Origin of the sequence: Mucilaginibacter sp. P25 (assembly GCF_050859465.1) — a bacterium.
Classification (GTDB): Bacteria; Bacteroidota; Bacteroidia; order Sphingobacteriales; family Sphingobacteriaceae; genus Mucilaginibacter; species Mucilaginibacter gossypii.
Genome location: NZ_CP193937.1, coordinates 1 through 57671, shown reverse-complemented (window position 1 = coordinate 57671; position 57671 = coordinate 1). Strand labels below are relative to the sequence as shown.

Here is a 57671-nt window from a genome sequence, read left to right as displayed (position 1 = left end):
GTCGGTTAATATCCTGATCCAGGCGCTTGACCAGTACGAGGGTACTTTCATTGTGGTATCGCACGACAGGTATTTCCTTGATAACGTAGCCAACAAGATCTGGTTTATAGAAGATCAAAAGATTAAAATTTATCCGGGTACTTATGCCGAATTTGACGAATGGTATGCCAAACGTAAACTGGAACCCAAAGCAGCTGCACCTGCACCTCAACCCAAAAAGAAGAGAAAAAGCCCGAGCCCGTTAAACAGCCGCAAGGCGAAAATAAGCATCAGCAATTAAAGAAACTGAACCAGGACCTGGCCAAAATGGAGCAGCAGATCGCCGACCTCGAAAAAGAGGTAAAGCACTTTGAAACCCAGCTGGCCGACGAAAAAATATACAGCGATAACGGCAAACTAAAACAAACCAATGCTGCCTATAGCGCTAAACAAACCGAGCTGAAACAAATGCAGGACAAGTGGGAAGCCCTGGCCGAGCAGATTTTGGAGTTGGAATCGTAAGCCCCACCCAAACCCTCCCCTAAAGGGAGAGGGCTTTGATAAGCGTAGAGTAAAGTATCGTGAATGAAAGCCGCTATTGCATTATGATAGTGGCTTTTTTATATTCGTGTTAAACCTAAATTAGTACATGGACAATCAATATCGTGGGCTTACCATCGCTGTATTAATATCCAGTTGTTTTATTTTAATTGGTGCCGGGCATAGCGTCGGGCCAATAATATTGTTTGAAGTAATGTTTCCTTTTGCAAGTGAAAACAAATTGTCGTTTAGCTTATCAAATAATTACGATAATTCAATTTTAGCATCCGCATTAATTCTTTTGACAGGACAGCTTTTGTTATTTATTGCGACTCACAAAGAGCACATAATTACCCGGCTTATAGCGCTTTTTGTTATGTGGATAGCGCTGCTTTTTCTGACGCATAATATTTTCAATGGCGATAGCCTTTCAGAGTTTAGCCTGGGTTCAGCTACGCCCTTCTTAATATTATCAATCACATTGTTTAGTTTTGACGTTAAACAATATTTGCAGCGGGATAAAATAGATATTGAACCGGAATGAAATTGACAAAGATATTTTTAGGCATGGTGATCTTTACCTTGCTTATACAACAAACCTTCGCTCAATCACCCTATAACAACAACGTTTACTCTTCAGCCATAAAAAGCGTTGAGTTTTATAATACCGCGAAGCAGGGCTCTTTCCCGGTTATTAATTTGGGGACCGATGAAAGGGTGCTGCTAACTTTCGATGACCTGCGCGGGGGCAGCCGTAATTACTATTATACCATTGAGCATTGCGATGCCAACTGGAACTCGTCAAACCTTTCATCTGCCGAGTACCTGCAAAGCTTTACTGATGACCGGTTGTATAACTACAGCTATTCAACCGGTACTATGCAAAAATATACCCATTATGAAATTTCGCTGCCCAACAATAACATCGCTCCCAAAATATCGGGCAATTATGTGCTGAAGGTTTATGAAGATGGCGATCAAAACAAAATGGTGCTTACCCGCAGGTTGTATGTGTTGGGCAAAAGGATATCTATCGCAGCTGATATGGTAGCATCGCCCAATAATGCCACACGGCAAACCAATCAGAAGATCAACTTTACGGTTGATTATTCGGGGCTTGTTGTGCAGAACCCGGCTTATGCTTTGCGTACTTTTATTATGCAAAACGCCCGTACTGAAACTACAGTGCTTAACGGGCAGCCAACCTATATCCGTGGTTCGCAGTTAATTTATAACGATGTAAGCATTAATGATTTTCCTGGCCGTAATGAGTTCAGGCTGTTTGATACGCGTACGCTCAAGCTTAATTCGCAAAGGGTAGCCAAAATTTATAAGGATTCTACCAACGTTGTTGTACTGCTTGGCGACCCGGTGCGCGACAAGCCCAACTACATTTTTCAATACGATAACGACGGCAAGTTTTACATCCTGAATAACGACGGTACCACGCCAGCCACCGATGCTGACTATGCTCATGTATACTTCACGTTATCAACCAATAAAAATCCTAACGACGGAGCGCCATATGTGGTAGGCCAGTTCAACAACTACCGCCTTGATGATAGTAACAAATTGCACCCGCTTGATAACGGGAGATACACCGTAAACATGTTGCTAAAACAAGGCGTTTATGACTATGAATACGTTTGGGTGGATGCCAAAACCGGCAAAGCAGATGATATCCCTTTTGAAGGCAGTCACTTTGAAACCGAAAACGAATACCAGGTGCTTACCTATTATCGCCCCCCGCAGCCCGTTGGGATGAACTGGTGGGTTTCAGGGAATTGGTGACAAAAAGATAATGGCCTCACCTAAATTCTCTACGAAGGAGCGGACTTTAAAAAACAAACTTAACAGCGTTTGCGAATTAAAAGCTTCCGCTTAGGAGAAGGCTGTCTCATCCTAAAAAAAGTTTAGAGTTTAACTGCTAAATCCTGTTATACGTTTACAATAAAAAAGTCACGAGTACGCCACGCTTTCGTCAGCGCTGCATACTCGCGCCAGTGGGGGTTTCTGCAAAATGCAGAAATTCTGGAAGCGCGTCTATCGACATTAGCTCGGACAATCTTGGATAATACCTCTTTGTAACCGCTTTATTTAAAGTAGGCATAACTGTATTTTTAGTATTATTTATCAAACGTTGAACCTCCCCGCATTCAAATAAATGATGCGATACGATCACCACTTCTAAATCGGCAACAGTTGATCAGAATGATAATAAGTTTGAGTATCCCATGAGAATAAAGGAGCTATAAGAGGATGATTTAAAATATTTTCCTCTTCCGTTATATAATATATTTCATTATCGAAATCGGGCAAATTAACCGATACCGTAATTTCATCTGGCTCACTAAGACCATAAGTAAACTCAAGTGTACCGTAGTTAAGGACCCTATCTGTATAGGCAAAACTTCCAAAGTTTGTTAAATAAAAATATTTAACCGTGTATAGGACCTGATGTGTTGCAGCATCAACATGTTCCTCAGCAATAATTCGACCTTGGTTATCCCAGACCTTTCGCCCTTCTTCTAACTTTTCTGTTTTTTCATAGAGCCCCCAGTTCATGACAGTATAATTTCCCACTTGTTGCTTATTGGTGAAGAACGTTCCAGACCTCCATAGTGACTGGTATTCCGCAAGCACGCTCTGTAGATTTTCCCCCTCCGACAAATAATACTCTCCGGTGCTTAACTCTCCGTTCTCATATATGTCAATTTTTTGTAAAACATCGTCGACATAATGTTCAGAACTGTAATCACCTTGTAAAAGGTTAGCCTGTTGAGCGGATACTTCTACGCCCAATGAATTTTTATATTTTATTTCAATTGCCATAACATTATTTGTATTTGAAAGGAATGAGAGGTTCCAATGCACCAATCGTTCCCGATTTGAAAATTTTAAAACCTATTTTTTTCGAAGATGCAACACCTGTAAGATGGGTGAAGCCTGCATTTTGAATCATGGAAAGAGCATCCGTGTCATCAACTTTAAAATACTTAAGAAAACTATTTCCAATCTCGTTATTCTTTTCAGTATACTTTATCGTAGTTTTAATTTTATCTTTCAGTCTCCCAGTGGCTTTTACCTTGCATTTATCCAGTTCTCTAATAAATGCGTCAAAGTTCTCGCTGTCCATTATTATGGCGAACTCCACATCCCCCGGAGCCGGTAATTCGGTATAATCATTCGGATCGACCCCTTCAGGAAAAGGATCCGTAGGATAACGCTTCCAGACAGCGGAGCCCTGCATATAAAATTCATACTCAATCGATCGAAAATCACCGCCAAGCTTTTCTCCCATTTGTGCTAATGCTTTATTAAAGTTATCCTTTACATCAGTACAGAAATCCTGATAGTTCTCCATAGGGGCGAAACCAGCTACATACTTCCTTACTTTGGTAACATTAATGTAATATTTTACCCGCAATATAAATTCTTCAGATTCAATCAGCTTTCTATTTCGATAACTGATATGTATCAGACCCGCTATTTCACTTGCAGGCGTCGAGCTATCATAAGCCATTTGCATAACTTCCGCCAACACTTCAGGATTATGACGAGGCATTCCCAGTAAACCTACTGAGGAGAATGTATTGGGCTTCTCTAAACTTAATAAGCGTTCCAATTCTGAGTTGACTTTTTCTTATAGTTATCGAAATGTTCGGCAATTTCGATACCAGCCAGCTTTAAGATTGATTCGCGCGCCTCTACCCCCGCGAGTCTGTAGCGAATTCAGGTGGCCATGTCTCTCCAATTTCATTTACGAGATTTTTCGCGCTGATTTTTAATAAATTACCGGCAAGCACGCTCCCACTAGCGGATAGAAAATCTGACAAAAATCCTGCCTATCCAAAAAATCTCCCCACATCTCGGTTCAGACAAACAAAAACGCCCTCCGGCTAACCGAAGGGCGTTTTTATATCTGATAAAATCAGCGATTATAATTTGCCAATTTCCTGAACAAGGTCAATCAGTTTGTTTGAGTAACCCCACTCGTTATCGTACCATGAAACAACTTTTACGAAGTTTTCATTCAGACCGATACCGGCTTTAGCGTCGAAAATTGAAGTGCGTGAATCGCCTTTAAAGTCTTCAGATACTACTTCGTCTTCGGTGTAGCCAAGGATGCCTTTCAATTCGCCTTCAGAAGCTTCTTTCATTGCAGCTTTTATGGCTTCATAAGAAGCACCGTTTTTCAAACGTACAGTTAAGTCAACTACAGATACGTCGGCAACCGGTACGCGCAGGCTCATGCCTGTTAATTTACCTTTTAACTGAGGTAAAACTAAACCAACCGCTTTAGCTGCACCTGTTGATGAAGGGATGATGTTTTGGTAAGCACCACGACCACCTCTCCAATCTTTTGCAGATGGGCCGTCAACTGTTTTTTGAGTTGCGGTAACAGCGTGTACAGTAGTCATCAAACCTTCTTCGATACCAAATTTATCGTCCAATACTTTAGCGATAGGAGCTAAACAGTTGGTAGTACATGAGGCGTTTGAAACGATGTTTTGATCGGCTTTCAAAGCTTTGTGGTTAACACCCATAACAAATGTAGGGGTATCATCTTTTGCAGGAGCGCTCATTACTACTTTTTTAGCACCGGCGTCGATGTGTTTTTGAGCAGTTTCCTGAGTTAAGAACAAACCGGTTGATTCAATTACAACCTCAGCACCTACTTCATTCCATTTAAGGTTAGCAGGGTCTTTTTCGGCAGTAACGCGGATGGTTTTACCGTTAACAACCAAATGACCGCCTTCAACAGCAATAGTACCATTGAACTGACCATGGGTTGAATCGTATTTTAACATGTAAGCCATGTAATCTGGCTCAACAAGGTCATTAATACCAACAACTTCAATGTCTGGTCTTTCAATTGCAGCCCTGAATGCCAGGCGGCCAATACGGCCGAAACCGTTAATTCCTATTTTCATGATTTTTTAATTTTTACTTGAATAGTAGGTTAATAAATTATTTATGGGTTCTTTAATTATGTTAGTGATTTGCAGATCAGCTTCGGCGGCAGCTTCATACAAGTGTTCCTGAAAATTAAAAGCAACAGAGCCTGCAAAGTGAACAGACGTACCCGGGTGTTGCTGATATAAAGGTAACAAATATGTGGAAATTAGCTTGCTAAATCCTTTTTTATGACGTTTTGCAGATGATGATCGTTTTTATTATCGAGATAAAAATCGGTAAATGAGCTTAAAAATAAAGCAGGTTGTTTTTGCCGGTAAACCTTTTCGAGCAGGTTTTTACGGTCGGCATCGTATTTGTGTATAAACTTTTTACGGATAGATAGAGGCAGGGTATCGTTCATGAATTCCTTGATGAGCTGCCTGCCCAGCCAGTTGCCCGAGCCTTCATCGGCCAGGATATAACCCAAGCCATAATTGTTTGGCCAAACTCTTCTTCCATCATACCAAGCGGCATTGGTGCCGCTGCCGCAAATGCTCACAATGCCGGGTTCGTTTTTACAGCAGGCTATCGCTGCCCCGGCAATGTCATGCTCAACAGAAACTTTTCCGAACTTGAAAAAGGTTGAAAAAGCACTATGTACTATCTTCTTCCGCTCGTCTGACGAGGCGCCCGCACCAAAAAAGTAGATGCGTCTGATCACTTCGGCATGGTGTATAAGATTGATGTTTTTGTTGAGAAGCTGAAGGATATGTTTTTCGTCGTTAAAATAGGGATTTATGCCATTGGTTTTAAAGGAAGCAACAGTTCTTCCCTTATCAGTAAGCCTCCAATGTGCAAAGTACGATCCGCTATAAACAACTGCAATCATTAATAATCTATATCGATAATATATCCATCATTTGTAAAAGGTCTTCTTCAAGCTTAAACTCATGGTGGTTAAGTGCTGCTTCCAGGTCTGTCATCATGATCTGATTGGCCTGCAAACCTACCATTTTTTGTGATTCGCCGGCAACCAAAGCATTAACTGCTGCAAAGCCAAGTCTGCTGCCCAAAATACGGTCAAAGCTTGAGGGTGCACCGCCACGTTGCAAGTGGCCTAAGATAGTAACTTTTATGTCGTAATTTTTAACTTCTTGTTGTACAGCCTTTGCAACATCATAAACGCCGCCGTTTTTATCACCTTCGGCAACAATTACAATGCTTGATGATTTTTTGTTCATGTGGCCCTCTTTAAGGTTTACGATCAAATCATCAATAGCGGTAGCGCGCTCAGGAAGTAAAATAGCTTCGGCACCGCATGATATACCAGCACGTAAAGCAATAGCGCCCGAGTCGCGGCCCATAACCTCTATAAAGAAAAGGCGGTCATGCGCATCGGCAGTATCGCGGATTTTGTCGATAGCCTGGATAACCGTATTGGTAGCGGTATCAAAACCAAGGGTATAGGTTGAACCGCAAAGGTCATTATCAATTGTACCCGGTACGCCCATTACTGCAATGTCGGGATACTTACGTGAAAAACGCAGGGCACCAGTAAAAGTACCATCACCGCCAATAACCACAAGGGCATCGATACCACGGGCTTTGGCGTTTTGGTATGCTATCTCCATGCCCTCGTCGGTTTTGAAAGGCAGGCAACGCGCGGTTTTTAAAATGGTGCCACCCAAATTAAGGATGTTACTTACCGAGCGTTTATCCATTTCATACATATCGTTTTCGATAAGGCCTTTATAACCCTGCCTTATACCTACAACTTCCAGCCCGTTATACAGTGCGGTCCTCACAACGGCACGTATACAAGGGTTCATTCCAGGGGCGTCACCACCTGAAGTTAAAACCCCTATTTTTGAAATTTTACGCATCTTTCGCTCCTTAATTTTACGCTACGAAGATAGTGTGTGTAGATTACACCATTAAATTTTATTTATTTTTTTTGGATTAGGAATTAAGGCTATATATTTAAACTTATTAACTAAATCTCACTAATAGTTTGGAACTAATGTTACCCAAGTTTGATTCCGTATTCTCGATTGACTGCGTGATATTCGGCTTTGAAGCCGGCGAGCTCAAAATTTTGCTTATTGAGCGAAACGAGGAGCCATATAAAGACTGGCTTGCACTGCCTGGCTATATTGTTGAGCAAGACGAGAGTATTGATGATGCTGCCGAGCGGATCCTGTATGAACTTACGGGTTTGCGCGATTTGCACATGCAACAGTTTCATACTTTTGGCGAAGTGAACCGCCACCCCCAGGGTCGTGTAATTACGGTTGCTTACTATGCATTGATCCGCATAAACGGGCAAAAGGAATTACGACCGGTTACCCAATATGCCAAAAAAGCGTTCTGGCACCCGGTAAGCGAACTACCTAAACTGGCGTTTGACCATAGTGAGATCTTTAAAACAGGATTCAATAAAATAAAGCGCCGGCTACACTACCAGCCGATAGCATTTGAGCTGTTGCCCGAAAAATTTACGCTCACTCAACTGCAGTCGCTTTATGAGGCTGTTTTGGATAAGAAGCTTGATAAACGCAATTTCCGCAAAAAGATGCTCAGCTATGGCTTTTTGAAGGAGCTTGATGAAAAGCAGAAAGGTGTATCGTACCGCGCCGCTAAGCTCTACAAATTTGATAAACGCAAATACGGGAAGATTTTTCAGGGAGAGATGAATTTGGTGTAAGATAGAAGCAAGACGTCAAGAATCAGGAATTAAGACAGAAACAGGATGTCAAGATTCAGTAAGCACGAAAGTAATAGAGGGCTTTTGCAAGCGCCTCCGTACAGTTCGCGATTGCGTCGATTTTAAAAAGAAAGGACCGGAAAATCTTCCGGTCCTTTCTTTTTAAAATCGTAACGTCTTAGGTCTTGACTCTTGACTTCTTGAATCTTACAAAGAGCTTGGTGCTAATTCCAAATGGTATTTCACCAGATTATCTATAGGCGAGCGGATGATGTTGCCAACAACCATGCCATTTTCAGTAACTACCTCTTCCAGCACGTTACGGAAGTTATAACCTACCGAACCGATGCAGTTGAAAGTGTATTTTTGATAATCAGGGTAGTGGGTTACCAGGTTGCGGAAAAAATCGTCGAACGAGGTACGCACCAGGTTGCGTGAGTATTCGATGTGTACGTTGTTATCGTAAACAAATTTGCTGAAGCTTGCGCAAAAACGGTTAGCACGGGGCTGGGTGTATACCTGCTCGTTGATATCATCAGGAGTAAGTTTATAAGTTTCCCAGAAAAGGGCACGTACAGGCTCAGGCATGTATCCGCGCAGGTAATCTGTTAACAGCTTTTTGCCAATGTAGCAACCGCTGCCTTCATCACCCAGGATGTAAGCGCCCGAATCAATATTGTGTACAACTTCTTTACCATCATAAATGCAGGTATTAGTTCCGGTACCTAATATGGCAGCAAAGCCTTCGGTGTTGCCGAGCAGGGCACGGGCAGCAGCAAGCAAGTCATGACCAATATTAACTTTTGCGCCTGTGAAAACTACTTTCATAGCTTCCTCAACAATTTTGCGCATTTCGGGGGTTGAACAGCCGGCACCATAGTAATTTACCTCTGTGATCAGGTTTTTTCAAGATCGGTTGGCAGGCTTTCGTTCAGTGACTGTATAATATACTCTGTACTTGAAAAGTATGGGTTATAACCCTCGGTATTGAAGTAAACTTTTTTTCCCTCTTCGGTAACCAGGCACCAATTTGTTTTGGTTGAGCCACCGTCAGCAATTATGATCATAAATTTTGTTTTTTTAAAAATCGGTTAAAAGTAGGATTTACTTATTGTAAAAAAAACACTTAGTATTTTAAAAATTGAAAATTGCGATTTTTACTTAAGTTATAGCTACTTTTTTGTATAAATTAAACTTTAAATGGTGTTTTTATACCATTGTTATCAATAATTAATCAGGTCAACTATACCTTTTTTTAAATGTAAAGTTTACAGATAAGCAGTGCGCCGTACAATTTAAAAACAGAGTAATTTACAATTGTACGCAATGTTACATTATTAAGCAAAATATTGGCTTTAATTAATGCTAAAACGTGTATTTTGTATTACAAACTCGTTACAGAAACGCAAGTGAATTGCCCGGATGAATGTGTGTGGCTTTAATACCTGGCACGTTTTGCTTTAGCCAGCCTATCATAAATTCGGAGCCGGGTTCTTCGCTGGCAATATGCCCTAATACAATTAATGAAAGTTTATCGCCTTTGGCTTGGGCATCCCTTACATATTCGGCGGTTTCCCATTCCGAAATCTCGCCGCAAATCAGTACATCGGGCTTTTTGGTGCTCATTTCGGTGATCTGTCTTTTACCGCCGGCCGCTCCAGGTAACAGCAGCACCTTTTGGCAGCTTTGTGATGGATTGCCTATGTAGCGTACCTTTTCTATTTTAAGTTTCTTTTTCAGTGTTTCGATAAGGGAGCTTAACGAGGTAGATGGAATGCTTAACAGGTTTCCGGTTTCCGGCTTGTAATAGCTTACCCAGTCGAGCTGTTTCAATAGCCCAATACCAACACCATCGGGTTTAAGACTGTGGATGGTATCGTGGTTGCGCCAAACGGCTATATTATGTTTATCAAGCAGTTGTTTTTTGTACTGAAATACATCATCATTAGCCAGCCAGGTGGTTTCATCGGCATGGTTATAAAAAGTTGGCTCGTGGGCTATAATAAAGTTAGCGCCTAAGCTAATGGCCTTTTCAATAATGCCTATGGTTGCAAACATGGTGGTAACTATGCCGGTAACAACAATATCGCGGTTGCCTGATTTTAGGGTGTCAACCGTATTAGGGAAGGGTGCGCCCGGCACCTGTTTCATAAACAGATCAATGATTTGCCCTACCGTAATGTGTTCATCAGGGTTAGTGAAGGTGATGGCATCTACAGTAAACGAAGTTGATAATAACGCAGCGGTGCCTGCTAAAGCACTTAACTGGGTAATGAACTTACGGCGATCGGGATTATGATTAATGGGGGAGAGGTTTGAATTCATGGTATGATTGGGTTTGTTCAAAGATAACACAGGGCAAGTTAATTTCAGATTTGTAATAATTGTGTGACATATTTATATCTTCGCATAAATTTAAAGACCCCTAATCCGTGCAAAAACTTGCTAAGCTTATCACCAACAAACCTTTTGTTTATTCTTTATGGTTTGGCCTAAGTCTGTTTCTGGTAATTAAAGGTGTTTTAACCCATCAGGGGTTTAACAATTATACCATATTTAAATACAATTTTTTAAATACTATCCATCAGCATAACCTATACGCTTATCAGCCGGAGCATTATTACGACCTGAACCATTACGGGCCGGTATTTTCAATAATCATGGCACCTTTTGCTATTTTGCCAGATAGTATAGGCGTTATTTTATGGGTGTTGTTTAATGCATTCATCCTGTTTAAAGCTATCCAGCTTTTACCGCTGAAAAAGGACCAGTATGTTATTGTGCTTTTACTGTGCGCCCACGAACTAATGACAGCATCAGCCAATGTGCAGAGTAATCCGATGATAGCAGCGTTGATTATATTAGGTTTTAATTTTATAAAACGTGAACAGGATTTTTGGGCTGCATTAATGATAGCCCTCGGCGCATTTATTAAGCTTTACGGTATAGTTGGGTTGGCCTTCTTTTTCTTCTCCACAAATAAACCAAAGTTTGTGTTAAGCTTTATTTTCTGGTCGGCAGTGTTGTTTGTTTTGCCTATGGCCATTTCATCTCCCTCGTTTATTATACAAACTTATCACGACTGGTATACCGACCTGGTGATTAAAAATTCGGATAACCAGCAATCATATATGCAGGAAATTTGTGTTACTGGTTTTATACGGAGAGCGTTTCATTTCCAGGATCTTAAGAATATGTACGTAATAGGACCTGCACTGGTGTTGTTTGGCTTGTCGTACCTGCGCGTTAAGGCTTATAAGGTTTTGGAATACCAGCGCCTGATCCTTTCATCGGTATTGATCTTCGCTGTGATATTCAGCAGTTCGGCCGAGTCATCAACTTATATTATTGCTTTTGTAGGAGTTGCCGTTTGGTTTATGAATCTGAACCGCCAGGTAACCGGCTTCGAGATTTTTTTGCTGGTTTTAGCATTGTTGATCACAAGTCTTTCCCCTTCAGATCTTTTTCCGTCTTTTATCCGCACCCAATATATCGTTCCTTATAAACTAAAATCGATACCCTGTTTTTTAATTTGGCTTAAAATAATTTATGAAACGCTCACCAGGGATTTTGTTAATGAAAAGGAAGGTGTATTGACCCAGGCAGCAGTTTAGAGGATCACCGGTTTGAAAACAGTCTTGAATGATTATTTTTTACTGTAGAGCCCCGAAAACTTGCAGGTTAATAGATAATTATTATTTATGTTTGTAACTGGAAAGTTACATTTGAGAGCTTTGGCACCTTTTATTAAAACTTGATGACGGCAGTTACATTTTGTAACAATTTATCGTAAGGTTATTTTATAAAAAGGGTACATGAGATTGTAATCAAATATAAGCTTTAATTATTAATACCGCCTGTTACAATTAAAATTTTCCATAGTATAACTATGACATACCTTGCTGATAAAAAGATCTCTATTGTTATACCATCCCATAACGAGGAAAAGAATATTAGTTATCTAATTGAGCAACTCCGCGAGACGCTTTCGCCCACAGGATATGCCTATGAGTTGATATTTGTTGATGATGGTAGCCGTGATAACACCTTAAATGAATTAAAGATCAATGCCGAGTTGCATCCCAATGTTTTTTATGTAGAGCTTTCGCGCAATTTTGGTAAAGATTATGCCCTTAAGGCCGGTATTGCAATGGCGCAGGGCGATGCCGTGATAACAATGGATGCTGATTTGCAGCACCCGCCACAACTGATCCTGAAGATGTTAAACCTTTGGGAAAATGGCTATGATATTGTTTATACCTATCGCGAAGGCGAAAACCCTCATGGTAAAGGTTATCAGAAAGTTACCTCAAAATTGTTTTACAAAGGCCTTAACATGCTTTCGGATATCAAAATGGAAAATGGCACTGCCGATTTTAGGTTGATTGATGAAAAAGTAGTAAAGCAGCTTAAACTGATTGACGAATACGAAATCTTTTTTAGGGGGATAATTAAATGGGCAGGATATAAACAGGTTGGCATTCCTTATGTACCATCAAAACGACATACAGGCGAGGCAAGCTATTCTTTTTCAAAGCTGGTTAAGCTTGCTGTAGGCAGTATCGTAGCTTTCAGCGCGCGCCCGCTTTATATTGTATCGTTAATTGGGCTATTGATTTCATCACTGGCTATTTTGTATATCCCTTATGTATTAGTAAGCTACTTTTTAGGTTACGCAGTTTCGGGATGGGCATCAATTATTGCTACCATAGCCTTTTTTGGCGGCCTTCAGTTGCTTGTGATGAGTGTTATAGGGGTATATGTGGGAAAAATTTTTATGCAGTCAAAACATCGCCCGCATTATATTATCCGGTCATCAAATGTTGTTATTGTAGATAATGATTTTATTAGGGTTTGATGTTGAGGAGTTTGATATGCCGTTTGAGTACGGCAAATCAATACCATTTGATGAGCAGCTTGAAATTTCAACAAGGGGTACCAATACTATACTCAAATTACTGGGGCAGAAAAATATAAAGGTTACTTTTTTTGCACTGCCAATTATGCCATCAATAGGCCGGATGTCATCAAACAGATGGTGACCGAAGGACATGAAGTAGCCTCGCACGGGTATTATCATTCCGATTTTAAGGTTGAGCATTTAATGCAGTCAAAGCTGGCTTTGGAGAATATTTCCGGAACTGAAGTAACAGGTTTTCGGATGGCCCGGATGATGCCGGTGGATGAGGCTGAGATTGCGAAAGCGGGTTACGAGTATAACTCATCCATAAATCCGACATGGCTGCCAGGAAGGTATAATAATTTTGATAAACCACGTACCTGGTTTTATGATCATGATGTGCTGCAGATTCCGGCTTCGGTTTCGCCGGTAATACGTTTTCCGCTTTTCTGGCTGAGCTTTCATAATTTGCCGCTTTCTTTATTAAAAAGGATGGCCTCGGCAACGCTAAAAAAAGATGGCTACCTGAACCTTTATTTTCACCCCTGGGAATTTACCAATCTGCACGATAAAGAAAAGTTCGGTTTCCCGGGCTATGTTTCCAAAAACTCGGGCGAAGCTTTTGCACGAAGGATAGCTGATTTTATTGATTGGGCAATGGACAAGGGTTACACCTTTGGACGGACGGACGGATTTTGTGAAATAATCAAAAACAAAATTAAACAAGAGGCCGTATTACATTAACGAGCTGTTAAGCAGCTTATAGCAAATCAATTACCAAATTGATTGTTATTTTCAGCATAATTTTGCATATTTGCACCGCAAAAAAATATACAGTATACCATGGGTTCGAAACCATGCTTATATTTGTAGTTTAGGTGCGATGGTCCTATAGCTCAGCTGGATAGAGCAACAGATTTCTAATCTGTAGGTCTTTGGTTCGAATCCAAATGGGATCACTTAGAAAAAAAGCCGTTTCATATACCAAGAAACGGCTTTTCCTTTGCATGAGGGCACTTTTGAGGTCCCGCCTTATCTTGAATCGACAGCCGTCGTATCGTCAAGTTTTACACGTTTTTTTGTTGAATTTCACGTAAAGGTGGTACAAATATGGTACAAACTTTTGCGTGCTTAATAATCCAAGATGGCAACTATCTGCGCAAAGGTTTTAAAGCATCATTTGAAAAATGATGGGACTTACAATGTCAAAATTAGAATTACTCACAAAAAGGAAAAAAGGTACATTGACACCGAGCATTTCGTCACTGCCAGGCAGCTTACAAAGGCTTTGGAGATCAAGGATGCTTTCATTAATCGCCTCGTCAATCTAAAAATAGATGAATATCGGCTAGCCATAAGCAGCATAAGTGAAAAACTAGACTTTTTCGATGCAGACGGAATCAGAGATTTTCTTTTGAAGAATAACAAGGAAATTGATTTTATTGAATTTTGTGACAGTCACATCCAGCAATTAAAAGAGTCTAAGCGAGGTGGCACTGCTGCAAATCACACAACTGTTCGAAATAGTTTGGTTGATTATTTTGGACGGGAAAGAGTACTTATCACAGAAATAACCGCGTCGATGCTCAAATCCTTTGAGAAGTTTTTACGAAGTCCTCGTACAATTTCCAGAGAAAACCAATTTAAAAGGGTAGTGACGACGGAAAGCGGCGGAATTACTGATGCAGGTTTGTATAACTATATGAGAGATTTAAGAACACTGTTTAATGAGGCAAGGGAGTTATACAACGATGAAGATTTAGGAATTATAAGGATAGTTCATTATCCATTTAATAAATATAAAGTGGGTTCGCCTCCTGCCACCCGAAATCGAAATCTTTCAGTTAAACAGGTTATTAAAATCAGCGAGTTTAATACAAAGAAAAATAGCAGAACTGAACTCGCTAGAGATATGTTCATGTTGTCCTTTTATCTATGTGGAATTAACGCAGTTGATTTATATAATGTATCCGAAATTAACATTAAGAAAGAGCGTTTAGAATATAATAGAAGTAAAACCGAAGGTAGACGTAAGGATGAGGCTTTTATTAGTGTAAAAATAGTTGAGGAGGCAGTTCCATTGATCAAGAAATACATTGGAAAATTGCAGCTTCGATACTCGACCAGTAGGGGATTTGATGGTGCTTTGAGCAAAGGGATGAAAACGTTGCAAATTTTAACGGGCATACCCGAGGTTACTTACTATTGGGCCCGTCACTCATTTGCCACTTGCGCACGTAACGATTGTCGGATAAGCAAGGATGACATCGCTGTGGCGTTAAATCACGTTGATATTGGGCATCGGACCACTGATATTTATATAGCAAAGGATTGGAAAATAGTGGACGATGTGCAAATTCAGGTATTATCACTGCTGAGAAATTATCGTCGTTGATAGAAATGGAAGTTTTACGAATGACGGAAATGCATTTGGTCCAGTTTTATAATAGCAAATCGATGTTTCATATGAATTTTAGAAGAGGATTCAAGCCGCAAGGATTTTAGCCAATTGCTGAATATTTCAGAGCCGTTAACTACCTTATTCAACAAATGTATTCGGTGAAATTATGCTGCATATGACCTTAGAAGAATAGCATAAAATACTTCTTTTAAAGCAAAAGGCCATTGTCGAGTGAAGATGACTTTTTTATGCTGTGGTGACAAATGTACGTGTGTCGAACTATTTCCTGCCTGATTTGCGTTTAATCGCCGATTTGGTCCCATAAATTTCTGGCTTTAAATTTAAAGAACCATTACTATTTATTTGGAAAAACCATTTTGGTTGACCCCACTTCGCCAATTTCGTTTGCATTTCTAACTATTTGATTACAATAATAGAAAGTGGTCAAAGTCAAATTGGCCGGCAGGGGTCAATATGTTGTGGTTTGTCCAATGTAAAGCTTAATAGCTAAGTAGGTGAGAACAATGTTTAACATGATATGAAGCCATAGGATAATGCCCCCTGTCGACCGATTTGACTTTGACCACCTTCTATTTTGGCAATCAGGATGTATTTCAACTTTTAAACTATTTGGATTAATTTGGTGTGCTTGGATCTTCATTGAAAACGTTTACTAATCCACATACCCATGATCTTTAAAGCTTCGGGAGAAAAGGGCGATTTAATGGAAGCGTACTCTTGCAAGGTACAGGTTTGACATGGTAAGAAAAGGTGGTTATGGCCCGGCAATACTATTGTTGTTACGTCTTTGTCTTGCCCGGCCGCCGGAAGTTTTTTCCAGTTAGCCAGGTTTTCCTTACAAGCTACCATCAGATCCTTGTCGCCGTTCATGGCCAATATTGGGATATTCACTTTTATCAGCAAAGGTGCCGGATCATACTTAATAAAGAAGCGGTACCATGGGCTGGTTGCCTGGTTTACATAGCTCCATATCGGGAACCGGAAATGGTCATACTGGATGTTGTGTGCTTTAACCCATTCATCGTCGCCTTTCTTCCATTCTGCATAACGAGCATTAAGTACTTTATCCATATTGGTAGAGTCAGCATATTGGCGTGCTGTTTTAAACATGATCTCGTTGATCTGGTAGTAGCGGTTTTTCTCGTCAGTGCTGATTGGGGCCGCGTTAACCAGGTCGCGGTTCTGTGTAATTAAGGCATCATATCCATCCATACATAAACCTGCAAGGCTGATTAAGAAAGCGACTTTAGGCTCTTTAGATGCTGCAATAGCCATACTCATCCCGCCCTCGCTATGGCCAATTAAACCAACATGTTGCGGGTTAACTTCGGGCCTTGTTTGCAGGTAATGGAATGCTTCCAAAACATCTGCTGCAAAGTCGCCTGTTGTGGATTTAGCATAGTTGCCATCCGATTTGCCAACGCCCCGGTCATCAACACGTAGCACCAGAATCCCCTTTCGTGTAAGGTAATCTGCAATATCGGCAAATAATTTGTGGCCTGCCATGGTCCCATCGCGGTCTTGTGCACCAGTACCTGAGACGATAACCACAGCCGTATGTCGGCGGCCGCCGTTCGGTATGGTAATGGTTGCTCCATAATGCAGCCCGGTTTGTTTACCGTTAAAAATGATACTGTCTGCTTTGTAGGGTACAGGTGCGTTGCCGGTTGTTTGGCAATTTGCTGCATTTAGTGATGCGCAGGCCGCAAAGCAGCCTGCTATCACCGTCTTAACTAACTTACTGAGCATTTATTTTTATTTGACTTTCTTTGCAAATTCAACCATTTCAATTATTTCATCAGCTAAGGCTGTGGCGCTCCCCTTATAGCCATCGGTTAAAAAGCGCAGCTTTCCATTTGGCGCGATAATCAATTTCATCGGAATTCCTGATATTGTAAAGGCTTTGCATATACGTTCATACACTTCATCATTCTGTTTTGATCCGGATTTTTTATTGTCGAACAGGATATGAAATGGATAATCGTTATCTTTTATAAACTGCGCTACCTGCTGTTTGTATGCTTCGCCGTGTTCTTCTGTATCAACAAAATAAAAGGCTACGTTAGGGTCGTTTTTGTAATGCTCTACCGCGAGTTTCATACCCGGGAAAGATGCCTTACACGGTACACACCATGTGGCCCAAAAGTCAAGCATAACAGTCTTGCCGCGCAATTCACTAAATTTTACAATCTTGCCGTCAAGCCCGGTCATTTGCCAGTCCGGAACATCATCATTGCGTTTCATTGCTTTGATCTCTTCGGCACTTTTTGCTGCCAGCTCAGGGTTTTTTAACGTATTAAGATACTTGTCAAATCCCTGGTCTGATTTGTTGTTGCGTACATAATCGTCTTTAAGCAGTTCCAGCATTTCGGGCGAACTCTGGTTCAGGTAAATACTCTTTACCAGTACTTCGTTCATTTTTTGATATTGTTTGGCATTGTTTAAAAGCCATGCATAATCATCATTCACTGAAGCCTTTTTATAGTTTAAACTTTTTTCTGCGCGTTCAGCATACACTAAAGCCTCACTATAGTTCCCGGTTTTGCGTAACAGGTTAATGTGGGTGGGCCATACGCTGGTTACCAGAAAATGCTCATACTGTTCATGCCATTCTGATGGGGAAAAGTACCAATAGTCGGCAGGTACAATATTCTTTACTTCATCCATGCGGCTTACCAGTATTTTTGCATAAGGCAGCAGCTTGGTATCCGGTAAATCCTTACGGTCGTGTGGGATCTGGATAAGCTTGTAATAAATATTGATTAATGCTGATATTGATAGATTAGAGGCAGATTTTTCTATCGGGCTATAGTCGCCTTTCATTGCCGAAATGAGAATGACGGCTTGATAAGCATTAGTATAGCTCAGGTTATTTTGTAGGTCGAACTCGGCATCGGTAGTTTGCGGAAACTCTTTCAAAAACTCGGTAGCTTTGATCACCATCTGATCCGGCTTGCGTTCGCTGGTAAAAGCACGATATGCCTTTAACCTTGCTAAACTGCCTTTGGGGTATTTTACCAGTATGATATCGCTAAGTGAATCGGCAGACGACTTACGGTTTAACGTACCCATGTAAATCTGCCTGATGCGCATCAGGTTATCTTCGCCACCAACTTTATATAAATAAGCAATTACACGGTCGATACGCGGCAAGCCTTTTTCTTTTTGATAAGCGTATAATGATTGTGCAAAAGGCACAGCCAAAACCTGACTGGCTTCCTGGGGGTGCCATTTTACTTCATTGTTCATCCAGAAATAAAAGGCGGTATCGCTGATTGCCAGATTTTTGTAGTAACCAGGTACACCATAGCCCCGGCTTTGTGATCTTAATAAACCCCAGCCTGCATAGGCGCCCGCGGCATTTACGCCGGGATGTTCCGGGTCTATGGTCATGATCGCATAGCCCTGATCATTACCATTATCGGTTGTGTCGCCACTTTTAAATTTGAAAGCAGCAAGACCGCATTTTTTATCCAGGATAAGCGCTGCTTTGTAAACATTACCGGATTGTTGCATTGGCAGATCAGACGTCTGCCAATGGTAATTATTATAACTGTAAACAATTCCTTGAATGTCTTTCTTTCCCGCTAAAGGCGTACCCGCCGGATCATAGGTAATCTGAACCGTTTCGCCAGGTTTTGGGGTTTCAGGCTCAAATGTAAAATGCTTATCCTGTGCACTTACCACGCTATAAAGCCCAATAAGTGACAATACTAACAACAATTTAATTCGTTTAATCATTATGTATGTTTTTCGGTATTATGGATTTTGCTGCATTTCAGGATTTAACTGAACCTGATAAGGTGGTATCTGGAACACATAGCGGTTGCTTGACGGATCGAGCGTATAGGTTACGCCGCCAAAAACGCGGGTATAATTTTTTTGAAATGCCGGTTCGCTTTTTAACCTGCGCATATCCCACCAGCGCAGCATACGGCAAAAGAACTCCCGGTGCCTTTCATCAATCACATTTTTAAGCGCATCTGCAGGAGTATTCGCCGTGGCCGGAGTGTAATCTGCCGGTTTAAAGCGTTTTTGCCTTAGCTTGTTCACCCATAAAAGTGCGTTGGTTATATCATTGTTGCGGGCATAGTATTCCGCCTTAATCAATAACATTTCGGGTACATTAGGGCCAATGTTCCGCGCTTCATTATTGATCCTGTCGCGTGAAAAGAACCTGCCACCAGCATCTGAATACGAAGCCGCAAAAGTTTGCGCATCTTTAGTAAACAGTACATAACGCTGATCGGTAGTGCCAAGCAGGTTGAGCAGGTCATTACTTAGACGCATAATCGTTGGCGCATAACCAACACCACCTACAGCAACTTTTGATAAAAGTATTTCCGGATCGCTTTTACGTAATGGAAACGTTGAAGAAACACTATAATCATTAAGCGTACTTCTTGTTAACAATGCGCTGTCGGCATATTTATTGGCATTGGCATAATCGTTCATGTACAAATAGCATCTGGCCAGTTCGCCATAAGCTGATGCTTTTGAAGGGATAGTATTAAAATTTTGCTGCGTAAGCAGGTTAGGCAGCGCCTGGTTAAGGTCCGTAATGATTTGAGTATATACAGATTGAGCGCTTGGGCGGGCAAGCGACTGCTGGGTAGTTTCTATCAGTACTAATGGAACGCCAAGATCAGTGCCTGCTGTTGCTGCATTATATGGCTTTGCATAGGTATTCATCAGCATCAGGTAAGTATCTGCACGGTGTACTTTGGCTTCTGCAATTAGTTCTGCTCTATCCGCAGCGGTACCACCGGTACTTGTCGGAACTTCTTCTATTACCGTATTGCAGTATAGGATGGTGTTGTACATGCCGTTCCAGGCATCGTCTGTTTGGTAAGGGCCAATAGGGTAAATAACCGGATTCCATACATAGGCTTTAGGGAGCCAACCATAGTAATCAGATCCGTTTAATGCTTTAAACTGGCTGCTGCCATCAACCATTTGCACATCGTCAGATGCAATGTCATCTAACTTTGGCCCTTGCTCATAAGCACTGGTATTGTTAAGCAGGTAACGGTAATTACTTGTCTCTTTAGGTACAAGTGTACCCTGGGTTTTTATATCAACATATTTACGGCATGACGACATACCAGCCGCTAATAATACTAAGAGAAAATATTTTGATTTCATGACGTGCGCTTTAGAAGTTAAGGTTAATGTTAAGAGTATAAGAACGGGCCGCCGGTAAACCGCGTTGGCCACCAACATAGCCGGTAAAATCCGGGTCATAACCTTCTTTGTTTGCTGTCCATAGCAAGCCAAGGTTGTTTGCAGTTGCGCCTACCTGTGCCGATTTGATCTTAAATTTCGTCATCCATGCACCAGATAACTGGTAATTAAGTGTTAACTGACGCATGCGGATATAATCTCCTTTTAATACATTAATGTCGGAATTTTGATATCTGTATAAACTATAAGTTACCTGGGTAGGTGGTCCATTTAGGCCTGGTACAACTGTTTTAGCTTCATCGCCAGGGGCCTGCCAGCGTTTGGCTATATCTTTGCTAAGATCATATTTTACTGAACCGTAAGGAGATGTTATATAGTTCTGGATGCTTGGTTTAAGAAATACGCTGCCAAACTGATAAGTAAGCTGGCTGAAAAGCGAGAATCTTTTGTAACGTAATGTGGTATTAAAGCCGCCATAATAAGGGGCAGTTGTACGACCGGCATATTTCAAGTCAGATAAGGAGCCAAGCGTCGATTGAGATGCTTTTACTGTGTTGCCACTATGATCATAAATCTGAGTAAGGCCGTTGGCATCTAAACCTGCGTTACGGTAAACTAATAATTTATCGGTAGGGTATCCGGCTATGTAAGATATCGCTTGAGGAGCATATCCATAATAATTAGCATATAATGCCTCACTAAAATAGCTGCTGGTTACTTTATTAGTGTTGTAAGCAAAGGTTGCGCCTGCACCAAAGTCCCAATCTTTATTTCTGAATATTGTACCGTTAAGCCCAACATCAATACCATGATTTTTCATTGAAGCCGCATTTCGGGTTAGGGTCGGGCTGGTATTGCCTAAGTAAACAGAACTCGTTGGAAAAGCGTAAAGTAAATCTTTACCGGTTTTAGTATAAACATCTATTGTACCATTTAAACGATTGCCAAATAGTCCAAAATCAAGCCCAAAGTTGGTCACATAAGTTTTTTCCCACCTTAGCTGCGGATTAGCAGGTGAAATAATTGAAGCATAAGTTTGGCCGGTAGTTTGATCTGATGATCCCAGGCTGATATAAGTATATGGGTAGGTTGAAAGGGACAGGTTCCCATTAACACCATAAGTAGCACGAAGCGCTAGTTGGTCTATCCATCTTATATCTTTTAAAAACTCTTCCTGATTGATGTTCCACTTGAAGCCGGAAGACCAAAGAGGAGTAGCACGGTATTTACGATCAAGGCCGAAGTTATTGTAATCGTCATAACGTACGCTTCCTGAAATGATGTATTTATTATTATAAGTATAAGCAGCGTTACCAAAGTAAGAAAGGAAGCGCCTTTTCATGTCAGTAGCAGTTGGATAACCACCATAGTAAAAGCCGGTAACATCAGTTGGGCTGAAACCTGCAACGTAGGTGTAGGTAGGTGTAGAGCTAAAATTGATATTGCTATTACTTAAACCTGTTTGAGGGTTATATCCCCACAAGCCAAATGTGTTTTGACCATTGTTGGTTTCACGCATTTCTGTACCGGCAAGAGCTGTGATCTGATGCTTGCCAAACGTGTAATTGTAATCAAGTTGTGCGCGTACACTGTAGTTGTTTTGGTTGGTATTTATTTGATTTAAATATCCGCCATTGCTAATGCCTAAACTATTACTAAGTGCCGTTGGGGCTGTAAAGTAATTTAAAATGTTGCGCATGTAGTAGCTATCAGGGCTTTGGTAGGTTCTTACTGCGCTGAAGGTACGCTCATTGGTATAAATACCGCTGGCTGATAGTCCTTTATATATTGGGACTTTCAGGTTAATGTTGAAAATATAATTATTGTCTTTCTCGGTGTTATCGTTGTACCCAAGCTCGTTCAGGTAGTTGTACTGCCAGTTTTTATACTTAGACGGAAGTGTAGAAGTATAAGTTGGGTTTAAACGATCATATGATATTCCATTTCCGTTGGCATCTGCTACCAGTTCATACGGCATCAGGGTACTGCTTGATGGGGTATACAAAGAATACAGGTTCATGCCATTGTTTGCCAGGTTAAAGAAAGATCCTTTTAAACTGGTTGACAGCGTAGCCCAGTTAAACAATTTCCAGCTGTTATTAAATGTAGCTGTTAAACGTTTGCCGTTGTCCCTTACTTCGGTAGGCCTTTCACGGCTATAGGATACACCATAGTAATAGGTGGAATTTTCACTGCCACCATTCATAGAGAAATTATATTGTTGGCTTTGCTCTCCCTGGTAAAAGTATTTAGAGATTTGCGTGCGGTTATCAATAGCGCTTAATGAAGCTACCTGTGCATTGTACTGTGATTGGCTGATAGTACCTGCCGCCAGTTGCTGTGCAAGATAAGTGCCTGGAGATACCAGGTAGCTTGCTGAATTGTAGTCGGTTGCGGGAATTGCTGTTAAAAAACCGCGCGTAACCAATTCTTTTTCATAACCAAGTTGCTGTGCGGAAGTCATAGTTTTATAGTAACTAATATCCGGCTTCTCACCGAAAGTAAGCGCAGTAGAGAAGTTTATAGCCGGGGTTTGGTTCTTTTTGCCCTTTTTAGTTGTTACTACAATAACGCCGTTAGCTGCTCGTACACCCCATATAGAGGCTGCCGCTGCATCTTTCAAAAAGGTGATATTTTCAACATCGTTAGGGTTAAGCGTAGAAAGGTCTAGCTCTGTAATAGCACCATCTAGTACTATTAAGGGGGTAGCCTCGCCTGTTAATGTGCTTTTACCACGTATTGTAGCACTATAATCGTTGATACCAACTGTACGTGTGCCTCCTCTAAGGGCAATTGCTGTGGTGGCTGTAGTGGATCCGCTTTGGTAGAAAAAGCCACGGTCGCCTGATAAAACATTGATCTGCACACCGGGAACCAAACCTTCGATACGGTCTAACAGGTTAGTTTGCGGATGGAGCTCAATGTCTTTACTGGTAACAATAGCCGCCGATCCTGTCGAGCGTTCCTTAGATGTCGTTTGATAACCATTACTAATGATGTTTACTTCGTTAAGCATTGTTTTGCCGCCCAGTAGCTTTACAGTAAGCTTAAACTGATCGCCAACCATAATTTCCTGGCTGTTATAGCCAACCATACTGATTGAAATTATGCTGCTGCTCTTAACGGCAGGTAAAAGGAAATCGCCTTCGTCATTGGTTTTATTTGCCTGGTTGGTGCCTTTAACCCAAACACTGGCATAAGCTATAGGTATACCGTTTTCGTCGGTAACCCTGCCACGTAAAGTGCGCGCTTCATCTCGGGAATTAGATTTAGGTGCAGTGGTAGCTAGGGTATTTCCCGGCGCCATGCCTGTAAAAAAAGCGCTGTTACGCTCTACAATGGAGTAGGTATTTTCACTAACGTATAAAAATATAAGGTTATTGGGGTATAACACATTCTTTAAAACATCTTCAAGTGATTTGCCCTTTAATTGTGTACGGGTAGTAAACTTATTATCAAGCAAGCCATGTTCATAAGCGAACTGTGCTTTAAACTTCGTTTCAATTTCTTTAACAGCTTCACTAAGTGGGATTTGTGAAGATGTTTTTTGTGCGGAAGCGCTGAAACAGCAGCTTATAAACAAGGCAAGAAACAGGCATCCCGCTAAGCGGGTAATGGTTTTGTGCATAGTAAATAGTTTAAATAGTTGGGGTTTATTAGTTAATTATTTTACATGGTTTTGTTTAATGTAGTAAGTGTTGTCGCCGCGTTGTTCAACGGTACCATTAAGTAGATTAGCCAGCATGTAAAGCGTGGCATCCTTACTGATCATGGAAATTGTGCCGTCTATACGTTTGTTACCAAGCGCAGGAATTTCCAATATGATGCGGCCTCCATATGTATCTTCATAGTTTTCGATGATGCCGGATACGGTTATACCATTAACAACCATCTGGTTTTTAGTCCATGCCAGCGGCTGGTTGCTCATACGGGTGATTGACGTGCGGATCATCTTTTGATCCTGGTATTTAACGGACTCGCCCGGTTGCAGGATAAGTTGCGCAGATTGCTTTGTGCCGATGCCGATCTTGCCCTTCATCAACGACACGATAATATGGTTGCGGCGATTTTTGATGTTAAATTCTGTACCCAATACCTGTACCTGTATATCACCGGCGTGGGCCATAAAGCGCTCTGCTGGTTTAACTTGCTCCGGATGTTTATTAAGGTGCTGCACTTTGAAATAGGCCTCGCCATTTAGCCATACTTCGCGCATGCCGTGCCATTTCCAGGCACGGAAATAACGCAGGCTCGAATTGGCATTCAGCTTCACGATACTGTTATCGGGGAGTGTAACAGTACGCTGCTCGCCAAAGCCGGTTTGTATAGTAATTTGTGAAGTAACGTACCAGTAACCGCAGGCAAACAACAGCAATGCCGCCGCAGCGGAATAGCTCCAGATCTTTATCCTACTTCTTATGGTTATTACTTTGGTTTCTCGGGTAATGCGTTGGTTGATCTTAGCCCATACATCAGCTTTGTTACCTTCTGTATCACTAATTGGATTAATGCTGATGGCAGTTAAAACGTACACTCTGGCCTGACTATAGATAGAAATATTAGGCGGGTTGCTGACAACCCATTGCTGCCATACATCATCATGGCTTTGCGGCCCTTGTTTTACAAATCTGATGAATGAAAGGTCTTCTAAAAAGTCGTCAAACGAGTAATCGTTAAATTTCTGCATGTATAATTAAGCACTTTGAAGTATTATAATAGTACAAAGCATTTTCCTATTCATTTTGACCCATGAAAAACAGAAAAATTTTAAATAATTTAATATTATCTTAAAAAGTGCCTTGTAGATTGGAAAATTTCTATGCGACAAGTAGCCAGTAGCAATAAAATATTGGCTTTAGAGAGATTTAAAATTATTTTGAGTGCATCAATGGCCCGGTAACCTAATTTGTAAACGGCTCTAACAGATATATCCAGCAGGTCGGCAATTTCTTCAAAGCTTAATTCCTCAAAATAGCGCAGATACAACACTTCTTTCTGACGTGGGGTTAACTGATCCAACGCATCCATCAGCATTTTGGACTGCAAACTCATATTTTCCTTACGGATGTAATCAGACTCTAAATTAAACTCTAACTGAAACTGGTTTAACGATTCGGCAGAGATACTCTGCCAGCGGACATTATTGGTACTGGCCCTTATCAATAGGTTTTTTAAAGAGGCCAGTAAATAGAATTTGATATTATCTGTAGTGTTTAATTTGTTGCGGCTCGTCCATAAATTAACAAATAAATCCTGGATGCAATCGCGAACCAGTTCTGGCTCGTTGGTTTTTCTGAGCCCGTAGCTGTAAAGGTTTTGATAATAAAGCGCATAGATGTTTTGATAGGCTTGTTGGTCTCCTTGTAAAAATGATGCCCACAATTGCTGATCGCTCATCTGCTAAACTTTAGTACTGCTCAATAATCTAAATCCTAAAGTTAGCAAATTGAATGATTAATTAGCTGTTGATATTATGTTAATTAGGTGTTTTTTAGTTAGAGAAAATTCTCAATTGATTTTATCACCTTGGAATAAGCTCGCAAAATACGATGTACAGTATTGGCTCTACAAGGACTCGAACCTCAATCTTTAGAGCCAGAATCTGACTTTTGTTTGTTTGATTTGTTTGATTACCAGGTGTTTATAATTAATAATTTCTTTTGGTAAAACAATGGTAAAACATACATGTAAAATTCACTCTGTTAACGTTTTTTATATACCGGTCAAGCAACTGAATCTACTGATTACTATCTACGTATTATTTGCAAGGTAGTATTGAAACTTTAAAGCATGTTATTATCCGTTGAAAAACTGGCTTTAATTGAGCACTCTTCGTGGCACAATTATCGATGCTTGGGTCTGGGCCCCCAAATATATTGAAGGTTTTCAGCAAGATTTCTTTGTAGCGGAGCGCGCTTTCATGGGACGAGAGAAGCCTTGTTAGGTCGTTCTCATCTTGACGAAAAAATCGCCGCAATTGATATCCAGGAATTGAATATTTGCCGGCGAATCGCTTTCGTAAGCCAAGGTTGCTAAATTGTTGCTATCAAGTCTGAAACTTACAAGCTGTATCGCTTTAGATGAATTAACGATATTGCTATTTGTCTGGTGATCTCCATTGAGGCACGGGATCTCTTTAAGCCTCTCATCCAAGCCTTGGCTTGTAAGCTTGGCTATGGCTTCTTTGCGCGTCCATAAAAGGATGAATGTTTCTGTAGGACGGTCCTTATTGATGAAATAGATTTCTTTCTCGCTAAAATTATCGGCAAGGATCTCTTTATAGGCGAATGACCTGTCAATTATCTCTGTATCGATACCAACTTCGATTTTTGATACAGCGAGCGTTACCCACTCGTCAGAATGGGATACACTATAGTTAACTGCAGCGCCGGTAGTTTTTACAAAAGGTTTTTTATTAGGGCCGGCCTCAAAGTGGATACCCTGGGGGTGCAGGCCCATGTATTTGCCTAATATGACCCTTAAGGCAGCCCGGCTCACAATAAAGCGCTGCCTGTCTTTTTCACGGTGATACCTTCCGGCCCGATTTATTTCATCAGGCAGCAATAATTTTGTGAGCTCGCCGATAAACAAAAGATGATCGGCAATTTTAATTTTCCATACATCAGCCCCAGTACCTATAGTAAAGTTACAGGTGGTAGCAGGCTGCCAGCTAGCTGTATCAAGATATCGGATTTTAATTTTTACCGGATCCATAAACTATTTTTTCCATGTTAGTTAGGGTGATTTTACAAGGTACTTGCGAAGATTCTATCATTAGGTGCTTTTATATCGGGTTATGTTCTTACGTGTTTAACGCATTAATCTATAAAACAATGATCTTTTAAGCTTATAATCAATGTTTTACTGCTTTCACTGTGCTTTTTCCCCAACCGCTCTTTACCTAGTGCTAAAATAGCGGAAAATGCCGGCTAGCACCGCATAGTTCATAACGCAAAAGTAATAAGGGATAAAAGAACCTTTAAGCGCAGTTACCGCTTTTCCATTACCAGGCCAAACAGAACGAACAGATAAAAAAACAGCGCTGATAATAGTCCAGAACAATGCAGAAAGGGTCTTAGGGCATTTCGCCAGATTCTGACCGCGTTACCTTACATTACGACCTTTGTCTAATTTGGTTTTTATCAAATAATGGATTGATGTAATGGGTGCAAAAACGCGTCATCAACTATGCTTGTGTAACTAATCTTCCGGAATAAAGTCGAATCCTATAAAATTGATTTGGCAGGGGCTGCCAATTCAATTTGAGGTATTGCTCTTAAACGATCTCTAAAGAGATACTGTCTCTGCATAGTTCTATTTCGCCAAGAGGTATTGATAAAGATTATAGCGTCTTTTTTGTAACCTAAATCTTTATTTAACGCAAAATGAATTTGTTTACTTACAAGAATTGTAGCCATAATGAAGAATTGTGCTACAATAAACTGGGTCGTAGTTAAAGTCTTTCGTAAAACCGCGTCCCTGGTCTGACTTGGGCTCGTACTGCTTTGATTCTTTAGCACCTTGACTGGCTTGTGACTAGAAAGCAGAATTGCTGGATAAAAACCTGATATAAGACTAACTGCAATTGTTAATGTTAATAAAAAGACAATTATTTGAATTTGTAGATAATCAATTTTTACGTCTGTAATAATGAATTCCGAAAAAATATGTCGTAAAATCGGTGTTATCCCCAGGGAAATTACCACAGCAGAGAGCGTAAGAAAAAAGGTTTCCAGGAGAAACTGAAATATCAATTGTTTCCTCGTCCCTCCTAATGTTTTTCTGATGCCGATTTCCTTACTTCGTTGGGAAGCTTGGGCCGTAGTCATCGAGAATATCTCTCACTTGGAAGCCCGCCGTGTATGGTAATACCAGTCAAACCCGTCCCTGGAATTGAAGGTGATTTTATAAATGGGAGCGAGGGCATTGTACATAGTCTAACGCGCGATTCACCATCAGAAATATACTGTTCTGGAATGCAAGTGTTAAATCCTTTGGTTATTAACCAATTAACCAATGATATTGAAGATTTTAATAATCTATGGCAAAAATTGATAGCATTAAGTCAGTCAGAATATTCGGCGATTTATCCTCATGAATGGTATTCCGTAAACACAATGGATCAATTTTCCTACGCAACAAGTTTTCCAAGTTAGAAAACGGCGTGACTAATATATGAACAAATTTTTGGCCGCACTAGATTATTCCGAAATCAGACGAGAATTCATTTTTTTGTCCTAAATCGAATTGTTCAATTTAACGGGATATCCGGTAGCTAACACAAGTTTGCATGGGCCCGATTTTATATTAAATTTATCTCAAAGGTAAGTAATTAATTATCTGTATGATTTTTTTAATATGAAGTTCCATTAACGCCAGTTGAGATTGCAAAAGCCTCACACTTAAACCTATATTGCTTATTTTTTAATTTATAGCTAAAATATCTCGGGGTTTGGATTGTAGGATTGAAGAAAATTATAGATCTAAAGGTGCAAATCGATTATCCGGTAAATCGTGGAATGAGTTAACGAACTCGGTGAAGTTATTCAATATGAAATTTTCAGGGAATCTTTTTCTATCGTAATCACATATTATTAAACGCCCATTTTTAAAGTAGACGAAACTAAATTTAAAAGGATAAAAGCATGCGCTGTAGTGTAGTGAATGAGATTTTGTTGATTCTTTATAATCATGATCAAAAAATCGGTAGGTTAAGTTATTGATCATTGCAGCGGAATAGGGATCGACAGAAACGGATTTTCTTCTGGAATAATTACGATGATCTAAAGCATTACTATATTTTCTTCCAACTAATAGCATCAATTCTTCAAAAGTATTAACTTGATTAATTCTCAAATCAACATGGATATATAATGCGGAAATCAGATATCCAACGACATGCTCAAGTTCAGACGTCTCTCTTGACGAAAAAGGCATAGCAACAATTATATTTCGTTTTTTGGAGATTTTTAATAGCCAGTAAATTATAACACTTAAGATAAATAAATTTATATTTTTATAAACGGTTTTAACATTCTCTAACATTGTATTTGTTAAAAAGATATCCAAACAACCGGTTGGCTCTTTTATCAAATTTTTGTCTCGCCTGATTTTAAAGGGAATTAAGTCATCTAAGGTATTTTCCTCTAGCCATTCAAATTCTTTTTTCCAATATTTGAGATTTTTTACCCCCAATTCACTACTGTTGAATTTTTCTTCCCATAATGCATGGTCCTTCATCTGAAATGATTGAGGCTCGTAAACTATTGGAAGTTTAGATTTTAACTTATCACACATGTCGGTAATCTCGGATTTTAATATTTCCAATGATTTTCCATCCGATATGATATGATCTATTAGGAATGCCAACAGATATTTTTCATGTTCGATCTGAGTAATTAAAATTCTAAATAATGGCCAGGTTGAATAATCGAAACCTTTTTCTAGTTCGGTCTTAAAAAGCTTATCTAAACTGACATTTTCTCGGTTTTCAATGATGTTAACATAATTTTCAGGCGAAGGAATCGAATCTTCGCTGTGAATTATCTGATATAACTTGTTATTTTCATAAGAAAATGAGGTGCGAAGGCTTTCGTGTTTTCTGACCAGGTTAATGAAAACATTGTCTATGTAAGGGACAGGGCTATATGAAAATTCAATAATACCTCGTAGATTATTGAATTTAACATTATTTGCACGAATATATTCAAACTCAGTAAATTGACGCTCGGTTGCGATAGTTTTGATAGGAAATTCCATGTTACAGTGATATACGACCTTCAAAAAAGGGAGAAGAAGGCATATTTTAGAGATTGCACTTTATGAAAACGAATTAATTGCAATATCTAATTAGTCAAAATTGGATGTTTTTTACTCTAATCTATTTATGATTTTGTTAAGTATTCATCTGTGAATCGGCTACTGTTAAATTATCTCGATACAGTTTAACTTAATAATTTCAGCCGTCGGTTTTTTTATTAGAATTTCGGATAATCCCTATGCTGATGTGAATCTTGAAAATACCAATTCGTGATTACTGAAATTCATTAATCTCTTTTCCTGAAATAAAAAGCAAGTAAAAGTCGCCTAAAATTTGATGTATACTTTGCGATATTGGTGAATGTATTGAGTTGTCCCAGTCAATAACTGTAAGATCTCACACTAATTCAGCTGCATAGGATCCCATAAAATAGTGTACCGCATATGCTTCACTGGTTTTAGTTTGCAATGGCTCAGGTAAGTTTTATCGTGAAAATTATCGTAAATGTCTGTCAACTTAAAAGGACCAGCTGTTTCAAGAACTTTTTGCCAAGATGGACAATTTTGAGAAGATGGCTGAACATCTTTTTTTAATTCATCGCAAAATTGTTTCATAAAATTATTCTTCGCTGAGCACGCCATAAACGCATTACATATAATCATCGTCCTATTATGTATCGGGCAATGTGCTTCTGTCTCGACTCCGAAAATACATGTGGCATCTTCAAGTAAAGGAGTAACATCTTTCAAACACTCAAAGTCGAGATCAACTAATAAGCCCCCGTAATGGTATAGGATAAAATATCTTACCGAATCGACTCTTTCGATATTGTATTCGTACGAGCCGTAAATTGCTAAAAACTCAGGGAAATTCTCAACTATAAAATTCCTATTCATCTCATCGGTCCAAAGTTTATATTCCCAATTGGGATGCTTAGATTTCCAAGATTGAGACAAAGATTGCAATGAGGCGGGAATATCAGAGGTTTTCCAGGTTTGATGGATGATTTGTGGAATTTTGTGCATGGTATATTAAAAAAATATTTTGATAGGTAGGTTGAAATCTGATGTGCCGCTTGATTAAATTACTGTCATAACTTTATTTTGCTTTAGCACTCCCAACTTCACTTTAAGGACTGTTTATTCTTCGTTCTAAAGTTATAATAAATAACAATACTATCAATCAGTTTATATTTTAAATAAACCGACGATCTGAAATTATATTATTGCTAATCTTATGAGTACTTATCGTGGTTGACGTTAAACCGAATGAGAAAGTGTATGGATAAAGACTAATCATTGGGCCTTTTAACAAATCTTTTTATTCATGGTCGGAATTTTGCGAGTTCATGCTGGAAAATAAATACAATTTCCTGGCTTTCTACGCTATCTCAAAAAAGAGAGCTTTCTATCTTTATTTTGAATTTTATGTCCGGCAATTTTGACACGGGAGATTAACGCAAAACTTAATTGAGTTGAAGCTATAGTCGAAAAATATGAGATAAGAATGCCGGATTAAAAATACCAATGATACAAACGAGATTAAAACTGTCATGCATTAAACCATAACTAAGATTTTACATAAATATAAAAGTGAAAAGAATAAATGTTTTATAAAAAATAAAATATATTTGGTTCAATTATTATCGGAGATAAAATGGTATGCTAAATAGTTAGTTTCATGAAATCATAAATAATGTTATTTGTAAAGCTGATAAGTTTAGTTACTGTTTTAAGAGTCGCTATATCCGTATATTTAGGTAGGAAAAATAAGGGAAATATAAGCCCGTACGATCATATTGTTTATGAAAATGCAACTCCCGTCGATATCGTTGTTCCTATGTACAATGAATCCGATGTTATTTTAAAGACCTTAAAAAGTCTTTCCGTTATTAATTATTCAAACTTTCGGGTAATTGTAATTGACGATGGGTCAACCGATGATTCTTTGCAGTTAGTAGAACGGAATTTTGGACAATATGACAATTTTGTAATATTATCTCAAACAAACTTAGGTAAAGCGGAAGCCTTAAATAATGCAATCAGTGCATCAACTGGGGAAATCATTATTTGTATCGATGCAGATACCTTAGTTAAACCCAATATCATAAATTCCTTTCTTCCGTATTTCGATAACAAGGACGTAGCGGCCGTTGCCGGCTATGTTAAGGTTGGTAATAGAATTAACCTCATTACGAAAATTCAGAACATCGAATATGTTACCAATCAAAATTACGTAAGATCAATTTTTGACTCTGTTAATGGAATACTTGTAGTACCTGGTGCTGTCGGCGCTTTTAGGACATCTATTATAAAGCAGGTTGGGGGATACTCTTCAGGTACGCTCACCGAGGATTCTGATTTGACATTTCGAATTATCAAAAGAGGATTCGTTATTAAAAATTCACTGGATGCAATAGGTTTTACTGAAGCGCCGGCAACATTGAAGATGTTTTGCAGGCAGCGGGTGAGATGGATAGTTGGAAATTTACAGGTATTAACGAAGTATAGAAATTCTTTTTTTCTCATGAGAATAAATTTCTTAGGTACCTTGTCATTCCATATACTTGGATCTTTGATTTGATTTTACCCGCGATTGTCCCGTTTCTTGATTATAAATATCTGTACTTGCTCCTGACAGGCAAGCTTTCGTCGTCCTTTGTATATTTCTACATATCATTCATCGTTTTAGATTCATTAACGGGGATTATCACGTTGGTTAAATGCAAAGAAAAGTGCTTAACTGTTATTTTGGTATTTCTTCAGCGTCTTATACTTCGACATTTAATGTTATTGGTTTACATTAATATTCTGATCAAAGCAATTAACGGAAGCATTTTTGAATGGGGTAAGATCAAAAGGTACGGAAGCGCCCTTATTGACTAAAATAAAATTATTCCAACAACAGACAGTTGTGCCCGGTGTAAAAGAATTTATTTTCACTATAGGATACTAATGAATTACTCAGACAACAGTAGCTATGAAATTCATTGAATTAATTTATATAGTAACCGGTTTTTAGTCTAAAGTTTTATGATCAGCAATTTTGTTGATTTTTTTGAGGCGGATGCTGGTTTAAATCAAATACAATAAGAAGCCATGTGTTTTTCATTAAATCCTGATCGCATTAATTGATAATTTCCCTTCTCTCAACATCCAGGCATTTCCATGAAAACAAATGGTCGCTTCAGCGGGGAGCTAAAATCAATCTATTGAGTTTTGCATCTATTTAGTAGTAACGGGACTTTTCCCCCCAAAAAAATTGGTCAAGACTCGATTTATCATGTGATTTAACGCTTTGATTTTACTGCCTGAAATCAAAGCTGCCAATTCATTCCTTGACAGTTCCTTGAAGTGTTAATAATGTTAACGCGAAAAGTCCAATAGCAATTTTGCAACCCAATTGTAAATGCCTGGTCCAAGTCGAGTAGTTCATTGATAATGCAACCATCGAAAAAATCAGATAAGCCGAAAGGCATAATACGATAAAAGATTTAATAAGATTAGGAAAGGTAGTCATACGTTTTAACTATAGGTCGCAAGATTGGTATAACCGGAAATACTACCAAAATTTAATTAAATAATAAGGCCATTGTAATATAATTGTGAATTAACAGTTAACAATATAGTTCAAATTATTTTTTTAAAAAAATCAAATGCGAAATATTTTTTCCAAAAAAAATGTATTTTGCGGCAAGTTATTATAGTCCATTTACCGACTGAAATCTTCTTTAATAAATGCCCTTTAATATATGTTCCATAAGAAATGGTACATGTTGGAGCGATAGCTTTATATCAAAAAGTCAGCTTAATCAATTTTAATTTACATTTATTTCATGCCTAAACCTTTGAACAAATTTACCAATGGCTGGTATCTTGTGTACGTAAAATCGAATTTGGAGAATAAAATTTCCGGTTTGTTACTGAAAAGTAACATTGAAAATTTCCTGCCTACCTATAACTCCTTCAGGCAATGGCATGACCGAAAGAAAAAGGTTACCCTGCCGCTTTTTCCTAACTACATATTTGTCTATTTGACGTCAACATCCGAATATATTGCATGCCAAAAGATAGAGGGCGTTTCTGGATTTATAAAATTTGGCAAGTATCCGGCCATAATTCCTGTTAGTGTGATTGATCAATTGAAAATACTTAACTCACCTGAAATTAATATTGGAGTTACGACAGAATCTTTCAAAGCAGGAGAGGTGATTACTATTGAGCATGGCATTTTAAATGGCCTAACTTGCGAAGTGGTTCAACATCGTGGAAATAATATGGTATTAGTTAGGGTTGATTTACTAAATCGAAACATTTTGGTTGACATTCCGACAAATAATTTAATTTCAGAGGAAAAAAGCAAAATAAATCTGACTGCCAGCCGGTACCGAGCCGCCTGAGGGAAAATAAAGCCCTGTTATACTTCTCCCTTATTAAAAGTGATTTTTCACTTCCTATAAAAATTCCCTCTACCCGTTGTAAAATGTTAAATGATACTGAAAGTTTCCTAACCAAACTTATTGAAATTTGTGGACGCGATTTTGTTTTTACAGATAAAGATTCTTTACATCCCTATAGCAAGGATCAGACTCTCGATTTATCCCATTCTTTTGACATTCTATTAAAGCCAGGTTCTGCAGAAGAAATTTCAAAAATTTTAGTTCTTTGTAATCATTTGAAGGTTCCAGTTACCCCGAGAGGCGGTGGAAGCGGAGTGACAGGTGGTGCCATACCTGTAAACGGTGGCATCGTTTTATCGCTTGAAAGGCTGAATAAAATAATTGAAATAAACGCTAATGATTTAATTGTCATTGCTGAGTCCGGCGTTATTACTCAAGATTTGTGTGTCGCCGCAGAGCAAATGGATTTATTCTTTCCTGTTCCGCCATCAAGCCGATCATTTTCGTTTTTAGGCGGTAATGTTGCCGAAAACGCAGGAAGTATTAATTCTTGTAAATACGGAAAAACTTCCGATTATGTTTTGAATTTGGAAGTTGTATTGCCGACAGGGGAAATATTTTGGACTTCCTCAAACGTTGAAAAGAACTCATCCGGTTTAAACATTACTCAGTTATTTGTTGGAAGTGAAGGCACACTGGGGGTAATAACTAAGGTTGTTTACAAACTTTTGCCCGCATCTTTAGTTCGATCCGTGGCAACTTTACTGGCAACTTTTGACAGCTTCGCTGATGCTATTGCTTTTGTAGTAGAATTAAAGAGTTCTAGTTTATCACCCTCAGCGGTTGAATTAATTGGATCAAAGGCCATCGAATTAACTTCAAACTTCTTGGGGAAAAAGGATGACTTACGCACCCAAATTCTAATAGAATTGCAAGCCGCGGACAATAGCATTCTTCGATACGAGATGGAAATCCTCGCTACAATATTATCTCGTCATACTCAAACTGATATTTTAGTAGGAACAACGGCAATGGAACGGGAGAAACTTTGGAAATTAAGATTTAATATCGGAAACGCCCTGACTTATCAAGGCAGAATTTACCGAGATATTGATGCATGTGTCCCTCTATCTTGCCTTTGCAAATTTATAACAAGAGCGGAATTGATTTGTGAATTATATGAAATAGACTATGTTTATTTCGGGCATGTTATGGATGGAAACCTTCATTTCATGTTGTCTTTAGAAAAGGAAAGAAGTCAATCAGTCGATGTTATCGATGAAGCCGTCACGGAAATTTTTAAATACGCAATTTCGATAGGAGGAGTATTATCCGGCGAGCATGGTATTGGCTTTTTGCAACAGCCTTACATGAAACTTCAATATTCAAATACAAATCTTCAATTAATGAATAGGATCAAAAAAATATTTGATCCAAACACTATTCTGAACTATGGAAAAACGTTCTGATTCCGGCCCCGCGGATAGAATGTCTTAAAAACGCTCGAAAAATATTTAACTCATATAAAGTTTAAATTAAATTAGTCATGGAAAAAATTTTAGATTTTCAAGATTTCAATCTCTATTCTGTAGATGATCATAGAACCTGGGCTACCCTGTGCAATAGACATCGACAATTACATGCCGGAAAACTTGCGAAGGAATATCTTTCCGGACTCGATAAACTTCAGTTGGATCATGAAAGCATCGTCGATATTGCTGAAGTAAGCAATAAATTGAAATCGATATCTGGCTGGACTCTGGTTCCTGTGACAGGACTGTTGTCAACTAAAGACTTTTTCTTGCTGTTAGCCAAAAAGACTTACCCCATCACAGTCTATATCAGAAAGCCGTCTGAAATGGATTTTAGTGAACAGCCGGATATTTTTCATGATGTGTTTGGGCATTTGCCACTGTTAACTGATGAAAAATTTACTAAATTTTTGACGGCTTATAGCATAATTGCGCTGAAATATATCAATAATGAGAAGGCCATCGATATACTAGGACGTCTTTATTGGTTCACATACGAAATGGGTCTGATAAGGGAAGATGGAGAGTGTAAACCTTATGGAGGAGCGGTGATAACCTCAGTAGAAGAGATTTTGAACGTAAGTAATGAAAAGGTTCCTAAACATTCGTTTGATGTTGATCATATATTCAAGTCCCTCTTTGATAGTTTTAAAATTCAACTCGAGTATTTCGTGATAGATTCTTTCGATGATCTTTTTAGCAGTCTGGCAACATTGGAGCAAAAGCTTATAGGCAACCTATTAATTCCAGACGACGATTTCTCACTTAGAAATTATTCGGTCAATATTCATTTGGGAAGAGGGTTTAATGATGTAATTGGTTTTTTAAATGGAATTCAGTTTCAATTTCCAAATGCATTGTCTTTTGTTGCAGGCCAGCCAGATGAAACTTTTTTTGAAGTAGACGACCACATCAGTAAATATAATCTCTTTGTAAACTATTTAGCTGAAAAGACAGGCCAGGATAAAAAGACAGTGATAAATGGAATTGGGCAATATAATAAGACCAAAGGGATAATAAATGAAATTATCAGTGATTATTTAAAGAACGATGAGAATATAACTATTAAACCGGAAAACACCATTATAACAGCAGGAGCGCAGGAAGCGTTCTCAATAATTGTCTCTGCAATTTGTAATCGGGAAGATGACGTTATTTTAATGGAGAATCCAAGTTATATAGGGGTTAGTTCATTTGCAAAGATTTTTGACTACAAAATTGGCGGTATATCCTGTGATGAAGAGGGGATAAATTTGGAAGAATTAAAAAATAAAGTCATTGCGGTTAACAATTCTGGCAAAAGAGTCAAGCTTGTTTATGTAATTCCAGATTACCAGAATCCATCGGGTTCATGCATGCCAATTGGCAATCGTCTAAAATTGCTAGAATTAGCCTATAAATACAATTTTTTAATCATTGAGGATAGTGTTTACAATAGTTTTACTTATGCCCAGAAAAAAATCCGACGCTAAAATCATTAGATAAGTTTAAACGGGTAATATATGTTGGATCGTTTTCGAAATCAATATTCCCGGGTTTACGAATCGGACTTATTGGTTCAGACCAAACGATAGAAAATGAATCCGGCAAAATGATACAGTTAATTGATGAACTTGTTAAGGTTAAAGCACAGTTGACTAATAATACATCGACTATAAGTCAAGCGATTCTTGGTGGCGTGTTGTTGGATTTAAACTGTAGTTTGAGTGACTGGAGTAAGCCTAAGTTTGAAAGCTACAAACGAAAAAGAGACCAGATGATAGCGAAACTAAATCAATATATCGGTGCATATTCTGATAATTGGGCGGCAGATATTTCCTGGAACATTCCAGATGGAGGCTTTTTTATAAAAATGAATGTGCCCTTTTCCGTAGATAACGGAGCAGTCTTCGAAAGTGCAAGTAAATTCAATGTTATATTCTGCCCAATGAGAAACTTCTACCTCAATGGTGGAGGCGAAAATCAAATTAGGTTGACTTTTTCGAACTTATCACTAAATGAAATAGAGCTTGGCATTCGCCAATTGTCTTTTTACTTAAAATATAAAGTCGAAAGCACTATAAAAAACACAATTATTGAAATGGTAAACTAATTTATAGTATGAAAAATCACATTTTAGAGGAATACAAAATTGACTATGTGGAGATATACACTCCATTGGCGAAAATACTGGCTTACTGGCATTGCCAGGCTCTCGGTTTTGAGTATTTAGCTTTCTCTGATTCCGAATCCGGAAACCTAGGAAACTCTAGTTTTGTTATTAAAAGCAATGATATAACGCTTGTTCTGACATCTTCGTTTCCTACCAGGAACAACGCAGGCAACGGTGAAGTCACTTCATTTATCAATCAAAATTATTGTGGTGTAAAAAGGATTGCGTTGGTGGCAGAAGATGTGCCTCAGGTTTTCTCCGATTGTATTGGACGTGGCGCAATCCCAATCAAAATGCCTCAAAAACGGGAAGATGAATTTGGCTACGTTGAAGATGCGACTATTAAGCTTTTTGACAGTTGTGAAATAATGTTCATTGATCGCTCGAAATACCAGGGACCTTTTAAACCCGGATTTAAGTTATACAATCAACCATCAACTAAAAATGCCTCTTTATTAAAAAGTATAGACCATATCGCAAGCGAACTTAGAATAAATGAAAGCAGGAGCTGGTCAGAGCACTTGTCAAAAATATTAGACATAAACTTAGCCCAGGCATTTGAAACTAGTGAGGAAAATAAAACAGGGATGACATTAAGGGTAAATCAATCATTTGATAAAAATTTAACGATGGTATTGGCTGAGCCCGAGTCATATTTGAAAGAATCGAGAGTTCAAAAAAATATTGACACATACGGCCCCGGTGTACATCACCTGGCGTTTTCTACCGATAACATAATGGAGGCAATCAACCAATTGACAAGTAATGGTGTAGAATTTGTCAAATTTCCGCCGTCCTATTATGAATTGTTAAGAACCAAGAAAGAATTTGAGGAAATCAATATTGATGAATTGGAGAATGGAGGCATTTTAATCGACAAAGAAGAAGATACTTATCTCCTTCAGAAATTCATTAAGCCCATAAGTGACAGGCCTTTTTTCTTTTACGAAATCGTTCAGCGAGTAAATGGATATAATGGATTTGCCATAAACAATATTAATATCCTTAAAAAAGCTGAAGAACTTGAAATTATGAAAACTGGTAACCCAAAAACATAAAAAGTGTTTTACGGAACAAATGAGACAAATTAATCCTCAAACATGTTCTATTCTTCTAGTATTTCAGAATTCCTTTCTGAAACCATAATAAGTTTTCGACCACTTATTATCCCTAATATCTAATATGAACCTTTTTAAATTGTTGAGTAGAAGATCTAAATACTTTTACTTGATTTTAAGTGTTTTAAGTCTTATCAGTTCAATAACTAGCTTAGGCATTCTATTTATTGTAAATACTGTAATTGCGGGAAAAACTCCGATTTTTTTAGGGCTAAGCGGTTATTCTGTCTTTTTGTTTTCTATAGTCGTTTCATTTGTAAGCACTATTTTCTTTCAGAATTATATGGCTGAGTTGACCAATAATATAATGTTTGATTTGGAGATAGACATCTTGCAGAAGATAAGAAATGCGTCTTTTAATTCTTTTGAAAAGTTAGGGAAAGAGAAATTGTATGCTATAATAAGTGATGTCAGTGTTATAGGCAGAGTTCCTGAGGTACTGATAATCTTTATCAATTCTAGTATGACAGTTTCGTGTTCATTGCTATACCTTTTTTATATTTCGCCAGTTGCTGGCCTTACTATTTTTCTTTTCATTCTAATTCTATTGGCTGTATTCCTGTTTAGAAATAAAAAGGTCGCCGTTTATCTTAACGAGGTAAGAAATATTCAGGATAGCTATTTCGTTTACCTTAGGGAATTGATCGACGGATTCAAACAAATTAAACTTTCCCAAAAACGTAATAATAATTTGTTTAACAATTACCTACTCGCGAATAGAAAGAAGGCAAAAGATTTGAATATCAAAGCGTCAAGGAAATATATTGTTAATCAGTTGTTTGGCGCTTACAGTTGGTATATTCTTTTGGGAATCATAATATTTCTCCTTCCAGCATTCTTTGACCTTAGGACGAGAAGAGGTAGGAACTTTTATTACAACCATATTGTTTATTATGGGGCCCGTCTCTACATTGGTTAATATATTCCCCTTTTTCACTAGGGTACAAATATCAACCGCGCGTATAGACGATTTTCAGCTGCAACTTGAAAGGGATCAATCAAGTAAGTCTGAAGTCCGTTCTGATTCATTTAAATTTTCTTCGATAAGATTTGAAAATATTGTATATAAATACGACGAGATTCAGGATCAAGGCTTTTCGGTTGAAATAAAAGATTTGCGGATTAATGCAAACGAGGTGATATTTTTAACAGGCGGCAACGGTAGTGGCAAAACAACCTTTATAAACATATTGACGGGACTTTACAGGCCCAAAAGCGGAAAAGTCTTTATCAATGATGAGGAAATTCCTTTTGAGCAAATCAATTGGTTTAGAGAGCAAGTAGACGCAGTTTTCTCAGATCATCACTTATTTAAACATAATTATGATGAATTTGATTTAACTGATAATAACGCTTTGTTAGAATTTTTTAAAGATGCAATAAATGTTAGAGCACTTTTAAGAATTGATTCTGCGAAAAATCATTATGATACGAAACTTTCCCGTGGACAACAAAAAAGAGTAGCACTTTTGTTGGCGCTATTAAGTGATCGACAGATTATTGTCCTTGACGAATGGGCGGCAGAGCAGGACCCGTTTAACAGAAATTCCTTCTATAGCCGTTGGCTACGTCTGATTAAAGATTTAGGAAAGACAATTATCGTCATTTCCCACGATGATGATTCTTTTGACCATGCTGACCGCCTCATTAAATTTAGTGACGGCAAAGTTATCAGCGATCTGATGGTCAATGTCGATACCGCTCAAAATTAATTTACATGCAAAATTATAATTTGATTTGTCTCCCTTTTGCGGGAGGGAATAGATACTCATACCGTAATTTTAGTAATTCTAGTTCCCCGGGTATAAACTTAATTACTTTAGAATATCCGGGAAGAGGTATGCGGCTGGATGAGCCACTGATAGTAGATATAAATCTTTTAGTGGAAGATTTATTTGTTCAATTAACTAACATAAGTCATGCAAATAAATATGTGATTTATGGCCATAGTATGGGGGGATTATTGGCGTATCTACTCGCGAAAAAGATATTGAACTCAAAACTATGTCCGCCGGTACATTTATTTATTTCAGGTACCTCGGGGCCTTCAAGTCCCAAGCGTAGACAAAAAAACAAGCACCTGCTGGGAAAAAGAGAATTTATTGAGGAAATAGTAAAATTGAATGTTGATTCTAAAGAAGTTCTTGAAAATCAAGAGCTTCTCGAACTCCTTGAGCCTATACTTAGAGCGGATTTTCAGGCCAGTGAAACGTTTGAATATCACCCAACAGCGCCAATTGACATCCCAATTACGATAATCACAGGCACCGAGGAGGAATTGGAGCCTGAGGAAATATATGCCTGGAAGCAGGAAACTTCTTATCCCATTACTTTTAAAAAGATTTCTGGTGGCCATTTTTTTATTACTAATCATCCTAAAAAGATGATCGAAATTTTCTCAAAAATCATTTTGTATAAATAACATGAGTGAAAACAAAGTTTATCTCAAATCTAATGTTGTATTTGAGCCATTGGTTGATAAATGGTATGCCTGGAGCCATCTTGTTTCACCTGCTACAGCCGCTATGAATATTTTGGAGAGGCATTTGGCAATCATCGAATCGTTTCTCGATGCCCCGGAAATACACGCACAGGCCGTGCTTAATCCAAAGATGCGTGGGGGACCGTTTATGGATATCCCGGAAATAAGAATAGAGGAGGTCAGAGCTTTAAAAAATGTAACATCAAATGACCACAAACTTTTAATCGATTTTGCAAACGCGATAAAACAGCTTGACAAGTTGTTGCTTTCTGATGCAAAGGGATTCGGAATGGAAGAATTATACAAGAAAGTTCCGCCGCTGTTGAAAGGCTATGTTGAATTATATTATGACAGGAACAACAATGCCGGATTTCGCTTTTATGAAGCGCTATTATATAAAAGTCCATTTTACAAAAAGAGTATTCAAAACATTGCATTGTGGGTCACTAATAACGATGAGCGTCCGTTTTGCTTAAGCACGCCGCGGTTGAATGATAAAGATGTAATTCATTTGAATTTGCCTTTTGATCACAATGGAATAGATGAATTGGCCAGGATGAAAAAAGTACCTCAGCCGATAAACTATATTAAGAGTTTGTTGAATTTGCCCGATTCTGAAGATTTAATTTTTGATAGTTTTTTTACAGATCAGCCACCCGCCAAGTATGGTAACTATGAAGGAGACGCTATAAGAATGAGGTACTTCGGTCATGCATGTATATTAATTGAAACGGCCGGATTAAGTGTGCTCGTTGACCCTCTAATTAGTTACTATGGCTATCCGTCGGAGATCGAACATTTTTCATTTGAGGACTTGCCCGATACCATAGATTATGTTCTGATTACTCATAATCATCAAGATCATATTTTGTTGGAAACTTTATTGCCACTAAGACACAGGATAAAAAGAATTGTTGTCCCGACGTCAAACAGTGGAAAGCTTGAAGATCCCGACCTCAAACTGATGTTTGATAATATTGGATTTAAAAATGTAAGTCGAATCCATGAAATGGAGACTATAGAATTTGATGATGCTACTATAACAGGTCTTCCATTCATCGGAGAGCATAGTGATTTGAACATCCTTACTAAAGCATGCTTTTTATTAAATATTGGTGGTTTCAAATTATTGTTTTTAGCAGATTCCCGAATTGTAGACAGTGTACTTTACGAAAATATTCACAGAGAAATTGGCGATGTAGATGTACTGTTTTTGGGAATGGAATGTGATGGCGCGCCATTATCCTGGTTATATGGCCCATTGATAACCAAAAAGATGTCGCGAGATCAGGATAACAGTAGAAGGCTGGCTGGTTCTAATTGCGATGAAGGTATGAAAATCATAAATATTTTTCAACCCAAAGAGGTCTACGTATATGCAATGGGACAAGAGCCGTGGCTGGAATTTATCAGCAGTGTGAAATACACCGATGAATCAAATCCTATCGTTCAATCTAACCAGTTAATTAAGCAATGCCATGATAGAGATTTGATTGCCGAAAGATTATATGGTGAGAAGGAAATTCTTTATAAAGCGGCTGAAGTTGATAGTTAGTTACGGGGGTTATACTTCAATATTTCAAGTTTTACTTCAATTCATCATAAATGCTGAGCGAATTTATTAATCTACATCCTGCTCAATTGGATGTTTTTTTTGATCAAACTATAAATTTAAATAGTCCTCATTATAATATAGGGGGATTTATTAAGCTAAAAGGCAAACTCAATAAGGAATACTTCAAAGAAGCCGCAAAATCCGTTCCTTCAGTTTTCGATGCTTTCCAGATGAGATTTACTGATTCCGGTACAGATACCGCAGGATTTTCACTGGATTCAGCGTTTTGTGTATTTGATATCGCTGAAGAGGATTTTTCGGGACAAGCAGACCCTGCCGAAGCGGCCACAAATTGGGCGCAGTGCCGATTTAATACTCCTTTTGATATCAATCATGAGCCTATGCTTTTTGAACAAGCATTGCTTAAAATTTCAGAAGGGGAGTATTGGTTTTATATCAGAATACATCATTTAATTATTGATGGATTCGGTTTTACCATATTGTTCGATTACATTTCAAAAAAATATCTGTCCTTGGTTAATGGAACCCTAGATATTTTTGAATATCCTTCTTACGTGCAGGAAGTTAAGAGAGCTTCTCAGTTTTTTTCTTCCCCAATGTTTCAATCAGAAGGTGATTATTGGAAAGAGAAATTGTCTACGTCTGCCAAGAATAAGGTCTTAAAAAGGCAGAGGCTTGGAGACTGTTCAAAACGTAAAAGTGACTTATTTGTCTATTTTTTATCAAATACCCAGCGGAGTGAACTAAATCGACTGGCCATCGAAACGAAATCCAGCCTATTACAGTTAACTTTTGCTGCTTTAATCCTTTATTGGGGAAAAACTACTGACTTTTCTGAGTTTATCTTTGGTGTTTCTGTTCATAAACGTCGTTCCCGGGACATTAGGAAGATGGTTGGTATGTTTGCCGGAATATTGCCATTTAAAGGAGTTTTTAAAGAAGATTCGTTATTAATTGATCTTTTACGCAATATTTCAAATGCTCAAAAAAGTGATTACCGCAATCAAACCTATTTATTCGGAGATATTATCCGAGATCAGAATCGCATTAACGATATTAAAAATTTTATTGAAGTTTTCGTTAATTATGAACATTTAGACTTTGAATTAGATTTTGGACCGGAGATAAATGCTGTTTCAATTGATCTGTCAAGCGAGTTCGATAACAAACCATTACAATTCGGGTGGCGTGATTATGGAACTCTGCAACCTTTACGCTTACGTGTTGGCTTTCAAGATGATTATTTTTCTTTTGAAGAAGTAAAACTTCTAACGCACAGGATCATCCATATTCTTGAACAATTTCCTTCAATGTTGAATGAAAGAATTGGTGATTTGGAATTGCTCCCTGAATCAGAGCTGGGTATGATCGTGGAGGAATTCAATTCGACGGCCACAGTTTATCCTTCCGACGTGACGGTAGTAGACCTGTTCGAGTCGCAGGTGTTATTGAGCGGATCATCGGTGGCTGTAGTTTATGAGGGCGAGAGCCTGAGTTACTCGGAGCTTGATGCGCGTTCGAATGCGCTGGGGCATTACCTCCGTTCTCGGGGAGTTCGTGAAGATACGCTGGTTGGGATCTGTATAGACCGAAGCCTGGAGATGATCGTCGGACTTCTGGGGATCCTGAAGGCAGGCGGAGCCTATGTACCGATCGACCCGGATTATCCTCAGGACCGGATCGCATACATGCTTGAGGATACCGGCAGCCGGCTCCTGCTGAGCAGCAGCCGTGTCAGCGCAGGACTGTCCATGGTAACGGAGGCGGAAGTTGTGGAACTGGACCGTGACTGGGCGAAGATCGCATCTTACGGATCGTTGCCGGTAGAGCGGTCATTGCAGCCAACACACCTGGCGTATGTGATCTATACCTCGGGCTCAACGGGCACCCCTAAAGGTGTGATGGTTGAGCACCGGTCAGTACTCAATTATATAAACTGGTCGATAAACAATTATGGTACAACAGTCCACAATTACGGTTTATTTACATCGTTGTCTTTTGACCTGACTGTTACGAGTATTTTTTCGCCGCTATTAAGCGGGAGTTTTATGCGTTTTTATGAACCTTCCGCAGATCTTTCTTCCGTTTTGAAATCTTACCTGGAGGATAATGGGGGATTAGAGATCATCAAGCTGACACCCTCTCATATTAACTTACTGGCAGAGCTGGATATCAGGTCGACAAATCTTAAGACTGTAATTGTGGGGGTGAGGAATTACAAAGCCGTCACATAGCGATATTAAAAAGAATCAATCCAGGCCTTGAGATCATTAATGAATACGGTCCGACAGAGTCGACAGTTGGCAGCACAACGTATAAGATCGCGGACAATGATACTGTTCATGAAACGACCATCCCGATCGGTCGTCCGATCTCAAATACGGAGATCTACATATTGGACAAGGCTGGCCGAGTTCAGCCTGTAGGGGTTCCGGGAGAGCTTTATATCGGGGGAGCGGGAGTAGCCCGTGGTTACCTGAACCGTCCTGAACTGACCTCAGAGCGTTTTGTGCCGAACCCCTACAGTAAAGATAGGGGGAGCCGTCTTTACCGGACAGGCGACCAGGGCCGCTGGCTGGCAGACGGTAACATCGAGTACCTGGGGCGTCTTGACGACCAGGTTAAGATCCGTGGTTACCGGATCGAGCTGGGAGAGATCGAGAGTGTCCTTCAGCAGTGTCCGGGTGTACAGCAGGGAGTAGTGCTTGCACGGCCAGATGCGCAGGGCAACCGCCGGCTGGTGGGCTATGTAGTAGCCGGGGAAGGCTATGACCAGGAAGTATTACGTACTTACCTACAGTCGAAGCTTCCGGAGTATATGGTACCGTCGCTGTGGGTAGAGCTAGCCTCGCTTCCGCTGACGTCGAACGGGAAGACGGACCGCCGTTCACTTCCAGACCCTGACCTGTCGTTGGTTCGCGGGAACTACGAGGCCCCTGTAACGGAACTGGAGGAACAGCTGGCACAGATCTGGCAGGAGCTGCTGGGCGTAGAGCGAGTAGGTGTACATGATAACTTCTTTGAGCTGGGCGGGGACTCGATCATCAGTATCCAGTTAGTAAGCCGTCTGATGCTGTTGGGCTATCATGTTCAGGTGAAGGACATCTTCCGATTGCAAACGATCCGGGGGCTGGGTTCAGAGATATTATCGGGCCGGGGCCATACGTTATTTTCAGGGGAATCGGGTGTTCTTGAAGGGCCGAGCGGCCTGTTACCGATCCAGGAATGGTACCTTGAAGGCGGGGGTTCTTCGATATCACATTTTAACCAGAGCGTATTGCTTCGTATAGATAAGCGGATCGGGGCATCGGAATTAGAGCAGAGCATAGTTTACTTACAGGAGCGTCATGACAGCTTACGTTTCAGGTACGTGAAGGATGGGTCAGGTTGGCAGCAATATTACGGAGGCTTACCAGGTCAGTCGTTATATACGGAAGATATCAACACGTTGCCGGAGTTATTCCGGGTAGTTGTTCAGGATATCAGTAACAGTTACCAGCAGCAGCTGGATATAGAGGAAGGGGACCTTATGCGGGCAGTTCTTTTCCGTACCCCGGAATGGGAGAGCCATAACCGCTTGTTGCTTGTGGTTCACCACCTGGCAATAGACGGTGTATCGTGGCGTATCCTGCTGAGCGATCTGGATCAGTTGCTGTCAGGCCGTAAATCGGATCTAGGAGAGAAGGGTGCATCGTACCGTCAGTGGTATTCGAGTTTAGTACGTTACGGGGAGAGTTCCCGTGTACAGTCGCAGCGCTCTTACTGGCAGGGGGTATTGTCAGGACATAAGTCATTGTTAAGCGACCGTTCCTATCAGGGCGTTGTCAGCGAGGGCTCGATGCGGAGCCATACGGTTCGTTTAGCAGTAAAGCAAACGCAGTTATTATTACAGGAAGTGCCCCGTGTTTATCATACGGAGATCAATGATCTGTTGTTATGTGCCTTAGGAAAGACGCTAACATCGTGGTCAGGGAGCAGTAATATCGTGATCGGGCTGGAGGGCCACGGTCGGGAGTCGCTTCATGAAGATATAGATACGAGCCGCACGGTAGGTTGGTTTACGAGCCTGTACCCGGTACAGCTGGACCTGTCGGGCTGTGAAACGATATCGGACGAGATCAGGGTTATCAAGGAGCAGTTGCGTGAGATCCCTGATAAGGGTATGGGATACGGGGTATTGAAGTATATCGTGAAGGCAGAGGAGCTGATGGGAACTGAAGGCCTGGATGTAGTGTTCAACTACCTGGGGCAGCTGGATAACGTGGTAGCATCGGGCTCCTGGTTAAGCGGGGCACCGGAGAGTTCCGGGCAAACGACAGGGGCATCCCATTCGATATCAGAAAAGCTGGTGATCAACGGTATGATCCAGGGCGGGGAGCTTTCCCTGACGTGGAGTTACAGCAGCCATCATTATGATGAAAGTACGATCGCGGAACAGGCGGGCTTGTATATAGGCCACCTGGAGTCACTGATCTCTCATTGTGTATTCCAGGGCAAACAGGGTAGCATATCAACGCCGTCGGACTATGGCCTGACCGGGGAGGTAGGGTACCGTGAACTGGACCGGTTTGTAATGGGTATCGGTGAAAGGTACGGGACAGGTTCTCTGGAACAGCTCTACCGTTTAAGCGGCTTACAGGAGGGGATGTTATTCCATGGTTTGTATAACGGGGAGCTGAGCGGTTATGTAGAGCAGTTCATCTGCGACCTTTTGGACCTGGATGTTGCTCTTTTCGAGGCGAGCTGGGACTATCTTTTCCGCCGGCACAGCATCCTTCGGAGCAGTTTTCATTATGATGAGCTACAGATCCCGGTACAGTGTGTCCACCGGGAAGTGCGTTTGCCATTAACGTTACTGGACTACCGTGAAAAGCCGGTTTCAGAGCATGAAGATTTATTAGAGTCTTACCGTCGTAGGGACTATGAGCAGGGCATAGACTTTAAATCAGCGCCGCTGATGCGTATAAGCCTGATCCGTCTGAGTGAAGAACGCTACCGTATGATCTGGACGCACCATCATATTTTGACAGATGGCTGGTCGATCTCGATATTGATAGGCGAGTTACTGAAGAGCTATGATCAGCTGTTATCAGGGCAGGAGCTACCGGAAGTTCGGGAGGACCGTTATGAGGACTATATCCGTTACCTTGAAGGTATAGATAGTGCAAGTGCAGAGACTTACTGGCGTGGTTATGTATCGGGGCTGGAAGGTGGCACCTTACTTCCGTTTATATCCCGGGGCTCGCAGGAGCGCAACCGCGGAGGATTGTATAAGCGCAAGGAGCTGTTGCTGGATGCCTCGACCTCACGCCAGATCGAGCGTTATACGCAGGGGCACCGGATCACGGTGAATACGCTGATGCAGGGGGTATGGTCATATTTATTGCACCGTTATACCGGCAATCCTCATATAAGTTATGGAGTTACGGTATCGGGGCGTCCGGATGACCTTGGAGGGATCGAGGAGCGTGTAGGGATGTATATCAATACGATCCCGCTGCATTCGGTACTGGAGGAGGACAAGGGCATAGCAGAATGGTTACAGGGGATCCAGTCAGGACAGCTTCAGAGCCTGGAATACCAGTATACCCCGCTGAGCAGTATTCAGAAGTGGTCAGGCATCGCAGGTGACATGTTTGACAGCCTGCTGGTGTTTGAGAACTATCCGGTGAGCAGTGTGGTGGGATCATCAGGATCCGGGCTCCGGGTAGAGGGGCTGAAGACGGAAGAACATAGTAATTACCTGTTAAATATTTTAGTAGTATCGTCTGCCGAGATCCGTGTGACGTTTGATTACAATACAGAGCTGTTGCCGGATTCGGATATGGAAAATATCCGGGGCCACTTTGAGAAGGTACTTCAGGAAATAGTATCCGGGGAAAAGCTAACGGTAGGGACATTGGAAATGCTGTCTGCCCCGGAGCTGGGTATGATCGTGGAGGAATTCAATTCGACGGCCACAGTTAGTATTTCGGATGATCATATAAATAGTTTTTCACTGATTGATAGTTTAAACATTAATTTATTATCGAAGGGTTCAAGCCGTGCAATAGTTCATAATGAGAATACGATCAGCTATGAGTCTCTGTTGTCGTTAAGTAGTGATATCGGTCAATATATTCTTGAGGAGTTAGGGATTTGTAAGGGCAGCCGTGTGGTGGTACTTATAAACCGGTCGGAGCTGATGCCGGTTTGTATGTTGAGTTTGTTAACGAATGGTTTTGTCTATATTCCGGTGGATATTAATTATCCGGAAGAAAGAATCCGTTTTATACTGGAAGATGTACAACCATCATTGGTAATAACGGAGAGAGAACAGGTTGAACTCATGCAATTCCGGCAGGAAGGCATCTTTATAGTGCTATCAGATTTGCTAAACCTATCAGCGGGTTATTCAAAAGGGATTAAAGGAGATTTATTAATAGGTGCAGAAGATGAGGCGTATATTATTTACACTTCAGGTTCTACCGGAAAGCCAAAAGGTGTCGTTGTAACGCATGGAAGCTTGAATCATTTTTGTAGCTATGTCAGAAGTGTATATGGAATAGAGGGGGCCGTTATTATGCCTTTTATGGCCTCCAATGCATTTGATATATCTATGTTCCAGTTATTAATGCCTTTATTATTTGGGGGTACAATTATAGTAATAGATGAAGCTCAACTGCGAAATACGGGAGCATTGGTATCGCTATTAAAAGATGTAACAGTTATAGATACGGTTCCCGGTTTTTACAGATTATTGGTTGATCATATTATAGAATATGATTTGTCATCTTGGTTTACGGGTTTAAAAAGGTTGTTTATAGGGGGAGATTACATAGCCGATGATTTATTGAACCAATTGTCAGGTTTGTTTGAATCGGCAATAATTACGGTGACTTATGGGCCAACGGAAGGTACCATATTTTGTACTGATCTTCAATATGCACCAGGATCAGTTGCCCCCGATAGTAAAGGATCAACAATAGGTCGTCCTATAGGAGGGAGTGCGATTTATATACTAGGAAGACATCAAGAGCTATTACCTGTAGGGGTTCCGGGAGAGCTTTATATCGGGGGAGCGGGAGTAGCCCGTGGTTACCTGAACCGTCCTGAACTGACCTCAGAGCGTTTCGTGCCGAACCCCTACAGTAAAGATAGGGGGAGCCGTCTTTACCGGACAGGTGATCAGGGTTGCTGGACAAATTCAGGTATGCTTGAATTTCGAGGGCGTCTTGACGACCAGGTTAAGATCCGTGGTTACCGGATCGAGCTGGGAGAGATCGAGAGTGTCCTTCAGCAGTGTCCGGGTGTACAGCAGGGAGTAGTGCTTGCACGGCCAGATGCGCAGGGCAACCGCCGGCTGGTGGGCTATGTAGTAGCCGGGGAAGGCTATGACCAGGAAGTATTACGTACTTACCTACAGTCGAAGCTTCCGGAGTATATGGTACCGTCGCTGTGGGTAGAGCTAGCCTCGCTTCCGCTGACGTCGAACGGGAAGACGGACCGCCGTTCACTTCCAGACCCTGACCTGTCGTTGGTTCGCGGGAACTACGAGGCGCCTGTAACGGAGCTGGAGGAACAGCTGGCACAGATCTGGCAGGAGCTGCTGGGCGTAGAGCGAGTAGGTGTACATGATAACTTCTTTGAGCTGGGCGGGGACTCGATCATCAGTATCCAGTTAGTAAGCCGGATCAAGCGCCTGGGCTATCATGTTCAGGTGAAGGACATCTTCCGATTGCAAACGATCCGGGGGCTGGGTTCAGAGATATTATCGGGCCGGGGCCATACGTTATTTTCAGGGGAATCGGGTGTTCTTGAAGGGCCGAGCGGCCTGTTACCGATCCAGGAATGGTACCTTGAAGGCGGGGGTTCTTCGATATCACATTTTAACCAGAGCGTATTGCTTCGTATAGATAAGCGGATCGGGGCATCGGAATTAGAGCAGAGCATAGTTTACTTACAGGAGCGTCATGACAGCTTACGTTTCAGGTACGTGAAGGATGGGTCAGGTTGGCAGCAATATTACGGAGGCTTACCAGGTCAGTCGTTATATACGGAAGATATCAACACGTTGCCGGAGTTATTCCGGGTAGTTGTTCAGGATATCAGTAACAGTTACCAGCAGCAGCTGGATATAGAGGAAGGGGACCTTATGCGGGCAGTTCTTTTCCGTACCCCGGAATGGGAGAGCCATAACCGCTTGTTGCTTGTGGTTCACCACCTGGCAATAGACGGTGTATCGTGGCGTATCCTGCTGAGCGATCTGGATCAGTTGCTGTCAGGCCGTAAATCGGATCTAGGAGAGAAGGGTGCATCGTACCGTCAGTGGTATTCGAGTTTAGTACGTTACGGGGAGAGTTCCCGTGTACAGTCGCAGCGCTCTTACTGGCAGGGGGTATTGTCAGGACATAAGTCATTGTTAAGCGACCGTTCCTATCAGGGCGTTGTCAGCGAGGGCTCGATGCGGAGCCATACGGTTCGTTTAGCAGTAAAGCAAACGCAGTTATTATTACAGGAAGTGCCCCGTGTTTATCATACGGAGATCAATGATCTGTTGTTATGTGCCTTAGGAAAGACGCTAACATCGTGGTCAGGGAGCAGTAATATCGTGATCGGGCTGGAGGGCCACGGTCGGGAGTCGCTTCATGAAGATATAGATACGAGCCGCACGGTAGGTTGGTTTACGAGCCTGTACCCGGTACAGCTGGACCTGTCGGGCTGTGAAACGATATCGGACGAGATCAGGGTTATCAAGGAGCAGTTGCGTGAGATCCCTGATAAGGGTATGGGATACGGGGTATTGAAGTATATCGTGAAGGCAGAGGAGCTGATGGGAACTGAAGGCCTGGATGTAGTGTTCAACTACCTGGGGCAGCTGGATAACGTGGTAGCATCGGGCTCCTGGTTAAGCGGGGCACCGGAGAGTTCCGGGCAAACGACAGGGGCATCCCATTCGATATCAGAAAAGCTGGTGATCAACGGTATGATCCAGGGCGGGGAGCTTTCCCTGACGTGGAGTTACAGCAGCCATCATTATGATGAAAGTACGATCGCGGAACAGGCGGGCTTGTATATAGGCCACCTGGAGTCACTGATCTCTCATTGTGTATTCCAGGGCAAACAGGGTAGCATATCAACGCCGTCGGACTATGGCCTGACCGGGGAGGTAGGGTACCGTGAACTGGACCGGTTTGTAATGGGTATCGGTGAAAGGTACGGGACAGGTTCTCTGGAACAGCTCTACCGTTTAAGCGGCTTACAGGAGGGGATGTTATTCCATGGTTTGTATAACGGGGAGCTGAGCGGTTATGTAGAGCAGTTCATCTGCGACCTTTTGGACCTGGATGTTGCTCTTTTCGAGGCGAGCTGGGACTATCTTTTCCGCCGGCACAGCATCCTTCGGAGCAGTTTTCATTATGATGAGCTACAGATCCCGGTACAGTGTGTCCACCGGGAAGTGCGTTTGCCATTAACGTTACTGGACTACCGTGAAAAGCCGGTTTCAGAGCATGAAGATTTATTAGAGTCTTACCGTCGTAGGGACTATGAGCAGGGCATAGACTTTAAATCAGCGCCGCTGATGCGTATAAGCCTGATCCGTCTGAGTGAAGAACGCTACCGTATGATCTGGACGCACCATCATATTTTGACAGATGGCTGGTCGATCTCGATATTGATAGGCGAGTTACTGAAGAGCTATGATCAGCTGTTATCAGGGCAGGAGCTACCGGAAGTTCGGGAGGACCGTTATGAGGACTATATCCGTTACCTTGAAGGTATAGATAGTGCAAGTGCAGAGACTTACTGGCGTGGTTATGTATCGGGGCTGGAAGGTGGCACCTTACTTCCGTTTATATCCCGGGGCTCGCAGGAGCGCAACCGCGGAGGATTGTATAAGCGCAAGGAGCTGTTGCTGGATGCCTCGACCTCACGCCAGATCGAGCGTTATACGCAGGGGCACCGGATCACGGTGAATACGCTGATGCAGGGGGTATGGTCATATTTATTGCACCGTTATACCGGCAATCCTCATATAAGTTATGGAGTTACGGTATCGGGGCGTCCGGATGACCTTGGAGGGATCGAGGAGCGTGTAGGGATGTATATCAATACGATCCCGCTGCATTCGGTACTGGAGGAGGACAAGGGCATAGCAGAATGGTTACAGGGGATCCAGTCAGGACAGCTTCAGAGCCTGGAATACCAGTATACCCCGCTGAGCAGTATTCAGAAGTGGTCAGGCATCGCAGGTGACATGTTTGACAGCCTGCTGGTGTTTGAGAACTATCCGGTGAGCAGTGTGGTGGGATCATCAGGATCCGGGCTCCGGGTAGAGGGGCTGAAGGCGGAAGAACATAGTAATTATCCGCTGGGGATTACGATCATCTCCCAGGGCGAGATCCTTGTGGCGTTTGATTACAATACAGAGCTGTTGCCGGATTCGGATATGGAAAATATCCGGGGCCACTTTGAGAAGGTACTTCAGGAAATAGTATCCGGGGAAAAGCTAACGGTAGGGACATTGGAAATGCTGTCTGCCCCGGAGCTGGGTATGATCGTGGAGGAATTCAATTCGACGGCCACAGTTTATCCTTCCGACGTGACGGTAGTAGACCTGTTCGAGTCGCAGGTGTTATTGAGCGGATCATCGGTGGCTGTAGTTTATGAGGGCGAGAGCCTGAGTTACTCGGAGCTTGATGCGCGTTCGAATGCGCTGGCCTTTTTGCTTATCGAAGATGGGATTAATGAAAACGATTATGTGCCGTTATTATTAACAGGGATAGATTATCTTGTCGGTTTTATTGCTGTTCTAAAAATAGGTGCCATATGTGTGCCATTATCGGAAAGCTGGCCGGTAGAGAGGTTGGAATTAATAATGAGTGATTTAAGTGCTCCTGTGATTCTTATATCTGAAGACCTTAGTAATAATATGCAGCTGAGTCTAAAAAACTACCGCTTTAAGACAATATCGTATAAAGAATTCATCGGAGTCAATACACAGGTTCCCCGTACTAATAAGCAAAATGCTGTAATGTGTGTATTTTATACTTCTGGCTCTACGGGACAACCTAAAGGCGTAGAAATATTAAATCAGGGGATAACCAACAGGCTTCTTTGGATGAACCAATATTTTACAAAAAGTTCGGCAGCCTCTGTTTTAAAAACAACGAAAAATATTTTTGATAGTTCAATCTGGCAATTATTCTGGCCGTTAATCAATGGAGGCAAGACTATAATACCGGTTGAAAGTGAGCTTCTTAACTTTGAATACATCTTTGGTTTAATTGTCGATAATGCTGTTACGATTATAGATTTTGTACCGTCTTTATTTAGTGTGCTCCTTGATAAGTTGTTTAAATTTAGTGAGTTACGCAGGATAGATACAATTAAAGACGTAATTATTGGTGGAGAGTCAATCAAAGTAAATGATGTTAACGTATTTAAAGAGATTTATCCGGAGATCAGGTTAACAAATCTTTATGGCCCAACTGAAGCAAGCATTGGCTGTATATATTATAGTGTATCTACTGTTCATGAAACGACCATCCCGATCGGTCGTCCGATCTCAAATACGGAGATCTACATATTGGACAAGGCTGGCCGAGTTCAGCCGGTAGGGGTTCCGGGAGAGCTTTATATCGGAGGAGCAGGAGTAGCCCGTGGTTACCTGAACCGTCCTGAACTGACCTCAGAGCGTTTCGTGCCGAACCCTTACAGTAAAGATAGGGGGAGCCGTCTTTACCGGACAGGCGACCAGGGCCGCTGGCTGGCAGACGGTAACATCGAGTACCTGGGGCGTCTTGACGACCAGGTTAAGATCCGTGGTTACCGGATCGAGCTGGGAGAGATCGAGAGTGTCCTTCAGCAGTGTCCAGGTGTACAGCAGGGAGTAGTGCTTGCACGGCCAGATGCGCAGGGCAACCGCCGGCTGGTGGGCTATGTAGTAGCCGGGGAAGGCTATGACCAGGAAGTATTACGTACTTACCTACAGTCGAAGCTTCCGGAGTATATGGTACCGTCGCTGTGGGTAGAGCTAGCCTCGCTTCCGCTGACGTCGAACGGGAAGACGGACCGCCGTTCACTTCCAGACCCTGACCTGTCGTTGGTTCGCGGGAACTACGAGGCGCCTGTAACGGAACTGGAGGAACAGCTGGCACAGATCTGGCAGGAGCTGCTGGGTGTAGAGCGAGTAGGTGTACATGATAACTTTTTTGAGCTGGGCGGTCATTCGCTGCTGGCGACCAGGATGATTTCAGCTATAAAAAGTGCATTGTCCCTTTCTATGCCAATGAAAGCAATATTTATGTTCGCTACAATTTCTGAACTTAGTAAATACCTCGAACTACAAACCTTTGAATTACACATTTCAAAATCTGGCGGCTTTAAGGTGATTGATGTTTAACCAACTATCATTAGGTAAAAGTTAGTTTTAGTCTCTGCGGTTTACACTTCGTTTATAACCTAAAAGTTTACCTTCTCAATGGCTCCTTATTCAATAAGTTTTGAGTAGGGTCAGCTCATTGCTTTCTGATTATAATATCCTTTCTTATTCTGCAAATTGTTACCATCAACTTGCCCTTGATTTTAAATTAATATGAGCAATAGAAAAATAATTGAAATCCTACATCTTGCTTCAAAGATGAATGTCGGTATTTCATTAAAAAATGATAATATTCAATTGATTGTACCTGATGATTATATTATTGATAATCGATTATTGGATGATATTAAGCAAAATAAATCATCGATAATTGATTTTCTGAAAACCGAATCGCTAAATACAACCATAGCCGATCAAAATATTATCATCAGTTCTCAAGGTGGTGGTACAGTGCGTATTCCGTTATCGTATAGCCAGGAGCGTTTATGGTTCATAGACCAGTTGGGCGGGAGTATCCAGTACCATTCATCGAATGCGCTTCGTTTACGAGGGGCGGTGAATATAGATTTTTTAGCGGATTCACTTCGGACAATTGTAAACCGGCATGAGGTCTTGCGGGCGGTTATAGAGCAGGACGAAGATGGCCAGGCTTATCAGCGAATCCTGGCAGCGGATCAGTGGGATCTGGGTATTCATAATATTTCAGGGATGAATAGTGAAGAAATCGCATCATTTATCCAAGAGTTGTCGTTGTCGCCCTTTGACCTGTCGTCGTCGCATAAGCTTCGCGGGGACCTGCTGCGAATAGGAGCAGAGGAACATATTCTTGTTGTAACGTTACACCACATAGCCTCAGACGGCTGGTCAACACCGATCCTTGTAGGGGAACTTCTGGAGTTGTATAATTCATCAGTAGCCGGTCGTCCGGCGCAGCTTCCATCGCTTCCTGTACAATATTCGGATTATGCGATCTGGCAGCGTGAATACCTGTCCGGAGACCGTCTGGAATTGAAACTGGGTTACTGGAAGGCGCGCTTGGATGGGTTGCAGCCGTTGGTGCTGCCCACGGATTACGTCCGTCCGGCAGTTCAGGGCATTGCCGGAGGTATGGTACACCGTTTTATTGATGAGGATACACGAAATAAACTTGTTGCCCTTTCCCATAAGGAAGGATTAACGCTTTATATGGTTCTGTTAAGCGCATTCAAGATATTATTACAGCGCTACAGCGGCCAGGAAGATATCTGTATCGGAAGTTCAATAGCGGGCAGACAGCAACAGGAAATAGAGGGGTTGATCGGATTTTTTGCGAATACATTAGCCTTGCGGAATCATGTTGATCCCAGGATGACTGTAAGGGCGTTATTCCAGGAGGTAAAGCAAACCACGCTGGATGCATATGCGCACCAGGAAGTTCCATTTGAGAAAGTAGTAGAGGTATTGGGAGTAGAAAGAGATCTGAGCCGTAATCCGGTATTTCAGGTGATGTTTGTTTTAGAAAATACCTCGGCCGCTGCGGAATTGAGTTTGGCCAATATAAAGCTGACAATGGAAGCTTCGGGACCGGTGAGTTCCAAATTCGACCTTACGCTGCATATCGTAGAAACCTCAGGAGGGTTGCAATTATCCATAATTTACAACAGTGCATTATATGATCGGG

The 57671-nt window shown here is 40.8% G+C and carries 38 protein-coding genes, 1 tRNA gene and 2 pseudogenes (1 of these 41 running past the window's edge); 24 read left to right on the top strand and 17 right to left on the bottom strand.

Features of this window, described 5'->3' with window-relative positions:
• The 4 genes from ACRQ5D_RS00205 to ACRQ5D_RS00190 all read left to right on the top strand — a co-directional run.
• A protein-coding gene (locus ACRQ5D_RS00205; protein WP_431198919.1) for an ABC-F family ATP-binding cassette domain-containing protein crosses the window boundary here: on the top strand, nucleotides 1-280 show its 3' end. 1421 nt of this gene lie to the left of the window's left edge; only the last 280 of its 1701 coding nucleotides appear in the window; the start codon falls outside the window, past its left edge; the stop codon is at nucleotides 278-280.
• 26 nt (nucleotides 281-306) lie between these two features.
• Nucleotides 307-501 (top strand): ABC transporter C-terminal domain-containing protein, encoded by a 195-nt coding sequence (locus ACRQ5D_RS00200; protein ID WP_431198918.1) that lies wholly within the window; start codon nucleotides 307-309, stop codon nucleotides 499-501.
• Between the two features lie 127 nt (nucleotides 502-628).
• Nucleotides 629-1063, top strand: coding sequence for a hypothetical protein (locus ACRQ5D_RS00195; RefSeq protein WP_143020888.1), 435 nt, complete (start codon nucleotides 629-631; stop codon nucleotides 1061-1063).
• Between the two features lie 2 nt (nucleotides 1064-1065).
• Nucleotides 1066-2310, top strand: a complete 1245-nt coding sequence (locus tag ACRQ5D_RS00190) for a DUF5103 domain-containing protein (RefSeq protein WP_431198917.1) — start codon at nucleotides 1066-1068, stop codon at nucleotides 2308-2310.
• A gap of 396 nt (nucleotides 2311-2706) precedes the next feature.
• Here the strand turns inward: ACRQ5D_RS00190 and ACRQ5D_RS00185 are convergent, their stop codons facing one another.
• The 5 genes from ACRQ5D_RS00185 to pfkA all read right to left on the bottom strand — a co-directional run bounded on the left by ACRQ5D_RS00185 (nucleotide 2707) and on the right by pfkA (nucleotide 7301).
• Nucleotides 2707-3351: a hypothetical protein gene (locus ACRQ5D_RS00185; protein ID WP_091175134.1), complete on the bottom strand. Its 645-nt coding sequence runs from the start codon at nucleotides 3349-3351 to the stop codon at nucleotides 2707-2709.
• 4 nt (nucleotides 3352-3355) lie between these two features.
• Entirely contained in the window at nucleotides 3356-4144 is a 789-nt protein-coding gene (locus ACRQ5D_RS00180) for a hypothetical protein (RefSeq protein WP_432328270.1), read from the bottom strand.
• Nucleotides 4145-4457: 313 nt separating this feature from the next.
• Nucleotides 4458-5453, bottom strand: a complete 996-nt coding sequence (gap, locus tag ACRQ5D_RS00175; RefSeq protein ID WP_091175140.1) for a type I glyceraldehyde-3-phosphate dehydrogenase — start codon at nucleotides 5451-5453, stop codon at nucleotides 4458-4460.
• 191 nt (nucleotides 5454-5644) lie between these two features.
• Nucleotides 5645-6307, bottom strand: a complete 663-nt coding sequence (locus tag ACRQ5D_RS00170) for a hypothetical protein (RefSeq protein ID WP_431198914.1) — start codon at nucleotides 6305-6307, stop codon at nucleotides 5645-5647.
• A 7-nt stretch (nucleotides 6308-6314) separates the two neighbouring features.
• Entirely contained in the window at nucleotides 6315-7301 is a 987-nt protein-coding gene (gene pfkA / locus ACRQ5D_RS00165) for a 6-phosphofructokinase (RefSeq protein ID WP_091175145.1), read from the bottom strand.
• A 128-nt stretch (nucleotides 7302-7429) separates the two neighbouring features.
• Here pfkA and ACRQ5D_RS00160 point away from each other — a divergent pair, with 128 nt between their 5' ends.
• Nucleotides 7430-8122: an NUDIX hydrolase gene (locus ACRQ5D_RS00160; RefSeq protein ID WP_371328320.1), complete on the top strand. Its 693-nt coding sequence runs from the start codon at nucleotides 7430-7432 to the stop codon at nucleotides 8120-8122.
• A 207-nt stretch (nucleotides 8123-8329) separates the two neighbouring features.
• On the opposite strand, the pseudogene ACRQ5D_RS00155 reads toward ACRQ5D_RS00160, so the two are convergent.
• Nucleotides 8330-9189: pseudogene (locus ACRQ5D_RS00155) on the bottom strand (N-acetylglucosamine kinase).
• 328 nt (nucleotides 9190-9517) lie between these two features.
• Nucleotides 9518-10447: a Nif3-like dinuclear metal center hexameric protein gene (locus ACRQ5D_RS00150; RefSeq protein WP_091175151.1), complete on the bottom strand. Its 930-nt coding sequence runs from the start codon at nucleotides 10445-10447 to the stop codon at nucleotides 9518-9520.
• 107 nt (nucleotides 10448-10554) lie between these two features.
• Between ACRQ5D_RS00150 and ACRQ5D_RS00145 the strand changes: the two genes are divergently transcribed.
• The 6 genes from ACRQ5D_RS00145 (at nucleotide 10555) to ACRQ5D_RS00120 (ending at nucleotide 15417) form a co-directional block, all read left to right on the top strand.
• Nucleotides 10555-11736, top strand: coding sequence for a glycosyltransferase family 87 protein (locus ACRQ5D_RS00145; RefSeq protein WP_091175154.1), 1182 nt, complete (start codon nucleotides 10555-10557; stop codon nucleotides 11734-11736).
• A gap of 275 nt (nucleotides 11737-12011) precedes the next feature.
• Nucleotides 12012-12980 carry a glycosyltransferase family 2 protein gene (locus ACRQ5D_RS00140; RefSeq protein ID WP_091175157.1) on the top strand — a complete coding sequence of 323 codons (969 nt, stop codon included), beginning with the start codon at nucleotides 12012-12014 and terminating at the stop codon, nucleotides 12978-12980.
• Nucleotides 12961-13164, top strand: a complete 204-nt coding sequence (locus ACRQ5D_RS00135) for a hypothetical protein (protein WP_431198913.1) — start codon at nucleotides 12961-12963, stop codon at nucleotides 13162-13164. The genes ACRQ5D_RS00140 and ACRQ5D_RS00135 overlap by 20 nt, the downstream gene beginning before the upstream one ends.
• Nucleotides 13077-13766, top strand: a complete 690-nt coding sequence (locus ACRQ5D_RS00130; protein ID WP_431200919.1) for a polysaccharide deacetylase family protein — start codon at nucleotides 13077-13079, stop codon at nucleotides 13764-13766. Before ACRQ5D_RS00135 ends, ACRQ5D_RS00130 begins: the two co-directional genes overlap by 88 nt.
• A gap of 141 nt (nucleotides 13767-13907) precedes the next feature.
• Nucleotides 13908-13981, top strand: a tRNA-Arg gene (locus ACRQ5D_RS00125).
• Between the two features lie 185 nt (nucleotides 13982-14166).
• Complete coding sequence (locus ACRQ5D_RS00120) at nucleotides 14167-15417, top strand: phage integrase SAM-like domain-containing protein (RefSeq protein ID WP_432328266.1); 1251 nt, start codon at nucleotides 14167-14169, stop codon at nucleotides 15415-15417.
• 663 nt (nucleotides 15418-16080) lie between these two features.
• On the opposite strand, the gene ACRQ5D_RS00115 is transcribed toward ACRQ5D_RS00120, so the two are convergent.
• The 10 genes from ACRQ5D_RS00115 to ACRQ5D_RS00070 form a co-directional block, all read right to left on the bottom strand.
• A complete protein-coding gene (locus tag ACRQ5D_RS00115) occupies nucleotides 16081-17193 on the bottom strand; it encodes an alpha/beta hydrolase family protein (RefSeq protein ID WP_432328264.1) in 1113 nt (370 codons plus the stop codon).
• A gap of 6 nt (nucleotides 17194-17199) precedes the next feature.
• Nucleotides 17200-19185, bottom strand: coding sequence for a TlpA family protein disulfide reductase (locus ACRQ5D_RS00110; RefSeq protein ID WP_432328262.1), 1986 nt, complete (start codon nucleotides 19183-19185; stop codon nucleotides 17200-17202).
• Between the two features lie 18 nt (nucleotides 19186-19203).
• A complete protein-coding gene (locus ACRQ5D_RS00105; protein WP_432328260.1) occupies nucleotides 19204-20589 on the bottom strand; it encodes a RagB/SusD family nutrient uptake outer membrane protein in 1386 nt (461 codons plus the stop codon).
• 10 nt (nucleotides 20590-20599) lie between these two features.
• Nucleotides 20600-24256, bottom strand: coding sequence for a SusC/RagA family TonB-linked outer membrane protein (locus tag ACRQ5D_RS00100; protein WP_432328258.1), 3657 nt, complete (start codon nucleotides 24254-24256; stop codon nucleotides 20600-20602).
• Between the two features lie 36 nt (nucleotides 24257-24292).
• The gene (locus tag ACRQ5D_RS00095) at nucleotides 24293-25315 is read right to left on the bottom strand and encodes a FecR family protein (protein ID WP_432328257.1); all 1023 of its coding nucleotides are present in this window, start codon (nucleotides 25313-25315) and stop codon (nucleotides 24293-24295) included.
• 95 nt (nucleotides 25316-25410) lie between these two features.
• Nucleotides 25411-26025, bottom strand: a complete 615-nt coding sequence (locus ACRQ5D_RS00090; RefSeq protein ID WP_432328255.1) for an RNA polymerase sigma factor — start codon at nucleotides 26023-26025, stop codon at nucleotides 25411-25413.
• Between the two features lie 543 nt (nucleotides 26026-26568).
• On the bottom strand, nucleotides 26569-27342 hold the full coding sequence (locus ACRQ5D_RS00085) for a 4'-phosphopantetheinyl transferase family protein (protein ID WP_432328254.1): 774 nt from the start codon (nucleotides 27340-27342) through the stop codon (nucleotides 26569-26571).
• 512 nt (nucleotides 27343-27854) lie between these two features.
• The gene (locus tag ACRQ5D_RS00080) at nucleotides 27855-28457 is read right to left on the bottom strand and encodes an ABC transporter permease (protein ID WP_432328252.1); all 603 of its coding nucleotides are present in this window, start codon (nucleotides 28455-28457) and stop codon (nucleotides 27855-27857) included.
• Between the two features lie 646 nt (nucleotides 28458-29103).
• A complete protein-coding gene (locus tag ACRQ5D_RS00075; RefSeq protein ID WP_432328250.1) occupies nucleotides 29104-30387 on the bottom strand; it encodes a condensation domain-containing protein in 1284 nt (427 codons plus the stop codon).
• A gap of 402 nt (nucleotides 30388-30789) precedes the next feature.
• The gene (locus ACRQ5D_RS00070; RefSeq protein WP_432328248.1) at nucleotides 30790-31413 is read right to left on the bottom strand and encodes a glycosyltransferase family 32 protein; all 624 of its coding nucleotides are present in this window, start codon (nucleotides 31411-31413) and stop codon (nucleotides 30790-30792) included.
• Nucleotides 31414-32083: 670 nt separating this feature from the next.
• Between ACRQ5D_RS00070 and ACRQ5D_RS00065 the strand changes: the two genes are divergently transcribed.
• The 13 genes and pseudogenes from ACRQ5D_RS00065 to ACRQ5D_RS00005 form a co-directional block, all read left to right on the top strand.
• The gene (locus ACRQ5D_RS00065) at nucleotides 32084-32971 is read left to right on the top strand and encodes a glycosyltransferase family 2 protein (RefSeq protein ID WP_432328246.1); all 888 of its coding nucleotides are present in this window, start codon (nucleotides 32084-32086) and stop codon (nucleotides 32969-32971) included.
• A 1264-nt stretch (nucleotides 32972-34235) separates the two neighbouring features.
• Nucleotides 34236-34787: a UpxY family transcription antiterminator gene (locus ACRQ5D_RS00060; RefSeq protein WP_432328243.1), complete on the top strand. Its 552-nt coding sequence runs from the start codon at nucleotides 34236-34238 to the stop codon at nucleotides 34785-34787.
• 83 nt (nucleotides 34788-34870) lie between these two features.
• Nucleotides 34871-36256, top strand: a complete 1386-nt coding sequence (locus tag ACRQ5D_RS00055; protein WP_432328241.1) for an FAD-binding oxidoreductase — start codon at nucleotides 34871-34873, stop codon at nucleotides 36254-36256.
• 77 nt (nucleotides 36257-36333) lie between these two features.
• A complete protein-coding gene (locus tag ACRQ5D_RS00050) occupies nucleotides 36334-37791 on the top strand; it encodes an aminotransferase class I/II-fold pyridoxal phosphate-dependent enzyme (protein ID WP_432328239.1) in 1458 nt (485 codons plus the stop codon).
• Between the two features lie 119 nt (nucleotides 37792-37910).
• Nucleotides 37911-38411 (top strand): hypothetical protein, encoded by a 501-nt coding sequence (locus ACRQ5D_RS00045; RefSeq protein ID WP_432328237.1) that lies wholly within the window; start codon nucleotides 37911-37913, stop codon nucleotides 38409-38411.
• Between the two features lie 8 nt (nucleotides 38412-38419).
• A complete protein-coding gene (locus ACRQ5D_RS00040; protein ID WP_432328235.1) occupies nucleotides 38420-39529 on the top strand; it encodes a VOC family protein in 1110 nt (369 codons plus the stop codon).
• 124 nt (nucleotides 39530-39653) lie between these two features.
• Entirely contained in the window at nucleotides 39654-40508 is an 855-nt protein-coding gene (locus tag ACRQ5D_RS00035; protein ID WP_432328233.1) for an ABC transporter transmembrane domain-containing protein, read from the top strand.
• Nucleotides 40483-41301: an ATP-binding cassette domain-containing protein gene (locus ACRQ5D_RS00030; RefSeq protein ID WP_432328232.1), complete on the top strand. Its 819-nt coding sequence runs from the start codon at nucleotides 40483-40485 to the stop codon at nucleotides 41299-41301. The genes ACRQ5D_RS00035 and ACRQ5D_RS00030 overlap by 26 nt, the downstream gene beginning before the upstream one ends.
• A gap of 5 nt (nucleotides 41302-41306) precedes the next feature.
• A complete protein-coding gene (locus tag ACRQ5D_RS00025) occupies nucleotides 41307-42011 on the top strand; it encodes a thioesterase II family protein (RefSeq protein ID WP_432328231.1) in 705 nt (234 codons plus the stop codon).
• Nucleotide 42012: 1 nt separating this feature from the next.
• Nucleotides 42013-43626 (top strand): MBL fold metallo-hydrolase, encoded by a 1614-nt coding sequence (locus tag ACRQ5D_RS00020; RefSeq protein WP_432328229.1) that lies wholly within the window; start codon nucleotides 42013-42015, stop codon nucleotides 43624-43626.
• A gap of 50 nt (nucleotides 43627-43676) precedes the next feature.
• Nucleotides 43677-45881 carry an AMP-binding protein gene (locus ACRQ5D_RS00015; RefSeq protein ID WP_432328227.1) on the top strand — a complete coding sequence of 735 codons (2205 nt, stop codon included), beginning with the start codon at nucleotides 43677-43679 and terminating at the stop codon, nucleotides 45879-45881.
• A complete protein-coding gene (locus tag ACRQ5D_RS00010) occupies nucleotides 45878-56032 on the top strand; it encodes an amino acid adenylation domain-containing protein (RefSeq protein ID WP_432329968.1) in 10155 nt (3384 codons plus the stop codon). The genes ACRQ5D_RS00015 and ACRQ5D_RS00010 overlap by 4 nt, the downstream gene beginning before the upstream one ends.
• 192 nt (nucleotides 56033-56224) lie before the next feature.
• Nucleotides 56225-57610: pseudogene (locus tag ACRQ5D_RS00005) on the top strand (condensation domain-containing protein); the annotation flags it as partial.
• Nucleotides 57611-57671: the final 61 nt, after the last annotated feature.

What these genes read in the sequence shown, in the direction of transcription:
- ACRQ5D_RS00080 (WP_432328252.1), bottom strand. Translation starts at nt 28,457, where the DNA reads ATGACTACGGCCCAAGCTTCCCAACGAAGTAAGGAAATCGGCATCAGA.
- ACRQ5D_RS00105 (WP_432328260.1), bottom strand. Translation starts at nt 20,589, where the DNA reads ATGAAATCAAAATATTTTCTCTTAGTATTATTAGCGGCTGGTATGTCG.
- ACRQ5D_RS00015 (WP_432328227.1), top strand. Translation starts at nt 43,677, where the DNA reads ATGCTGAGCGAATTTATTAATCTACATCCTGCTCAATTGGATGTTTTT.
- ACRQ5D_RS00095 (WP_432328257.1), bottom strand. Translation starts at nt 25,315, where the DNA reads ATGCAGAAATTTAACGATTACTCGTTTGACGACTTTTTAGAAGACCTT.
- ACRQ5D_RS00090 (WP_432328255.1), bottom strand. Translation starts at nt 26,025, where the DNA reads ATGAGCGATCAGCAATTGTGGGCATCATTTTTACAAGGAGACCAACAA.
- ACRQ5D_RS00055 (WP_432328241.1), top strand. Translation starts at nt 34,871, where the DNA reads ATGTTAAATGATACTGAAAGTTTCCTAACCAAACTTATTGAAATTTGT.
- ACRQ5D_RS00110 (WP_432328262.1), bottom strand. Translation starts at nt 19,185, where the DNA reads ATGATTAAACGAATTAAATTGTTGTTAGTATTGTCACTTATTGGGCTT.
- ACRQ5D_RS00120 (WP_432328266.1), top strand. Translation starts at nt 14,167, where the DNA reads ATGGCAACTATCTGCGCAAAGGTTTTAAAGCATCATTTGAAAAATGAT.
- ACRQ5D_RS00150 (WP_091175151.1), bottom strand. Translation starts at nt 10,447, where the DNA reads ATGAATTCAAACCTCTCCCCCATTAATCATAATCCCGATCGCCGTAAG.
- ACRQ5D_RS00200 (WP_431198918.1), top strand. Translation starts at nt 307, where the DNA reads ATGGAGCAGCAGATCGCCGACCTCGAAAAAGAGGTAAAGCACTTTGAA.
- ACRQ5D_RS00040 (WP_432328235.1), top strand. Translation starts at nt 38,420, where the DNA reads ATGAAAAATCACATTTTAGAGGAATACAAAATTGACTATGTGGAGATA.
- ACRQ5D_RS00140 (WP_091175157.1), top strand. Translation starts at nt 12,012, where the DNA reads ATGACATACCTTGCTGATAAAAAGATCTCTATTGTTATACCATCCCAT.
- ACRQ5D_RS00100 (WP_432328258.1), bottom strand. Translation starts at nt 24,256, where the DNA reads ATGCACAAAACCATTACCCGCTTAGCGGGATGCCTGTTTCTTGCCTTG.
- ACRQ5D_RS00170 (WP_431198914.1), bottom strand. Translation starts at nt 6,307, where the DNA reads ATGATTGCAGTTGTTTATAGCGGATCGTACTTTGCACATTGGAGGCTT.
- ACRQ5D_RS00020 (WP_432328229.1), top strand. Translation starts at nt 42,013, where the DNA reads ATGAGTGAAAACAAAGTTTATCTCAAATCTAATGTTGTATTTGAGCCA.
- ACRQ5D_RS00045 (WP_432328237.1), top strand. Translation starts at nt 37,911, where the DNA reads ATGATACAGTTAATTGATGAACTTGTTAAGGTTAAAGCACAGTTGACT.
- ACRQ5D_RS00025 (WP_432328231.1), top strand. Translation starts at nt 41,307, where the DNA reads ATGCAAAATTATAATTTGATTTGTCTCCCTTTTGCGGGAGGGAATAGA.
- gap (WP_091175140.1), bottom strand. Translation starts at nt 5,453, where the DNA reads ATGAAAATAGGAATTAACGGTTTCGGCCGTATTGGCCGCCTGGCATTC.
- pfkA (WP_091175145.1), bottom strand. Translation starts at nt 7,301, where the DNA reads ATGCGTAAAATTTCAAAAATAGGGGTTTTAACTTCAGGTGGTGACGCC.
- ACRQ5D_RS00195 (WP_143020888.1), top strand. Translation starts at nt 629, where the DNA reads ATGGACAATCAATATCGTGGGCTTACCATCGCTGTATTAATATCCAGT.
- ACRQ5D_RS00035 (WP_432328233.1), top strand. Translation starts at nt 39,654, where the DNA reads ATGAACCTTTTTAAATTGTTGAGTAGAAGATCTAAATACTTTTACTTG.
- ACRQ5D_RS00085 (WP_432328254.1), bottom strand. Translation starts at nt 27,342, where the DNA reads ATGGATCCGGTAAAAATTAAAATCCGATATCTTGATACAGCTAGCTGG.
- ACRQ5D_RS00050 (WP_432328239.1), top strand. Translation starts at nt 36,334, where the DNA reads ATGGAAAAAATTTTAGATTTTCAAGATTTCAATCTCTATTCTGTAGAT.
- ACRQ5D_RS00135 (WP_431198913.1), top strand. Translation starts at nt 12,961, where the DNA reads ATGATTTTATTAGGGTTTGATGTTGAGGAGTTTGATATGCCGTTTGAG.
- ACRQ5D_RS00115 (WP_432328264.1), bottom strand. Translation starts at nt 17,193, where the DNA reads ATGCTCAGTAAGTTAGTTAAGACGGTGATAGCAGGCTGCTTTGCGGCC.
- ACRQ5D_RS00075 (WP_432328250.1), bottom strand. Translation starts at nt 30,387, where the DNA reads ATGGAATTTCCTATCAAAACTATCGCAACCGAGCGTCAATTTACTGAG.
- ACRQ5D_RS00030 (WP_432328232.1), top strand. Translation starts at nt 40,483, where the DNA reads ATGGGGCCCGTCTCTACATTGGTTAATATATTCCCCTTTTTCACTAGG.
- ACRQ5D_RS00185 (WP_091175134.1), bottom strand. Translation starts at nt 3,351, where the DNA reads ATGGCAATTGAAATAAAATATAAAAATTCATTGGGCGTAGAAGTATCC.
- ACRQ5D_RS00065 (WP_432328246.1), top strand. Translation starts at nt 32,084, where the DNA reads ATGTTATTTGTAAAGCTGATAAGTTTAGTTACTGTTTTAAGAGTCGCT.
- ACRQ5D_RS00070 (WP_432328248.1), bottom strand. Translation starts at nt 31,413, where the DNA reads ATGCACAAAATTCCACAAATCATCCATCAAACCTGGAAAACCTCTGAT.